The following is a 57,671-nucleotide window of genomic DNA, read 5'->3' as shown; positions in this document are numbered from 1 at the left end:
TTTTGATTCGGGTTCTGGTTTGGATTTTGATTTGGATTCTGCTTATTCTGGTTCGGATTTGTCTTTTTTACCTGAACTGGTGCTTCAGTTTTTTCCGATGTAGCATTTGTTGGAGTCTCATTTTCAGTTTCAGATGAATTTTCATTTGAAATTTCTGCTTCTGGCGCAACCTCTTTAGCTGCTTCTTTTTCCTTTTGTAAAGCGACCTTTTTTTCGTAGGCCGATTTATTGAATTTTATAATTTTTGATCCTTTTTTCTCAGGAACAATCTTTTCTGATGTTTGAACAGGTTCAACTGTTTCTATAGATTCTGCTTCTGGAGCGATTGGTGCTACTGGAGTATCAAGAATTTCAGTTGGTTTACTTTCTTTTTCTTCTTCAAAAACTAAATTCTTTTGAACTGTATTCTTTTGTATAGCTGCTTTTTTAACTGGAACAATTCGAGCTCTTTTAGGCTTATCATCTTCAACAACTTCATTTTCTTTTTGAACAACTGGCGGCTGCACAGTCGTTTCTTGATGTGCCAAAATCTGACTTATTAATGTGTCCTTTTTTACACCGTTAAATTTTATTGTTTTAGCTAACTTAGCTATTTCTTGAAGCTCAGAAAGCTTCATTTCTTTTAATGCAGAAATATCAAACATGAATGTTCTATGAATTTAATTAATTTTCGGAAATACTGTAAAAGAATAGGTAGTACTGTTTTTTTTTGAATCAACCGCAGTATGAAGTGCTTACGGTATTGTGATGCAATAATACGAATAAAATTTTATCATACAATAGTATTTGTAAAAAAGAAAATATATTTTTGTAAAACAATAATCAAGAAAATGATACAACGAATTCAAACTATATATTTACTTTTAACATTTGCGGTTACTATATTAATGACTTTCGTTCCGCTTTGGACAACAGCAGATGCTAAGCCTTATTATTTCATGCAAAATCAACTTTACGTTGTTTTACTAGGTTTAAGTGCTATGTTATCTATCGTAAGTATTATTTCATATAAAAAGAGACAAAACCAGTTTGTCATGGGCAGACTGAATATAATATTAAATTTAATTTTATTAGGATTGTTTGTATATCATTCACTAAATGTATCTGGAGAAACACCTGCTGTTTCTGAGAAAGGTATTGGGATGTTTCTACCTATAGTTGCTATCGTATTATTAGTGTTAGCTAATAAAGCCATCAAAAAGGATGAAGATCTTGTAAAATCTGTGGATAGATTGAGGTAAACCTATAAACTTAATTTATTTTGTGCGAAGAAGACCCGAATTATATAATTCGGGTTTTTTTGTGGGAAATATCAAGATTTTTGCACTACTATGATTAAATTAAGCCCTATAAACACTTATAGTCCCTTATTTTTTCATAAATTTGAAACGAATAGTTATCATTTTTATGAAAGACAAAATACGAGTACATCTAGCCGATGATCATCAGGTACTTATTGACGGGCTTACCAATTTATTACATACCGTTTCTGACTTTGAGGTTGTAGGCTCTTCTTTGAACGGAATGAATATTTTTGATGATGTATCTACAAATAACACTAGTATCTTAGTTCTAGATATAAGTATGCCTCAAAAAGATGGTATCGAAGTCCTTAAAGAATTCTCAGAAAAAGGTTTTCCCTGCAAAGTAATAATCCTTTCTAGTTATGATGATTTAAAAATCATTAAAGAGGTAATGAATCTTGGAGCCAGTGGTTATCTAACCAAAAAATGTGCTGGCGAAAATATCATAGAGGCTATTGAAGCTGTTAATAAAGGAGAAGAGTATTTTTGCGATTCGGTTAGAGAAAAAATATTTACCACTTTTACAAGAGGTAATCCTAAACTCAACGAACGTACGCGAGAAGAAAATTCTATATTAAGCTCTCGTGAACTTGAGATTATCACATTAATTTCCCTTGAATATAGTGGAAAAGAAATTAGTGAATTGCTTTTCATCAGTACTAATACTGTCGAAACTCATCGCAAGAATATCATGAAAAAATTAAAAACAAAAAACACTATTGGTCTCGTAAAATATGCGATTAAGAACAATTTGATTAAATCATAAATATAAAAAGTGCTTCAAAAACTGAAGCACTTTTTTTATTCTTTACTAAATTAATTTACACCTTTTTATTTAAGTTAATTTGTAATCGATTCATTATAAGAGAATTTTATTAACTATCTCCCTTTCCTCCTTTATCAATATCTACCTTTTCTTCTATTGGCTCTTCTGGTTGATTTTCATCTTCAGGAGTTGGTTCACCTCCAGTATTAGTGTTTGGGTCTTCTCCTGCTAAATTGTAATTTTCTTCTCCTTCTAAAAATTGTTTTGACATTTGTTATTTTATTTAAATTAATTAATCCCAAATCATTTTAAGACACTTTGGGCTCTGTCTTTATTATTTAGTGAATTACACCTTTTTATCTATTTTTGTCAGAATTTAAGCTTCATATACCTAAAATAATCTTTAGGATCTTCTGGTCGTTTCCTGAATCATATAGTACATATAAAACTCCATAAATGATACATTTTTATGCAAACAAGCTTTACAGCTATCTCAAATACCACCCACACATCTATTTAGTATTTAATTACTTACAAATTAAATTCATAAATCTATTCATAAAAAGCCTTAATTAACCAGAAACATTACCTACACAATAATAACTTTTTTTTTTCAATCATAAAGGGATTTAATTATTAAATTTGGAGCTAAAATGTTAGAAATTCTTATCTATAAAATAACAGTCGTATTAAATGCATAAAACTCGATTTTTCTCATTACTCATTATATTACTAATATGTTTTAGCACCGACTCTTACTCTCAAAATAAGCCACTTCCAAAAAATGAAATTGATAAATTAATAAAAGAAGCTATTGCTAGCTGGAAAACTAACGATTATGAGAAATCGTTAAAACAAGCAAGAATTGCCTTAAAACAAGCAATTGACATTAATGACAACTACCTTATCGCATATAGTTACAACACAATAGGCCTAAATTTTGATGAGTTGATTATGCTCGACAAAGCTTTAGTATTTTACCAAAAAGCATTATACTATGTTGATAAAACCAACGACAGTAAATTAAAAGCCAAAATCCACAACAATCTGGCAAACACCTATTTTTTCTATAAAAAAGAGTATCAAAAAGGGATTAATCACTATAAAAAATCACTTGAATACAGCCAAAATTCACCCGATAATGCAAGAATATATCTTAGAAAACTTAATATTACCTGGGCCTATTTTGAGATCAAAAATTATGACAAAGGTTTAGATTATTTAAATTATATAAATGAATTTAAACAATATGGAGATGAGTCAACTGAGGTTGCTCTTAATATGCTGAATGCAATATATTATGATCATAAAAACGATACGATAAAAGCAAATGCATTTTTTACAAAAGCGATTGCTTTAGGAAATGAAAGTTATGAAAAATTTGATTTAGCAAAAACGCATGAAAAATACGCAGACTTTTTATTCAGAAATCATGACTACAAAAAAGCATATGAAAACATCACTAAACTTAATGCTCTCGAAAAGGAACTTACTGAATCTATAGAATTAAAAAAGACAAAACTGGTAGGTGTTAATCTTGAATTAGATGAATACAAAAGAGAAGTTGATAAAATTGAATCTCAATATAAAACCAAACAACAATCTTTATTAAAGGAACAATCCCGCAACAAAAAAATTGTTAGCATTATGTTTTCTTTGTTTATTGTTACTATCATCTTATTTTATTTTTTCTATCAAAATACCAAACTTAAACAGAAAAACAGACTTAAAGATGTACAGAGTAAAATACAACAAAACATCATTAATGCCAGTATTGACGGTCAGGAAAGTGAGCGCAAAAAAATAGCATTATTTTTACATGACAACATTAGTGCCTTATTATCTACCGCAGGAATGCATCTGAACGTTTTTTCGACACAAAACGAACCTGTATCTGAAGAAATTCTTAAAACAAAATTTATTCTCGAAGAAGCGCATGATAAAGTACGTGATTTATCTCATGAACTTTTACCCACATTATTAGTTCGCTTTGGTTTGTTTTATGCTCTTGAAGATTTATGCGAAAAAAATTCGAACTCGACTCTTCTTTTTGAATACTCCTGTACAATTCCCCCGAAGACTCGTTATCATGAAAAATTCGAAATGAGAATCTACTTTATAATTTCAGAACTTTTAAATAATATCATAAAACACAGTGAGGCTACCATTGCCAGTGTTTCGTTAGTAGAGAATAATTCGAATCTTATTATTAATGTAAATGATAACGGAAAAGGCTATAATACCAACGAATTTAACATCGCTGAAGGCTTTGGACTGAATCAGATTAGAGCAAGAATAAAAAATTTGAAAGGAGATATCGAAGTTATTTCCAAAATTGACATGGGAACCTCAATAAAGATAGATGTTCCGATAATGTCTGAATCGTAATTTAATTCTAAAAACTGATTTATATAAATCATTAAATATTAAATTATTTACTATTGTATTCTAAATTAACATGTCACGTTTTGAGCATCAATTAAACATCAATAGCAATAAAATTAATTATTAAATTTGAACCCTAATCTTTGAAATTACATATATAATAATCATTATATTAAATGCACAAAAATCGAATTGTCTTATTACTCGTCATATTGCTAATTTGTTTAAGCAACAAATTTTACCCTCAAAGCAAGCCTCTTTCTAAAAAAGAGACAGAAAAACTTTATGATGAAGCTGTAAAATTTATGCGTGAAGGACAATACGAAAAATCCCTAACACTGTCTCGTCTCACTTTAAACTATGCAATCGCTGCTAATGATCCAAATCTTATTGCAAAATCATACAATACAATTGCTGCCAATTTTGATGAATTAACAGAACCTGACAAAGCCTTATTTTATTACAAAAAAGGATTAATATATGCCGAGAAAACCAACAATGGCGAACTTAAGAATTGGCTTTATAATAATTTAGGTAATATTTACTGCTTTAATAAAAAGGAATATGAAAAAGGAATTTCTTATTATAAAAAGTCTCTTTTTTACAGTACTAAAATAAAAGACTCGGTACAAGTAGTTTTTACAAAACTAAATATTACTTGGGCTTATTTTGACATTGGCGGTTATAAAGACGGTTACCCCTACTTGAGTTACATTAATAAGTTCCACTCAAAACATGGTGACGCTTCTACTTTGGTAGTATTAAATATGCTTAACGGTATGTATTATAATCATGAAAACAATAACAAAAAAGCAGATTTATTTTTTAAAAAAGCAATAAAAATTGGTCGAGAAGGAAATGAAAAATCAGATTTATGTTTCACTTATCAAGAATATTCTAAGTTTCTATCAAAAATAGGAAAATCTAAAGAAGCCTATGACAATCTAGCTCTTTATACTACTTTAAACGAAGAACTAAATAATGAAGATAAATTACGAAAAGTAGATGTTGCTGATCTTAATCTAGAAGTAGATCAATACAAAAGAGACATTGATAAAATAGAATCGCAGTACAAATCAAAACAACAATCTTTATTATCAGAGCAATCCCGTAACAAGAAAGTGGTTAGTATTATGGTTTCTCTATTTGTTATTAGTATCATCTTGTTTTATTTTTTCTATCAGAATACCAAACTGAAACAAAATAACAGACTAAAAGATATACAAAGCAAAATACAACAAAACATAATTAATGCCAGTATCGACGGTCAGGAAAGTGAACGAAAGAAAATTGCTTTATTCTTACACGATAATATTAGTGCCTTATTATCTTCGGCAGGAATGCATTTAAATGTTTTTTCGACTCAAAATGAACCTGTTTCTGAAGAAATTCTTAAAACAAAATTCATTCTGCAAGAAGCTCATGATAAAGTACGTGATTTATCTCATGAACTTTTACCTACATTATTAGTTCGATTTGGCTTGTTTTATGCGCTGGAAGATTTATGCGAAAAGAATTCTAATTCGACGATACTTTTTGAGTATTCTTGTGCTATTCCATCGAAAACCCGATACAATGAAAAATTTGAAATGAGAATCTATTTCATCATTTCGGAACTTTTAAACAACATTATAAAACATAGTGAAGCTTCTCTTGCTAGTATTTCGTTAGTTGAAGAAAATGGCCACCTGATTGTCAATGTAAATGATAACGGCAAAGGATATAAAACAAATAAATTTCATATCGACGAAGGCTTTGGTCTAAACCAAATTAGAGCCAGAATAAAGAATTTAAAAGGTGAAATAGCAGTTATATCTAAAATTGATATTGGTACCTCGATTAGAATTGAAGTTCCAATAGTAAACCTGGTATAAATTAATTACGTTTCTCGATTTCTATAATTTCTAAATCTTTTATTTTATCTCCGTCAATCACAAATCGCAACATCGTGCGCACTTGATGAAAACCACTTTTACCAGCAGCTCCAGGATTCATATGCAGCAAATTATTCTTTTTATCGAACATCACTTTTAATATATGTGAATGTCCGCAGATAAATAATTTAGGAGGATCAGAAGCCATTTCTGCTTTTATAGCAGGACTATACTTTCCGGGATAACCACCAATATGAGTAATCCAAACTGAAACATCTTCACACATAAAACGATTATTTAACGGAAATTCTAATCGAGCTTTAGCATCATCGATATTTCCATAAACACAACGTAGTGGTTTTACTTTTTTTATAGCATCGGTAACCGATAAATCACCAATATCTCCCGCATGCCACACTTCATCAGCTTGGGAAACGTATTTTAAAATTGTATCATCAATATGGCTGTGCGTATCGGAAAGTAGGAGGATTTTTTTCATTACAAGTACAAAGGTTCAGAATTGCAAAGGTACAAAGGTTTTCTTTGTAGAGGCGCACCGCAGTGCGTCTTTCGTACGGTTTTCTTTTGTTGTTGAACATAAAAAAATCCGATCTGCTAATGCAGACCGGATTTAAAACTTTGTGTTAGACGCACTTCTGTCCGTCTCTACGTTATACGATGTCTTTTACATTTCACCTCTAACGCTTTACATTTTACAATAGTTACTGTTTCTTAGGGTTTTTAACATCTTTAGAATCTTTGGTATCTATCATTTCCATTAGTTTTAATCCTAACAAACCACTGATAGAACCATCAGAACCACTGTTTCCGGAAATTAAAACATCAGGAATTATTTTGATGTTTCCTTTTCCAATTTCTTCTGTAACTTTATATCTGGTAAAATTATCTCCACCCATCGCGCTAACCTGAAGTTGGTACGATTCTGCAGTCGATTTACCAATTGCCATAATTTTCTCTGCTTCGGCTAAACCTGTTTTAGAAATCCTTTCCGCTTCTGCACTTGCGTTCAATTTGGTAGCCTCAGCTTGTGCTCCTGCTCTTGCTTTTGTTGCTTCAGCTTCCGCATTGGCACGCATTTTTGTAGCTTCGGCTTCGGCGTTTACATTCAGTTTTAAACTGGTTGCATCTCCTTCAGCTTTCTTCACGGTTGCATCTGCGGTACGTTGTGCAATTTCTACACTTTGCGAAGCACGCACAATTTCTTTCTGCATATCTGCAATCGCAGTTTCTTTCTCCATTCCCTGACGTTGTTCCTGCGCCATTCTTTGAGTTTGATATGTTTTTTGCTCCTCTTCTGCTAATTTTCTATCTGTCAAAGTTTTCATCAATGAATCTGGCGGAACGATATCTCCAATCAAAGTATCAACAGCATTTACGTTATATTCATCAAGAACTAATTTAATATGATTTTTAGCCGATTCCTGACGTTCTTTCCTTGTAGACAAGAAAGAAATAACATCGCTATCCTGAGCCGAGTTTCTGAAATAGTTACCAATTGTAGGCTCTAAAACCTGAGAAACTAAGTTATTCATGCTTCCAAAACGAGCAATTACTTTTGGCGCTTCGGCAGCCGGAACGTGAATAATTTGTGCCACATCAAGATTAAATGGGAAACCATCTTTTGAACGAACAGTAATCGTAGAAAGATTTTTATCTAAATCATGCGACTCACTTCTGGCATTTGCCCAATTCAAAACCAAGTTGGTTGTTGGAACTGCTTCTAACTTAGTCGTATATTTATTTAAGGCATATTTTCCAGGTCCAAAAGGTTCCATCCAAACACCACGTTGTCCTTTTGAAACAATGTTTCCGTGTTTAAAAGTATCTCCGGTAACATCTTGACCATCTTCTCCAATATACGAAATAACAACTCCAACATATCCAATAGGCACATCGGTCATTGGGTTTTGTTCTATCAAGATTCCCCATGTATTAATATAGTACGATCCTGCCAACATTACCTGAGGCTGTAAACCACGATTTCCGCCAGTATCCAAAAACTTGTCAAAATCCTGAAAGTTATTATGACCTTCAACAAATTTCCCTGCAATTTGTCCTTGCGGAATTGGTTCTCCGTCAAGAGCTGTTACAATACCAATCATGTTCTCATAAATCTTGATTTGGTCTGCAATTACAATTTCGAACAAGAACGTATTTATACGATACGAACCTGTGGTAATAAAAGCAGTCTGACGTCCTTTTTGTCCGCCATTGTCCAGGAAAAAAGTAGCATCCTGAAAGTTGTCACTTTCTACTTTTCGGGCTAAGATTCGACCGGTTGGAATTTCCTTTCCGTCTTTACTTAAAACGAGTCCAATTTTTCCTTCCGGAATAACTGTAAATCCAGTCATATCTATCGAATATTGCCAGATCCACATTCCCCAGTATAAACCCGGAGCAAGCGTTTTTGCCTGATAACCTGCTTCTCCTTTTGTCGCAATAATACGACCATCAGGAAGCGATTTATCAGTTCCGAACAAAACGAATTTTTTAGTCACAAGACCAATCTTATCCTCTGGAACCATCACCATTCCGAAGAAAACACGTAAAATAAATTTGTAAAAAACGATGGAGAATAAGATTAAAATTATCCACCAATAAGAAGTAATTTCATTCATAGTTTTGATATATTAGATTACAAACATAGCAGAAATACTTCCTGTTAAAATGAAATATTTTCAAAATTAACTTTTGTTAATTTTACTGAAATAATATTTAAAAAAGCCCCTGATTAAATCGTTGGAATTGTCAATTTCTGACACGATTTTTTGCTAAGCAAACTATGATTGGTATTTTTGATTTTAACAGTTTTTTGAGGAAGGTACATAGGTTCAGAGAGGCAAGGGTTCTTTAATTAGGTTCAAAGAAACAGAGATGCAAAGGTGCAAAGGTTTTTTTTATGAAGGTACAAAGATGCAAAGGTTCTGAGGTACTAAGGTTTTCTGTAGAGGCGCACCGCAGTGCGTCTTCACAAGGTGTTTTTACAAAACAATATTCAATTAGAACGTAAAAACTTTGGCGGGAGACGCACTGCGGTGCGTCTCTACAATGCGTCCCTAAAAAAACCTTAAAACCTCAGAACCTTTGCACCTTTGCATCTCTATTCCTTTGAACCTTTTTTGTACCTTTGCATCTTAGAACCTCTGCACCTTAAAATGAGATATTTTATACAATTTGCATACAACGGCACGCATTATCATGGTTGGCAATTTCAGCCTAATGCGTCATCAGTTCAGGAAACTTTAAACAAAGCACTTTCTGTTTTATTAAATACTCCTATTAATTTAATGGGGGCTGGTCGTACTGATACTGGTGTTCATGCCAAAGAAATGTTTGCTCATTTTGATTATGATTCTCCTATTGTCGTTCCGAATTTGGTTCACAAACTCAATTCTTACTTACCAAAAGACATTGCTATTTATGATGTTATCTTGGTTCAGGACGAAGCGCATTGTCGTTTTGACGCAACCAAACGTACTTATGAATATCATATTAATACCGTGAAAGATCCTTTTCTGGAGGAACTGAGTTGGTATTTTCATCAATATCTGGATGTTGCTTTGATGAACGAAGCTGCTAAAATTTTGTTAAATCATACCGATTTCCAATGCTTTTCGAAGGTGAACACTGATGTAAATACATTTGATTGTAGTATTTTTGAAGCGTATTGGAAAACCGAAGATAATAAGCTGATTTTTACCATTTCGGCCAATCGTTTTTTACGAAATATGGTTCGCGCCATTGTTGGCACTCTGATAAACATTGGTTTACACAAAATTACGCTGGATGATTTTGAAAATATCATTGCTAGTAAAAACCGAGACAAAGCTGGTTTTTCGGTTCCGGCACACGGATTGTATTTAACTAAGGTTGTTTACGATTATTTATAGCTTTAAGCTATAGGCAGTAAGCCTAAAGCCTAAAGCCTAAAGCCTAAAGCCTAAAGCAAAAAAAATAAAATGAAAGCAAAAGCATTTGATACTGGCCTCTTCAAACGAATTCTTACTTATACTAAACCTTACAAATGGCGCTATAATGGTGTAATCATTTTTGCGGTTTCGCTCTCTATTTTTGCCGCTCTTCGCCCCTATTTGCTTAAGCAAACGGTGGACGGATATATTAAAACGCACGACCAATTGGGTTTACTTTTTTATGTAACCTTAATGGGAATTGTGCTTTTATTGGAGGTTTTCTCGCAGTTTTATTTTGTGTATTGGGCAAACTGGTTGGGTCAGGATATTGTAAAGGATATCCGCACGAAGTTGTTTAAACACATTTTGAGTTTTAGAATGAAATATTTTGACCTTGTTCCTGTAGGACAATTGGTTACTCGTTCGGTTTCAGATATTGAGTCGATTGCAAGAATCTTCAGCCAGGGTTTATTTATGATTATTAGTGACTTGATGAAAATGCTTGTTGTGCTAATTTTTATGTTTTATATGAACTGGAAACTTACTTGGATTGTGGTTATTGCCATGCCTATTTTGGTTTATATCACTCGTATTTTTCAGCGCAAAATGCAGGTTGCTTTTGAGGAAGTTCGAACTCAGATTGCCAACATGAACTCGTTTGTACAGGAGCGTGTTACGGGTATGAAGATTGTTCAGCTTTTTAATCGTGAGAATGCTGAGTACGAAAGTTTCAAGGAAATAAACGGTAAACATAAAAAAGCATGGATAAAAACGATTTTATATAACTCAATTTTCTTCCCTATTGCCGATATTATTTCGTCGCTTACATTGGGGTGCATTGTCGTTTTTGGTGGATTTAAAATCCTAAACGGTGATAACTTTACGACTTTTGGGGATTTATTCTCCTACACGATGTTTATCGGAATGTTGTTTAATCCGTTGCGTCAGATTGCGGATAAATTTAACGAGATGCAATTAGGAATGATTGCTGCCAATCGTGTTTTTGATATTATCGATACGCAAGACCATATCCAGGATACTGGAACTATCGAAGCTCCTATTTTTAAAGGAACTATCGAATTTAAGGACGTTCGTTTTGGATATATTCCAGAAGAAGAAGTTATTAAAGGCATTGATTTATCGGTTGAAGCCGGACAAACTATTGCTATTGTAGGTTCGACTGGTGCTGGAAAATCGACTATTATTAACTTACTGAATCGCTTTTATGAAATTAATAGCGGAACAATTTGCATTGACGGTCATAATATAGAGAACTATACGCTGGCTTCATTACGCAAGCAAATTGCGGTGGTTTTGCAAGATGTGTTTTTGTTTGCCGATACGATTTACAATAATATTACACTTAATAATCCTGAAATAACCAAGGCTCAGGTTGTAGAAGCTGCCAAAGTAATTGGAGTACATGATTTTATTATGAGCTTGCCAGATAATTATGACTTTGATGTAAAGGAACGTGGTGTAATGCTTTCTTCGGGTCAGCGCCAACTGATTGCTTTTTTGCGTTCGTATGTAAGTAATCCGAGTATTTTAATATTAGATGAAGCAACTTCGTCTATAGATACCTACTCTGAAGAATTAATTCAGCGTGCTACCGAAACGATTACCAAAGGCAGAACTTCGATTGTTATTGCGCATCGATTGGCAACGATTGTAAACGCCGATAAAATTGTGGTTATGGATAAAGGTCTTATTGTAGAGCAAGGAACGCATCAGGAATTGATAAATCGTGCCGAAGGTTTTTATAAAAACTTATACGACTCTCAATTTGTGGTTGCAAATTAATACGGGACACATTTTTAATTACTGCTATTTTCACAAAAAAAAGGTGATTATTAGCTAAAATTTAGCAAATTAAATCACTTTTATTTTAATCTCTGTGAAATAGCCAATACAAATTGACCTTGAAATAAAAATTAAACCTTTTTTTAAAATAAATCCTTAAATTCGCAATCTCTATTCATAGTTGAAAAACACAAAATGAAATGCGTTTTTAACCGCTTTCAATTTTAAAAATAAAATAAATACTTAAAAAATGAAATACGACGTTATTGTTTTAGGAAGTGGTCCAGGCGGATATGTAACTGCCATTAGAGCATCACAATTAGGCTTTAAAGTAGCCGTAGTTGAAAAAGAAAACCTAGGTGGTGTATGCTTAAACTGGGGTTGTATTCCTACCAAAGCATTACTTAAATCGGCTCAGGTTTTTGATTATCTAAAACACGCTTCCGATTACGGATTGACTGTTTCTGAATTCGATAAAGATTTCCCTGCTGTTATACAACGTAGCCGTGGTGTTGCTGAAGGAATGAGCAAAGGTGTTCAGTTCCTGATGAAGAAAAATAAAATTGACGTTATAGATGGTTTTGGTAAACTTAAACCAGGAAAAAAACTTGACGTTACTGATAAAGATAATAAAGTTACAGAATATAGCGCTGACCATATTATTATTGCTACAGGTGCTCGTTCTCGTGAGTTACCAAACTTACCTCAGGATGGAGTAAAAGTAATAGGATACCGTCAAGCAATGACTTTACCTACTCAACCTAAATCGATGATTATCGTAGGTTCTGGAGCTATTGGAGTTGAGTTTGCACATTTTTATAACTCAATGGGAACTGAGGTTACTATTGTAGAATTTATGCCAAACGTTGTTCCTGTAGAAGACGAAGATATCTCTAAACAATTTGAGCGTTCTTTGAAAAAAGCTGGAATTAAAATCATGACTAACTCTTCTGTAGAGCGTATTGATACAACTGGCGCAGGTGTAAAAGCATTTGTTAAAACTGCAAAAGGTGAAGAAGTTCTTGAGGCTGACATCGTACTTTCGGCTGTTGGAATTAAAACTAACATCGAAAACATTGGTCTTGAAGAAGTAGGTATCGCTGTAGACAGAGATAAAATCTTGGTAAATGCTTACAACCAAACTAACATCCCTGGATATTATGCTATTGGTGATGTTACTCCTGGACAAGCTTTGGCTCACGTAGCTTCTGCTGAAGGAATTAACTGTGTAGAAAAAATTGCTGGTTTACACGTAGATCCAATCGATTACGGAAACGTTCCTGGTTGTACTTACGCAACTCCAGAAATTGCATCTGTAGGTTTAACTGAAAAACAAGCTAAAGAAAAAGGATACGAATTAAAAATTGGTAAATTCCCATTCTCTGCTTCAGGAAAAGCTAAAGCTGCTGGAACTCCAGACGGTTTTGTAAAAGTAATTTTTGATGCTAAATATGGCGAATGGTTAGGATGTCACATGATTGGTGCTGGTGTTACAGATATGATTGCTGAGGCAGTTGTTGCTCGTAAACTAGAAACTACCGGACATGAAATCTTAAAATCTATTCACCCTCACCCTACAATGAGTGAGGCTGTTATGGAAGCTGTTGCTGATGCTTACGGCGAAGTAATTCACTTGTAATATTCCCTTAGTTAAGAATATAATTTTCAATCTAAAATCCGATTTGCGAAAGCAAGTCGGATTTTTTTTATGATTTACTTTTTTTAATTAATTCTAAAACCCTGCCTTAACTCGTAATAAAAAATTACTAGCACGTTCTTATTATATAATACTTAAATTTACTTAATCTAATAAAACTCAACTAAATGAAAAAGCAAATCGTAACACTGATAATGGCAGGGCTATTAATGGCGAGCTGTAAGGATAAAGATGCCATGAAACAAGATACAGTAACGCAAGATACAATTGTAACTCATGATGAACATACATCACAAAATTCATTAGATTGGGTTGGTACCTATAAAGGAATTATACCATGTGCAGATTGTGAAGGAATTGAGCAGGAAATAACAATAAATGACGACAAAACTTTTTCTATAAAAGAAACATATCTGGGTAAAACAAAAGATAATAAGTTTACCGATGAAGGAACAACTACATGGAATAAAGAAGGAAACATAATCACGACTATAACTAAAGATAAAACTAGAACAACATCTTACTTAGTGGGAGAAAGAACACTAACACAGCTTGATATGGACAATAAAGAAATTACAGGTCCTCTTGCTAAAAATTATATTTTAAATCAGATAGAAGCCAAATAAACGATCCTTTTTATAAAGAATTATTAATCGTTTCTAAAATATTAAAAATCCGATTTGCGAAAGCAAGTCGGATTTTTAATGCGTTAATTATTTGCTTAAGCCCCAGTTTGTCATTTCGTAGAGGTGCACAGCAATACGACTACACATTCATTTTTATATCTTTTCTAGCACTATTAAAACAATAATCTAATTCAAAAAAATATTAAAAAAATAAGATTTGTCAACTTATAATATGACAGTATTCTCAGCAAATTGAAAGACATTTGATTCATAATCTGAGCTATGCTATAAATGCATATAATTATATGACAATGAAAAATTCAAGGAAACTAAAAATTTATAGAAAACATCAAGCAAGAGCTTACAAAGGCACAACGATCCCACAAATAAGACTCGAAGGCAAATGGCTTGAAAAACTTGGTTTCAAAGAAGGACAAATGATAAATATCGACCTTAAAAAAAATAAGCTGATAATCACTATTGAAAAAAAACAACCATAACGATACATAACAAAGTTGTGCATCTCTACAGATTACATATAATTCAATTCATCTATAATTTTCAATTTTAAAAATAGGATTTGTTATCACAAATCCTGTTTCCTACATAGAACAAAAAAAACCATAACACTCAATAAATCAAAACATTAACCAAACTTATTATATTACAAAAATGACTTATAGTGTCTCTTTTTGCAATGAAGATATTATAATTTTGCTCCCTAACTCATTAAATAAATTACAATGAAAAAATTTATATTAATTATTCTAACAGGTGTATTTTTGTCTTGTGGCAGTACAAACCCTAAATCACAAGCCACACTAAAATTAAAAGAGGGAACAACCGTAGAAGGGGTAACGACTGATCCCTCTCATTATGTTGGTTCTGCAACTAAAAAAATAGCAATAAAGACTTCTCAAGATAAAATAAAATATGAAAATGACGAAATTGAAAAAGTAACAATATTTGGAGAAGATAAACTCTATATTCCTTATTTTGACAAGAAATTTTTGTCTTTAAAAAAAAATGGGAAAATAAAACACCTTTGGCTTACCCCAGTAAACATACCAAAGGGCAAGGCCTCACTTTATAGTAGAGAAAAAGAACAAACCAACCAAAAGGGTAGATATATTGGTACAACAACTTTTTACTATGTCTGGAAAAACGGAGAAGAAGCGGCTAATTATTTTATTAGTTCCAATATTGGCATTACAATTGGAGCAGGTAATGAGCTCCGGGTAATGATCGAAAATGTATTTTCAGACTGTCCTGAATTAGTAGAAAAATCAAAAAAAGAAAAATATAACCCAAAAAACAAAAGTGCTATTGATATCGTTAATGAGTATAATTCTATATGCAAATAATAAAGTAATTATTTTTCTCACTATATCTATTAAACTTAAATATAATTTTCAATCAAAAATCCGACTTGCTTCCGCAAGTCGGATTTTTTTTTATGATTTTACTTCTCGATAATGTCAAGTAAAAGTTTCTATTTTGTTAATTCACATACTTCACATAAAACCAATAAAATATTAACCATTTCATACAAATTTGAAGAATGTTTTATCATAATAAAGTCTTATTTTCGCACCACCAAATCTAACCCTCAGTACTAATATGAAAAAGATCTTCTTTATTATTACAATTACCTTATTTACATTAAATAGTTTTTTTGCCCAAACAAAAAATGCAGTAAGCTCAACCTCTGAACCTCAAAATGTTTTTTCGAAATCATATGATTATGTAAATGACTTCGAAAAAATATTATCTCCAAGTCAAATAGCAGCTTTAAAAAATACTTTAAAATCTTGCGAAACAAGCTCAGGTCATAAAATTATTCTTGTTACAACTCCTTCAATAAAACCTTATTCTGATATTCCTGAGTACTCATTGGATCTGAATACTTATTTAGCCAATAAACTAAAACTAAATACAGCCGTTTTAATTGTTTTTAGCAAAGAGTTGAGACAAATTCAGATACAAGGTAGTGACCAAGTACGTAACACACTTAATTATGACGAAACTAAAGATATTATATCTAGCTATGCCTTACCAGAATTTAAAAAAGGTGATTTTTATAAAGGTTTAGAAGTATCTGTTTCTGAAATAATCAAAAAAATAAAATAGCGTTTTTAAGAAAAATTAAAAACTTTTAAAGAATCCAATTTGTGCAAACAAGTTGGATTTTTTTTATGGCGTGCCCCGCAGAAAAAGCGGGTCAGGCTTTCGGCTTTATCTTTTGTTTTGCTCCGCTTACAAAAGGATACCGCCTCTATCCTTCACGCGAAACTGCAATACAATGAAGTTTTATTTTCAAGTATAAATTAATAATAAAAAAACTATATATTAGTCTCTTGATAAAAGTCCTACGTTGCCAATATATGCAATAAATCAATCAAGACTTTTGATAGAAAAACACGCACCTTATAATTAGATATAACCAAATATGAATTCTAATCTTACCAAGAAGCTTAAATTAATTTTTACTCCATTTTTAATTACGATGTTAAGCTTTTGTATTATTTATACTTTTTTAAACTGGCTACTTTTTATCAAATTTCAACTCTTTTCAGTCAAAGAAATGATAATCGATTTTGTAATTCCATTGATATTTCCTGCAATACCGATCATATTTTATTTACACAAGAGATTAAACATTTTAAACCTAAAAGCGAAAAACGGAAAGACTTATACCGATTTTTATATTTTTATTCTTTGGCTTTCCATTTCGGTTCCAACAATAATTGCTCAAGACTATCTTAAAACAGCAACAGGAAAATTAACCCAAGTCGAGAATGTTTCTGCAATTTCCAAAAAAGAACAAACAAAGTATTATAACATAAAAAGATTATTCATAGACAAATCAAAAGCTAGTTCTTATACTTTATTTGAAGTAAGTGGTAAGCACGATACTGATTTTAACATGACTATATATGTTGTTGCTCCTGTTTTTGATAAAAAAAATAATGCTTCAACCGCTACGAATTGTAAATATTGGTTAGGAATAAAATACCATAATCAGGTTAGTAATAGTATAAGCGATTCTAGAAAAGAAAGTGAATACCAAACTTTTGCAAACTTTAGCGAAACCGAATTTAACCGAACTGATTTAAGTGATTTTATATACTTAGAAAGAGTTGGAAATTCAGAAACTGGAGATGGTTATAAAAAAGCCTTAAAAAATTGCACTAAATTAAATACTGAAGGTGCAACTATTTTTATTTCTCACAAAGAACCTTTTGAAAACAAAAATGGAAATTCCTTCCTATGGTTTATCTGCACATTATTAGGAGGAATAGTTATATCACTAATTGCGATTTTAATTCCAAAATTTAACCAAAGAGAATTAAAGAACCTACAAAGCGGAAAACCCCAAGAAAACAAAGATTTAAAAGAATTCTTGGAATTTATAAAACCAAGAGAAGGCTATTTTGTTACTCCAATTTTAATATACCTAAATATTGCAATCTTTTTAGTGATGTTTCTATCAGGCTTAGGCTTTATATCGTTTAATGGGCAAGATTTACTAAATTGGGGAGCAAACTACCAACCTTATACAACCAATGGCGAGTGGTGGAGACTTATTACAAATGTCTTCCTTCATGGTGGTTTCATGCATTTGCTATCAAATATGTTTGGGCTTTTATTTGTCGGAATATTTCTGGAGCCTCTATTGGGTCGAACGAAATACTTAACAATTTACCTAGTTACAGGAATTATTGCCAGTTTAGCTAGTATTTGGTGGTATGATGCAACAGTAAGCGTAGGTGCTTCGGGTGCTATTTTTGGGCTTTATGGATTATTCCTAAGTTTGTTATTGACAAAAGTTTTTCCTCCACAAATCAATAATGTATTCTTAATTACAACGCTCATTTTTATAGGATATAATTTGCTTATGGCACTTACTGGAGGAATTGATAATGCAGCACATATCGGAGGACTTATTAGTGGTTTTGTAATTGGATTGATTATGAGTAACTCTTTAAAAAAAGACAGCAAATAAATCAGACCTTTAATTATATTTTAAAAATCACACGAATACGGTATAAACACTTACAGATAAATAACATTTAATAAAAAAGAAAATGAATAAAATAATATTTTTATTACTTAGTATCTCTTTTTTAAGCTGCAATTCAAAAGCTCAAAATAATGCTAGTGAAAAACAACAAGAAAAAGTTAATCCTAAATTGACTGGAAAACAAATTGTGTCAGAATTAGAGAAATTAAATTTTTTCAATTTAACAGAAAAAGAAGATTTAAAAGAAACAAAAACTGAATTTGAAAGATCTTATAATGAACAACATTTCTTTGGAGGTGAAATGAAAGGCGAAAGTGTCATTTTTACCGACAATAGATTTTATTTTGTTGATTCTGAAACTCTATTTGAAGTAGGTGGTTTAATTCAATATTTAGAAACTGTAAAAAAAACATTCGACAAATTAAATCTTAAACTGAAATTTTCGGATGAATTTAGTAGTCAAACTGAAAAACATTGGACTCATAAAATAAAACTAAACGGAAAAGAATATTTAGCTTACGATAATGATTTTGGAGAAAATGATTGGGGAATTTCATTTGTAAATTTTATAGAAATGCTAAACGACCAATTAAAATTACAGCATAGTAATGAACAATTTTATCCTATAAGTTCTGGAAATGATGGAAAAATGGTTTTGCTAACTAAAGAACAATTTGAGTTTGTAAAAGCAAATTATCCAAATGATAAAGAACATCCAAAAGAAATAAATGATTGGAAAAAGGGATATGGATTATAAAACTTTAGGCTAATCCTATCCTATCGAAATAAATATAAATTGACAATAATCTTAAAAAAACTATTATGGGTTTATTTGACTTTTTTAAAAAAGAAACAAAAGGAATTGAAAATTCTAAATTTTATTCCGAACAATTTCAACATGAAATTTGTGCGTTGGCATTATGGAAGCTTGAAGAAAACAACTTAAATCCAAATGTTGCAAAATATGAACTTAAAAAAATCGGTCTAAATGATGACCAAATTGATTATATAATAGACAAAACCAATCAATTTATACAGAAAGAAAAAGTCACAAATCCAGAACATATAGCAGGAATCGACGAAAAGAAATTTCAAGATGAAAGTTACCAATCTGAGATTTTAGATTTTGCTCAAAAAGCATATTTTCAAAACAAACATAGTTATGAAGCTGTAGAACAAAATCTTCTGCAGGAAGGATTAAATCATAATCAGGTAAAAGAAATTATATCGAAATTAAAAAAACTAAATGCTGATATGGTTAATGCTTTTCAGGAAGATTTAGACTCAGGATTAATTTCAGAAATCAAAATAATTCCAAACGCAGAACATACAAAAGAGAATAGCGAACCTGACCAAGTTGATAAATATATTGGTTTTGGAGCCTATCAAATGGACAGAGGTGATTTAGACAATGCACTAGAACTTTTTGATAAAGCAATAGCCCTAGACGAAAAAGCAACTTTAGCTTATGCCAATAAAGGGACTCTTTATTATAAAAAAGATGATAATGAAAAAGCTTTATTTTTTTACAATAAAGCACTTCAAATAGAACCTAATAATTTAGTAATTTTAGAAAACAAAATGGATTTACTATGTGAGATCATGAATGAATCTAACGAAAGTGAGTTTATTGATACTGTAAAAACTATATTAAAAAATGACCCCGAAAATCCAAATGCTTTAATTTATATAATTCAATTCTACGCAAAAGAAAATAATATTAGTAATGCTTTAGAATCAGCCAAAAAATTATTTTCTAATTATCATCGCGAAAGCATTGCCACACAATTATTACTAGATGTATTTGCAAGATTATCAAAAGATGAAGCCCTAAAAGAATTCGATACTTTTAAACAAGAAATTAATGAAGAGGCAACATATCAGTTAGATTATTGTAAAGGACTATATCTAAAAGGAATTAGAGAATATGATAAAGCTATTATATTGTTTGAAAATCTAAATAAAATTCAGGAATTCTCTTGGAACTATTATCAAATAGCAATCATGAAAAATGCACAAAACAAGATTGATGAAAGTTTAGAATTATTGAAAATCACATTTGATATGGAGCCTGAATTAAAAAACGATGCAAAACAATTTCCAGAACTACAAAATTTGTGGTCAAACCCTAAGTTTATCGAATTAACGAAATAGGACAAATCTCTAAAATTCAAAAATCACATTATGAAAAAACTTATACTCCTTTTTTTCTTCGCAATCGGATTAAATTCTTCTTATGCAGAATGTGGTGCGAACGGAATGCAATTTTCCCCAAAGAAAACAAACATAAGTTTAAATTCGATGTTTATCATACAGGGATATTACATGAGTGAAAAAACAATCAATAGTTTCAAAAATCGAACTGTTTATTTACAAAGTAAGAAAGGCGAATTGGTAAAACTTAATCTTGTTGAAATTCTAAAAGGTCAAATGAGTCTGACACAGGCCATTTTTAAACCTGCAAAACAACTAAAACCTAATACTATTTACTTCTTAAAATACTCTAAGCAAACAGAGAGAGAAACAGAAGAAATGACACAGTGGAATACTGAAACGAACCAAAATGAAAAAGTTTACTGGAAAACAACAAACAAAAATTCATCTGAATTATTAAATCCTGATCTGAAGATTAAATATCAAAAAACAGAAGTTAGAGAATATGGTTGTGGTCCTGCTGCAAATGCAATATTCAATGTTACCAATAAATCTGATTCTGAAATCTGGTACAAAACAGAAATGGTTGACCTTAATACAAACCAAAAAATTGTGTTTTATATCAAAGAATGGGATGGAAAACTTAATGTAGGACATGGAATGTGTTCCGGAGCATTTACTTTTACCAAACTTGGAAAATATAAGGTCCGATTCACTCCAATGAATACGGATGGAAAGTCATTAAATACAACAAAGTGGATAAATTTTGAAAGTCCATTTAAGAATGATAAAAGCAGTTCTTAAAGAAAAACAATCAACCCGAAAAACCAGATTTGTAACAAATTATAAAAAATAGTGTCTATATAATAAAACCAATTATTAACAACCAAAAATAAATTTATGAAACCAAGAACTATTTGCTTAATCGGATTATCTTTTTTTGTTAGTAGTTATATCATGTTTTCACAAGGTTCTAAATTTGCTTATTTTCAAAAACCTATAGATTTTGCACACTGGTTTAATTTAATTGGAGCTGTATTGTTACTTTCTTTTAATGATGTATTCCCTAAGAATAAACTTAATTCAGTAGCTTCTTTTCTAACCATTTTAGGAGTTATAGGTCACGTTGGGCTTTGTACTATTGACTTTATAATGTGGAGTTTTGGAGATGACGAAATCTCAAAAACGGAATTAAGTAATCAGATAAGTAATACGCCATCTATTTTATATCCTTTTGTTATTATTGGCCCATCTTTACTTTTTATAGGATTGGCAGCGCATGCCTTAAATTTTATTAAAACTCATACCTTTAGTGCCTTAATGGTTATAATTGGAGCACCCGCAGTAGGTATTTCTTTCTTTGTATTAAAAAACGGATCGTATATGGTACTAAGTTGTATCCTTTTTGCTTTGGGATTGTTTTCATTACTTTATAGAAATGATGACAGAACAATATTAACTGAATAGAAAACCACATTTCCTAAATTCATATACTACAACAGCACATTACTAATCTTCTTAAAAATGAAAAAACTTCTAATCCTTACCCTCTTATTATTAGAAACTGGAGTAGCCTTTTCTCAAATAAAAGCGGAGAGCAATCTTAAAAAACTCAGTGAGCAACATCAATTTGTAAAGATGGATAGCTTAAATAATAAAATTAAGACTAAAGATTATTATTTTTATAAAGCATTGTTTGCCAACGTATGTAACAAACCTGATTTATCAAACTTATATTTAGATAGCTTAAATAAAAGTCAAATCACCAAAGAATTCAGGTATTATAAATTAAAAAACGACAACTATATAAAGCTGTTTGATTATGCAAGTGCTTTTAAAACATCTGGTATTTTAACCACTACATTTTTTAAAAATTTTACCAAAGAAGAACTGGATGATGAACTGAATACAAGACGTATTTGGGAAGTTTTGAAATTACAGAAACCTCAAATAATCGATTCTTTTTCTAATCATTCTGTGGCAACAAAAAAAGATAAAGCTGGTTTAATTACCACTAATGTTTTAGCAAATACTATAGATACTGATTTTGTTTTTGATACTGGAGCCGGAATTAGCTGCATAACCGAAAGTTTAGCAAAGAAACTAGGCTTTATCATCTTACCAGATAACAACATCGAAGTTATGAGTTTTACTGGCGTTAAAAACAAAGTACTTATGGGCATTGCTCCTGTTTTAAATATCGGAGATATAAAAATTCATAACGCCATCTTTTTGGTTTATCCTGATTCAGCATTTACATTTGCTAATGGTAAATATGTAATAAATGGTATCATAGGATTTCCTATTATCAAAGAATTAGGAACTGTTACAATTGAAGAAAATAGTATTGGTTTTTCTAAAAACAAAATGATCAAGAGCAACGACAAAAACTTATTCATCGATGAGCTTCGTGCCATTGTAATGCTAAATTTTAAAGGTAAAACTCTCCCATTTAATTTTGATAGTGGTGCAAAAACAAGTTCATTTAATAAATCTTTCTATGAATTATTCAAAACTTATTTGGATAAAAATAGTACTCTAATTTCTGCAAAAACAGCCAGTGCAGGCGGACAAGAAATTACTTCAGAACTTTTGGAACTAAAAGATCAACAAATTCTATTAGGGAAAAATCAAATAAACGTACCTAAATTGCAAGTCGATAAATCTGATTATGGTGTTTATGGAAAAGTAAATTATGGCAATATCGGACAAGATATAATTGGTCAGTTTAAGAAAGTTACCATTAGTTTTGATCATAATTATCTCAAACTAGAAAATTAACTGCAACGATAAATTCTCTTTTTGAAACCCTAAATCCAACAAAAGCATATAAATAAAGACTGTAACAAACTCAAAAAATAAATGTCTCTATAATAAAAAGCAGAAGCTACATCTGGTTGATAAAACTGAATATTTTAACCCGTTGGGTGTAATTAATTTTAACACATAGAAACATAGGTCTTATACACACAAAAAAGGCGTTTCACTTGTTTTAAATGCATCCCGAAGCTTCGGGACTAGATATATGAAAGAAATGTATTTCTTTTTGTGTTCTTTTTTACACATAAAATCTATGTTTCTATGTGTTAAATGAAATTTTTACGACCCGAGCGAAGCGAATAGACGCAGTAATTACACCCAACGGGTTATTTTATTATAAAAACATTTGTCATGAGAATCTTAAAACTAGTTACTTTAGTAATTCTAAATTTATTCTCCTTTTCGAAAATAAATTCTCAAACCAATCAAAACGATAGTATAAAACTTGATTATACCAAAATTTATGCACTTGCATTAGATGGAGATCCTAAATCGGCATTGCCATTACTTGAAGTTGACCCAACTAAAAAAATAGCGTCAAAAGACTTAAAATTTAAGATCGATTTTGAAAACCGATTCAAGTTTAAGGAAGATAAAAGTGATTTTTTGGAAACCCAAAAATCTAAGATAGATCAGTTATTAAAAATTTACAGGGATTACTGGCGATTCTCTTTTTTAAATAAACAGCAGAAAAATGATACGCTGATTATGAAAAATGTTTCCAGCTTTCTTAAAGCAAATTTCCCATCTGCAAAAAACCTGATCCTTAATGAAGATAGTATTGATGTATATCAAAAAAAATACATTACTAGTTTAGGTTACCATACTACAGGGTTTGGAAAAACTGGAGGTTTATATGATTTATTAGTTTGGAAAACTGAAAAAGATACCGTTTATAAACTCAATTATGACGGAAAAGAAACTGCTATAAAAATCTATTTTATGGATGATTTTATAACATTAGGCTGGAGCGAATATGCTACTTTAGGTAGATATTATCCTGCTGGTTGGGCAACTCATGAAGCTTTATTTTGTGTAAAAAAAGCGTATGATTTAAAATCAGAAACATTTAGGGTAAGTTATATTGGTCACGAAAGCAGACATTTTGCCGATTATCAATTATTTCCAAAACTAAAAGGTATTGGATCTGCAGATTTAGAATACAGAGCAAAACTAACGGAACTATCTCTTTATTCCGAAGAAGGGCTTTTTAAAAGAATACAGTTTTTTATTAATAATGGAAATTACGATAGCCAAAACGGACATTCCATTGCTGCTTATTGTGTTATAAGAGATTTATCTAAATCATTATTTAATACTGACTTTGAAAAAGATTTAGATAAATGGAAAACCATTCCTGCGAAAAAAATAAACGAAACTGCAGCTCAGATTCTTAAAGAAAACACCAAATCATTAGAGAAAATTCCAAATGTCGAAAAGTTTATCAAATAAGAATTTTATAGATTCTAAATAAATCCTAATGGTAAAATTATACTTAATATCGATGGATAAAATTTAAACTCTTTTAAAAATTCCCTTTTTAAATTCGTATTTTCGTTTTAACAGAAAATGTTCAATTATTAATTTCTATTCACCGTAAATCAAAAACTCTAGATCTATGACCAACTTACCGAGTTTTAAAATTCAACCACTTGGAGAAATTTCAAACGAATTTTTAAAAATCAATATTTCTACATTTAGTGATGCAACTCATTTTGTAGCAAATTTAAATTATGGGAGGAATCAGAATAAAAATGATCTAAAAACTGTATTTATTGACAATTGCGGAACTTGCAGTACAAAGCATGCATTACTAAAAAAACTTGCTGATGAAAATGGATTTAGCCAAGTAAAATTAATTCTTGGAATTTTTAAAATGAATTCTAAAAATACCGTTGCGATTTCTGAAACATTACAGAAAAACAATCTTGATTTTATTCCAGAAGCTCATAATTATTTAAAATTCGAGAATCAAATCTTTGACTTCACAAACCCTAACTCAAAGCCATCAGATTTTGAAAGTGACTTAATTATAGAAATTGAAATGCTCCCAAACCAAATTTCAAATTATAAAGTTGAATTTCACAAAAAGCATCTACAGGACTGGCTTAACAAAAATGAAGAAATAAAATTAGAATTAGAAGACATTTGGAAAATTCGCGAACAATGCATTCTTGATTTAATCAACCATAAGAACTAAAATAATTAACTTAGATTCTATAAAAGTAAGTATTAATAAAATCCCTATTTAATTCGTATTTTCGTTAGGTAAAAAAACATTTCTATTTAAATACTAAATCCTACGAAAACATGAATGACACTTGGACTGAAAGATGGAATGACAGATATAGCGCAGATGAGTTTGCTTATGGCGAACAACCAAATAACTATTTAAGAGAACAATTAGAAAAACTTAATCCCGGGACAATTCTTTTTCCTGCCGAAGGCGAAGGGCGCAATGCCATTTTTGCAGCCAAACTAGGCTGGACAGTTTCGGCATTTGATATAAGCATAGAAGGAAAAAACAAAGCCTTACGACTTGCCGAATCGAATAATGTAACAATCGACTACCAAGTTGGCGAGTTGCAAACATTAAATTATACTCCAGAACAATTTGATGCAATTGCATTAATTTATGCGCATTTTCCTGGTGACATTAAATCTTCATACCACAAAACACTTAGTACGTTTTTACGAAAAGGTGGCTTGATAATTTTCGAAGCTTTTAGCAAGAAACATATCGAATACAACTCTAAGAACGAAAAAATTGGTGGACCAAAAGAATTGGATATGTTGTTTTCTATTGAGGAAATACAATCTGACTTTCCAGATTATGAGATCATCGAATTAGTAGAACAAGAAATCGAATTGAACGAAGGTCTTTTTCATAATGGGAAAGGTTCTGTAATACGATTTGTTGGTCGAAAAAAATAATAATGAAAAAACTAATAACATACCAGATTGATTCTTTTACCAAAGAAAAATTTAAAGGAAATCCTGCAGGAGTTGTAGTAAATGCCAATGGTTTGAATGATTACGAAATGCAGCAAATTGCGAGAGAATTAAACAACTCGGAAACGGCTTTTCTTTTTCCTCCAGATAGTAATGATTGCGATGGTGTAATACGATACTTTACGCCAAGTACCGAAGTTCCTATTTGCGGACACGCTACTATTGCTGCAATGTATGCCAAAGCTGTCGAAGAAAATTTAGATTCTTGTGTATTAAAATTCAAAACCAAGATTGGTACTCTTCCTTTTGAAATCATCAAAAATAATGGAGATTATCAAATTGTAATGACTCAGGGAAATTTTGAACTTAGCCCTACATTCGATAACAATATAAACAACAGAATGCTAACTGCATTAGGACTGGAAGAATCTGATTGGGATGAGAAATGCCCGATTCAGATAGCTTCTACAGGACATTCGAAAGTTATGATTGGTATTAAAAGCAGAGCAAAACTCAATGCTTTAACTCCAAACTACAATGCTCTCGCCGACTTAAGTAAAGTGATTAATTGCAATGGGTATTTTGTCTTTACATTCGACTCTGATGATAAAGATATCTTGACTTACGGCAGAATGTTTGCCCCTGGAATTGGTATCAATGAAGACCCTGTTACTGGTAATGCAAATGGACCACTAGGAGGATATTTAATAGAAAACAAAATCGTTGATTTTAATGGTAATGAATTCGAATTTAACGGAAGACAAGGTGAGAAAATAGATCGACTTGGCGTAATAAAAGTTAAAGTTAAGATTGAAGATAATAAACCATCATTGATTCAGATAAAAGGAGATGCTGTGGTAGTTTTTAGAACCGAAATAGCCATTTAAAACAAGTACGCAAACATTCAAAGTAATATCTTTATTCAAAAAAGTAAATCCCCCTAAAACGAACCCTGTATGAAATCATTCTTTTTAAGTCTAATTGTTTTATTAATTGCTTCATCTTGTAATTCTAACAGAAATGAAACTAGTAGTGATGAAGTAGTGGCATTGAGTGCACCTCCTCCTCCTCCACCTTCTACGGGTTCTGATACTAATTATAAAGATAAAAAAGAAGTATCTGAAGACAAAAATACTGAACCAGAAACTATTAAGCCTGTAGTAAAAGAAAAAAAAATCATAAAAGACGGAACTGTTTCGGTTAAAACAAATGACATTGCTGCAAGCAAAAAAAATATTGATGAATTACTAAAAAAACTTAATGGCTATTATGAAACGGAGGATCTACAAAATAATGATCAGTCGATTTCATACGATTTAAAAATACGAGTTCCAGCCGATAACTTCGAAAAACTAATATCTAATATCGAAAATGGAAAAGATGAACTTACGAGCAAAAGCATACAAGCCAGAGATGTAACCGAAGAATTTGTTGATATTACAACTCGTTTGGCTAATAAAAGAGAATATTTAAAACGTTATAAAGAATTACTTTCCAAGGCTTCTACCGTAAAAGATATTCTTGCCATCGAGGAAAATATAAGAGTAATCGAAGAAGAAATAGAAAGTACAGAAGGACGCTTAAAATACCTTAGCGACCAAGTATCTTTTAGTACGCTGAATTTAAATTTATATAAAGAAAAAGAGTATATCTATAAAGCTCGAGAACAAGATAAATTTTCGGAAAGAATTAAAAATTCTATTAGCGAAGGATGGACTTCTATTATTGATTTCCTATTGTGGTTATTTTCAATTTGGCCATTTATCATCCTAATAACTGGTATTATATACATCGTTAGAAAAATTCGTAGAAAACGTAAAAACCAAGCACAATAATTAGTGTAGATGGAAATTGTAGAAATTAGAAAAAGTAACCTAGATTCTCTAAGGAAGATATTCTTAGAAGAAAGGCAAACAACATTTTCGTGGGTAGATTCAACTACATTTCATTTACATGATTTTGATACCGAAACCGAAGGTGAATATATTCTGGTTGCTATTCTCGATGATATTACAATTGGATTTATTTCTATTTGGATGCCCGATAACTTTATTCACCATTTATATGTAGATAAAAAATATCATGGCAAAGGTATAGGAACTCAGTTGCTAAAAGCCGCTCTCAAGAAAACTAATTTTCCCGTTACTTTAAAATGTCTAGAAAAGAACATACAAGCAGTAAATTTTTATAAAAGAAAAGGCTTCATCGAGAAAGGAAAAGGAGAATCTGAGCAAGGAACTTTTATTCTATTTGAGTTAGTAAAGAATCCAGAATAATATGATTATAATTAATTTTAACACATAGTCTCAATCCCGAAGCACAATGTCATTAAGTTAAGAGAAAAATGATAAAAAGATTTAAGATTTTTGACTAAAGATTTTTGATTTCAGATGTATGAAACCTCAGAAAAATCGACAGTCTTATTATTTACAAACACTAAATCTAAATTCTCTTAACCTTAATGACATTGTCCGAAGCGTCGGAACGGGAGAAAATCCGTGTTTAATCCGTGTTTTCGCTATAGCGAATCCGCATCATCCGCGTTCCTTATAGACAATCTTTGTTGAGAATATAATTAACCATAATTAGCACAAAAAGGCTTATCTTAATGACATTGGCTGCGGGAATATGTGTTAAGTTTTTTTCAAATCTTCATCTTAAAACAAACTTCATGAAAAAGATATGTATCGTTGAGTTTCCTTCAAATTTGGGTTTAAAAGAACCTCAACCAGGAAAAGAACCTGGCGTAAAAACTTTTACCAGATTGGTTAAAGAAACACAATTTGCATAACTTAATAAATCCAGAAAGGATTCTCAGGCTCGATTCTCCTGCATACAGCAACAAAAAAGATCTAGAAACTGGAATTCTCAACGCAAATTCTTTAGCAGATTATGCAATAAAACAAGCTGAATTAATACATGACCTAATCACAACAGATAAATTTCCATTTGTAATTGGTGGAGATTGTAGCATTCTTTTGGGCGCAGCAATTGCCTTAAAACAAAACGGAAATTATGGTTTGTTTTACCTAGACGGGCATACCGATTTTATAGATATTTCTTTGTCGGAAACTGGTGGTGTTGGTGGTATGGCTGCATCTATAGTAACTGGCAACGGACATAAAAAGTTAACCAATATCTTAAATCTTTCTCCTTATATAAAAGAAGAAAATCTTTGGTGTGTGGGTAATCGCGAATACGATGACGAATATGAAAATGAAATTCGTAAATCGGATGCCACATATATTAGCCTAGATTTATTAAGAAAACGAGGTATTGCAAATTGCATTCAATCGTTTCTTTTAGAAATTGAAAATAAAAATCTAGATGGATTTTGGCTCCATATCGATGTTGATGTTTTAAATGATTTGATAATGCCTTGCGTAGATAGCCGAACACCTGATGGTTTAACATATCAGGAATTTAACGAACTTACTTCCCTCCTATTCCAAAGCAAAAAACTTACTGGATTTGAGATAACAATCCTAGATCCCGATTTAGATACTACAGGAGAATATACGGCAGCTTTTGTAGATAATCTTGCTGCGACTTTTAACAAATCAAAATAACATTCCTAATAAACTTTAGAAGATTCTCTTATACTTCTCTTTTAAATTTTATTTTATTAGTCTTTCAGAAAAACTAATGTATTCTCAGTATATAAAACTTAAATAATAAACACAACAACTTTACAAAACGTAATAAAAAACTTATATATTTGTTTCTTTATCAAAGCTTAATTATAAAGAAACCATGAAAAAAATAACCAGCATTCTTCTGCTTCTAGCCTTTAATATTTGTTTCTCTCAATTCGGAATTATAAATGACCCTGATGGTTATGTTAATGTTAGAAATTCTGCAGGAAAATCGAACAAAATAATTGACAAATTAGATAATGGAGCAATCGTTTATAATTATGAACCAGATGGTAACTGGGTTAATATTGACTACAAAAAAGGTAAAGAAAACTTAAACGGATATGTCTATAAAGACCGAATAATCGATTTAACAAACTTCACAAAAATACCAGTTAGAGAAAATAAAAATGGAGTTATAAAACTCGAAAACAACAATGTTAAGGTAGCAATCACCGAAATTGCATTTAGCCCAAAAAACCACAAACTAAAATATAATAGTGAAAGTCCAACTTTATTAGAAACTATTGATGATCAAGTTATATTTGGAACTGATGGAAATATCCCTAAAAGAAAGTACAAATCAATTGAAATAGAAGTTGATAAAATTTTAATAAACGTACCCGAAAATGCTTTAAAAAATGCATTTGAGCCTAATCTGGAACAAACTATGGTCAATTACGATACTGTAAATGACATATTGTATATACAATCTTCCAATAGTGATGGCGCTGGTAGCTACGTGATATTATGGGTAATCGAGAAAAAGAAATTCAAAACCAGAGCTGAAGCCCTTCCTTTCTAAAAATCATAGAGCATTATAAAATTAAAAGTCCATGAAATACTTATTTTATATACTAATCCCTCTCATCATTTCGTGTCAAAATAGAGCAGAAACCAAGGAAGAAGATAGTAAAAAGAATAAAAACCTGATATACTTTAATTCTCATTTCATGGCAGACTTAGGCGATGATGAATGGTATAAACTACAACCTAAAATGGACTCTCCTATTAAAACGCAGTATCTGGATGATGTTATTTATGTCACAAAATATATTGATGTAAATGCTTGCGGAACCTATGTGGGAGATATAGAGATAAAAAATGATACTATTTACTTAATTCATAGATTAGTATCTGATGAAATCTGCGCTACAACCTCGATAAACAAGGTAATCTATATCATAAAAAATCCAAATCAAAAAAAGTACAAAATGATTATTCGCTATGAATAATTTAAAAAAACATTATAATTCTTACTTTTAATTATTACTTTTAGTTGTAAAACAATTACGAATGTGAATAATATTAACTCCTGTTTTAATTTTTAAGTAAAAAATTGCCGCTATGAAATATAAAAAATATTTAATTTGGAGTTTATTGTTTATCATGTTTTACGTATTGTTCGTTTCTTCTTTTCTTATGAACGCATGGGGATATATTTCTGATAAGAATTACCATTTACCAAAAGAATCCAACTTACTTATTTTTAATGCTACCACCATGCAAAGCCCTACTAGTGATATTTGGGTATATGGCGAAGACTACAATAACTATTATTACAATGCTGGTTTAAAAGCCGAATATATTATTACGATATCCAAAGAAGATATGAAAAGCTGTCCAAACTTTAATCCATTAAATGTTAGTACTTGGTGTGGAGCCGAAATTCCTCATAAATAAAATATAGGTTAAAAAAAACAATTAAGCATTCCCCATAAAATGACAATAGACCAAATTATTGATGATCAAATGTTGGCTTTCAACAATAGAGACATCAAAAAAATGATGCCCTTATATAGTAATGAAATTAAAATTTTTAATCACGCTGATAATACCATAACTATTGATGGTATAAATGAGTGTGAAAAAATGTTTATTACATTATTCGATAATTCTCCAAATCTTTACGCTGAGATAATTAAAACTATAAATTTTGATAATAAAGTAATTGTTCACGAATACGTATGTGGACGAAATGGAAGCGATGAGAAAACGGAACAAGTAGTTATTTTTGAAGTAAATAATCAAAAAATAACACGAATGGATTTGATAAGAAAATAGATCTTATAAATTTTCAAAACAATAAACACCATTCACAAAATTAACGATGAAAACATTGCAGAATGAAATAATAATTGAGGTGCTAAATGCTATGGATGAATTTGAAACTATAGCAGAGCAATTAATTAATAAAGTTATCTCCGAAACAAAGCAACCTGAAATTGAAGCAATAAAAAAAGGTGATTATTTCGAAATTGAAAATGCCGATTTTATAAACGAAGAAGAAATATTATCCGATAATTGGCTTTATGATGTTCATGGAGAACATTGTATGTTTGAAAATAAAATAACGGGACAAACTCTGGAAGTTTCTCTTGGTTATAAAGAACATATTGCAAATTTAGACCCCTATTTTTTCTATAATTTCCTTAAAACAACCAAGCATTTTACACATCTTACCAAACATTTTGAAAGTCCCTTTAAAGATATGTTAGATTTATTTGAAAACCTTGAACAAAGAAAATTACTAAAACATATTTATAGAATTGAATATAGAAAAATATAAATAGTTCCTCTTATTTGCATTCAATAATCACAAACTCAAAGTATAGGATGATTATTAATTTATTTTCATAATTTCGTTTAATAAGGCAACTCCTTTTTAAAACCCAAATATTATGAAATTAGATTTTACTGAATTTCCAAAACTCGAAACTCAAAGATTAGTTTTGAGGAATCTCGAAAATCAAGATTTCGAACTCATTCATAAATTGCATTCTGATCCAATTGTAAACGCATTTGTGGGCAGAGATAATTCCTCCAATCTAGAAAAAGCAAAAGCATATATAATCCGAATGAATAATCTGGTTGCCAAAAACGAATGCATTTATTGGGTAATCACAACAAAAGAAAGCAATGATTTAATAGGTTCTGTTTGTCTTTGGAATTTTGACCTTGAGAACAAAATTGTCGAGATTGGTTACGAAATGTTATCGCAATACCAAGGAAAAGGTTTTATGACAGAAGCACTAAAAGAAGTTGTAAAACATGCTTTTGAAGAAATAAACTCAGCAATAATAACCGCTTTTCCTTCTTCTGACAATGTTAATTCAGTCTCCATTTTAAAGAAGCTTAATTTTCAATACGAAGACAAACCTTACAATAATACCCATCTAAATATAGAGAATTTAGTAACTTATACATTGAGAAAAGTATAAACAAAAACCTTAGCTGCAAAAAAAAAATACCACACATGAAACAAAATAAATACGACGACGAATCCTTTTTTGATAATTATAGTAAAATGCCTCGTTCTGCCGAAGGATTAAATGCTGCTGGCGAATGGTATATTTTACGCAAAATGTTTCCTGAATTTAAAGATAAAAATATTCTTGATCTAGGATGTGGATATGGCTGGCATTGTATTTATGCCAAAGAACAAGGCGCAAAAAAGGTTGTTGGTATCGATTTGTCTCAAAAAATGATTAAAAAAGCTAAGGAGAATTCGAAAGACTTAGTTATAGATTACAGACAAATGGCAATTGAAGATATCGATTTTAAATCCGAAGAATTTGATGTTGTGATTAGTTCACTAGCATTTCATTATGTAAAAAATCTAAAAGACATTTTTGATAAAATCAATACGTATATAAAAAAAGGCGGAAACTTTATTTTTTCAATGGAACATCCTGCATTTACCTCTCGACCAGAACAAGATTGGTTTACCGACTCAAGCGGAAATCGCCTTCACTGGCCAATAGATAATTATCAGGATGAAGGCATAAGACACACACAATTTTTAGGTCACGAAGTAATTAAATACCATCGAACTTTTGAAACTATTGTAAACACATTAATCAATGCTAACTTTACAATTAAACAAATATCCGAACCTAAACCTTCTGAAGAAATAGTAGAGAAATATCCTGAAATGATTGACGAAGCCAGAAGACCAATTTTTATATTGATATCAGCAGTTAAGAATTAAACTTGATACTTAAACCAAGTAATTGTCTGAATAGTAGAATATAGATATTATGATTTTTTGTAACAAAAAAATTCATATTACGTCATATAAAAAAATCATCAATCATGACAATCAAAACAATCAACCGTTATTTATTACTGCTATTCTTTCTAGCATCGCTCTCATTATCAGCTCAGGTTGATAAAAACTCCGATTTATACAAAACCATCATTTCCAGAGATAGTTTGCTCTTTAAAGTTGGGTTTAATACTTGCGACATCAGACAATTTGAAACTTTATTAACCGAAGATTTTGAGTTTTTTCATGACGAAGACAGTATATCTAATAAAAAGAAATTCATTTATAACCTTCGTAACGGATTATGTGCTTCTACTAAGACATATCAGTTAAGAAGAGATTTAATTACAGGAAGTACCGAGATTTACCCACTATATAAAGACAAAGTACTCTATGGAGCAATACAAATCGGAATCCATAAATTTTACAGAATAACTCCTGACAAAAAAGAAACTCCAGGAAGTAGCGCTCGATTTACCCATTTATGGCTACTACAAAAAGATACTTGGAGACTAGCTCGCGCTCTTAGTTACGATCATGATAATAATACTACAACTACTGCTAATAAAACTGCTATTTTTGACAATGATACCGAAATTGAAAAATGGCTTAAAGAAAACAATGTTCCAACTCTTGGATTAGGAATCATCAATGATGGCAAACTACAACAGATTAAAGTTTTTGGCGAACTAAAAAAAGGAGTCACAGCACCATACAATACCATTTTTAATATTGCATCACTTACCAAACCAATCACTGCGATGGTAACCCTAAAATTGGTTAGTTTAGGCAAATGGGATCTAGATGAACCTCTTTATAAATATTGGATTGATCCAGATATTGCAAATGATCCCAAAACAAAAAAAATTACAACAAGACAGGTTTTAAGTCATCAAACTGGTTTTCCTAATTGGCGATGGAACAGTCCTGATAAAAAACTACACTTTGAGTCTGAGCCAGGAACAAAATACCAATACTCTGGTGAAGGGTTTGAATATCTTAGAAAAGCATTAGAAAAAAAGTTTAATAAAACCCTGGATCAATTAGCAAAGGAATTACTATTTACTCCGTTGCAAATGAACGATACCAATTATATCTGGGACAAAAAAACTGACGAATCCCGCTATGCAATTGGATATGATCCGAAAGGAAATGCATACGAAACAGAAAAGAGAAAAACTGCAAATGCTGCCGATGATGTATTAACAACTATCGAAGATTATGGGAAATTTTTGATTAGTGTTATGAATGGCGACGGATTATCTAAAAAAGTTTTTGACGATATGAGAACAAATCAAATAGAAATGAAACCCAAAGAATATTATGGCTTAGGCTTGGTTATTTACGATTTAGGAAATGGAGAAATAGCATTGTCTCATGGTGGTGCAGACCAAGGAGTACAAACAATCTTTTTTATTCTCCCAAAAACAAAACAAGGAATACTAATTTTTACCAATGTCGATGATGGTTATAAAGTATATGAAAAACTACTTTTCCATTATTTAGGAGATAACGGAAGAAAAATATTCGAAATTGAAACCAAAAATTAACCCGAAACTAAAACCATGAACACTATCAATCAAGACAACCAAATTAGATGTCCAAAATGTCATTCGACCCAAATATATGTAGATAAAAAAGGCTTTAGCGGAAAAAAAGCGTGTTGCGGAGCAATTCTGGCTGGACCTTTAGGACTCTTATGTGGCACTCATAAATCGAATAAAGTTAGAATGACTTGTTTAAATTGTAAACGTACCTGGTAAATGAAACTAGATGATTTTACTTTAGGTTGTCACGGAATCCCCGACAGATGTTATAAAATTAATGACAAACATATGCCTTTTTGTGCAAGATGTTTGGGCGCAAGCATCGGACATATTTTTTGTGCTATTTGTTACTTTTTTTATTTCCTCCCTCCTTTTTACTTTTCGATAATTGGTTTAACATTAATGCTTGCAGATTGGTATTTCCAAAATTCATTACACAAATACCATAGCAACTTTATGAGACTTTTGACAGGTACAATAGGAGGTTTTTCGATGGGAATAATCATTTGGAAAACTGCTGATTTTATACTAAAAATGATTTAGAAAAAACAGCTCCTTTGCTTATCTTTATTGATAATTTCAATCTTATCATTGACCTAAGCATCACTATTTTTTTAGCTATAAAAACAAAAACTATGTTGAACCATTTAAATCACAATGAATCCTTTTGGGAAGCTTCGAAAGATTTTTTTTACTCTGAGAAATTAAAATCAAAAACGGTATTACTGAGCGAAGGAGAAATTTCTAAAAAAATGTTTTATGTAGAAAAAGGATGTCTACGAGTTTGGTTCAATAGCAACGGAAAAGAAATCACCTTTCAGTTTTTCTTTGAAGGACAAATGGTTTCCTCATTTGAAAGTTTTTGGACAGGACAACCCAGTTTATATAGCATCGAAACCATAGAAGATAGCATAATTCATACTATAAAAAGAAGTGATTTTCAAAAAGTCCTCGATAGCAACCCGAGTACAAAAAAAGATTTTGAAAATTATATTTACAAACGTCTCGGCAACTATGTGAAACTTTTTCTTTCCCGAATTGCAGACAAACCCGAACAACGGTATAAGGAATTATTAAAAACCAATCCTGAAATTTTACAGCGTATTCCTCAACATTATATTGCCTCTTATTTAGGAATATCGGCAGTATCGCTAAGCAGAATTAGGAATAGGCGCTAATACATTAATTAACAATTGTTATCGTTGGACTATTTTTAAATGAAGAATTTTGTCATTCACATTTAAAAATAAAACAATAAAACCAGAAGACATTTTAAAAGAAAACGAAAATTTTGTAACGATACAAGGACAAGAAATCCGCAAAGGTTCCATAGGTGCATTTATGGAAAATTGCAAAATTATTAATCAAAACAATCAAAATTCAGAAGAATACAAAATAGCAATTCAAGATATAAAAGTGCAAGCACATTTGTTGAAAAAAATTGGCTTATTTGATATATTTGAATTAAAATCCTCGAGATTAAAAGAAATAATTGAACTAAATTAAAGAATACCTCTTCTTTATAATTGAGGTATTCTGTTATCTAAAAAAATAATGGCTGTACCTCAAAATAAAACCGAACTTTTAAAAGAGATTGAAATAACATATGTAAAACTTCGAGAGGATTTAAAAACAATTCCTGTTGAACTTACTGCAAAGGAAACACTCGAAGGACATTCTAAAAACACCATGATGAGCGTGAATAATTTAGTTTCATACCTAATAGGTTGGGGAGAATTAGTCCTAAAATGGCATCATAAAAAGAATAATAACGAAGCTGTAGATTTTCCAGAAACAGGCTATAAATGGAACGAGTTAGGCAAACTTGCGCAGAAGTTCTATGCCGATTATCAAGATTTAGATTTTATCGCATTACAAGAAAAACTAGATGCAACAGTAAATGAGTTACAAATCCTGATAGAAAGCCACAACAATGAAACTCTTTATGAGCAAGCATGGTATGAAAAATGGACAATGGGAAGAATGATACAATTTAATACCTCATCACCATATAAAAATGCACGAGGCAGAATTAGAAAATGGAAAAAAGAAAATAACTTAAAATAAAGTTCTACTCCAACTTATTTTTAAAATATTCATTCCCGAACCTATTATTATAAGTTTGGGATTTTTTGTTTTTTTTGATGTACATCAATGTTTTCCCTTTCTTATTTAAACAATTTTGTTCCTTCAAAAATTTAATAATTAATTAAAAATGAACAAAAAGTATTTTAAATACACCAACACTTTATTTGTTATTACTCCTATAGCTCTCATTATGGCGTTTGTGGGATTTATGCGCAATTATAGCTTTGGAGAAGATTTGTCCTTCAAATTCCTAAAAGCTTGGGACGTCATAATTCCTGTTGCCTATAGTACCGCTTTTATAATTATTCCAAATGCTAGAAAGCTAGCCCAAAAAACAACATCAAAATGATTACCGAAATAGAAAATGAAAACCCATTAGTATCATTTGGTACAACTAGTCAAGAACGCGTTGAAAATGCAATTAATGAACTTAGGCTCGGAAAAGGAATTTTACTACTAGATGACAAAGACCGTGAGAACGAAGGCGACTTAGTTTATTCAGCCCAACATATGTCAGTCGAAGATATGGCATTGATGATACGCGAATGTAGCGGAATTGTATGCCTTTGCCTCACTAACGAAAAAGCCGATGAATTAGAATTACCATATATGGTAAAAGAAAACACCAGTCTTTTTCAGACTCCGTTTACAGTTACTATAGAAGCAAAAAATGGAGTTACAACAGGACTTTCGGCATCAGATAGGATTCAAACCATAAGAACCGCATCTGCAGAAAATGCAAAATCTTCTGACTTAGTAAAACCTGGACATATTTTTCCGCTAAGAGCAAATGATAGCGGTGTACTACAGCGCAACGGACATACCGAAGGAAGTGTCGATTTGATGAAATTATCTGGTTTAAAACCTGAAGCTGTATTATGCGAATTAATGAACCCTAACGGAACGATGGCAAGATTACCCGAGATTTTATCATTTGCTCAAAAGCATCAATTGGTAGTTTTAACAATAGCAGATATTGTACATTATCGTAAATTTGTTAAAGATTTTATTTAAAACATGAAAGAGCAATTAATCGAATATATAAAAGAGGTATCAACGGTTACAGACGAAGAACTGGAGAAAATAATCAGTTACTTTAATCCTATAGAAGTCGAGAAAAATGAGCTCTTGGTTTTCCCGGGGCAAACCACCCAACGAATGTATTTTATTTGCAATGGTTGCCTGCGCATATTTTTTATAACCGAAGAAGGACAAGAAGCAACACGATACTTAGGATTCGAAAGTAATTTTGTAACCGCCTTATCTAGCTTTGTGCTAAATGAACCTTCTTTAGAATTTGTTCAGGCATTAGAACCAACAGAATTACTTTATATTTCGCGTCAGGATTTTTATCATTTGCTGGAAATTATACCTAATTGGGGAAGTTTTTACAGGCATTATATGGAAATGGCTTATGTAACAAATACCAAAAGACTCATGTCGTTCTTAACCCAAAATGCGACCGAAAGATACAAGCAATTACTAGACACCAACCCTAAAATTACACAACGTTTGTCTAACAAGATTGTATCTTCCTTTCTTAACGTTTCGCAAGAAACACTAAGCAGGTTAAAATCTAAACCTTAAACATTATTCAATTTTCAAAATACAAAAAGGCAATACTAGTTTCTGTAATTGTCTTTTTGTTTAAATGTGCACCTATATTTTTCATAACTTCGTTTACAATTGCAAAAGCAATCAAACGTACATGAATCAAGATAGTATCCATATATCAAATAATAAAGCCATTAGCCTGCAAATGGTCGAAATTCCTCAAGGTCAGATTACATTGAGAGACGATAGGATTAAACATATCTGGACCGCAAATATTCAGCCTTTCTTAATGGCAAAATACCTTGTAACACAAGATTTATATTTAGAAATCACGCAGGATTCTCCAAGTACTTTTAAAGGAAATAAAAAACCAGTTGAAACTGTATCTTGGAAAGAAGCTATCGTTTTTTGTAATTTACTTTCAGAGAATTCAGGACTTACCCCTTGCTACTCTTGGAATAATAACAGCGAAGAAATACTTTTTGATAGCAAAGCAAATGGCTACCGACTTCCTACCGAAGCCGAATGGGAATATGCATGTAAAGCCGGAACTACAGGCATAAGATACGGTGAGATTGATACAATTGCATGGTATAAAGAAAACGCTGAGAAAACGACACAAGATGTTGGAACAAAAGAACCCAACGCATATGGTCTTTATGATATGCTGGGAAATGTATGGGAATGGTGTTCGGATATATACGATGAAACCGTTTATGGTTCCTACCGTACTATTCGCGGTGGTGGCTGGTATGATGATGAAAGAGGTTGTATGGCTACAAATCGCAGACGAAGCCATCCTAAATCGTTTAAAATTGATGATTTAGGATTTCGATTAGCTCAAAATTTATAATAAGTGAAAATGATAAAACTAGAAAAATTCGATAATACCGATTTTGAAAGATTAATAAAATGGGCAGATAATGAAGAAATGTTAGTTCAATTTTCAGGTCCAATTTTTAAATTTCCATTAACAACTGAGCAGTTAGATGATTATCTAAAAGAAGAAAATAGAATTCCTTTTAAAGTAATTGATACCGAATCCAAAGAAGTACTTGGGCATGCCGAAATATATCAATCCGAAGATAGTTTGGCTAAACTTTGCCGAATACTTATTGGTGATGCAAAATATAGAGGAAAAGGAATTGGAGAAAAAATAGTTAATCTTCTTGTACAATATTCTTTTGAAGAATTAAATGTAGAGAAAGTAGAACTTAATGTCTACGACTGGAATAAACAAGCAATTAAATGTTATGAGAAATCGGGGTTTGTCATAAATCCAGACAAAATAAGCGAAATCATAGTCCAGGAAGAAGTTTGGATCTCGCTCAATATGATAGTTACTAAAGACAATTGGAAAATAAATTAAAAAGAGAATAATCTTTTTACATCATTTCTGTAACAGAATACATTTTAATCGTCTATTAACTAAATCATAGAATATAAACTAACCATTTATTAAAAAAACCAACCAAATGAAACATTACATAGTAACAATACTAACTTTTTTAACCACATTAACCGCTTTTGGACAAGATATTACAGGACAATGGAATGGTCTTTTAAATGTTCAGGGAACACAATTAAGATTAGTTTTTAATATTAATAAATCCGACACTGGTTTTAAATCCACAATGGACAGTCCTGACCAAGGCGCAAAAGATATTCCGGTAACTACAACAAGTTTTGAGAATTCAACTTTAAAACTTACCGTTGCAAATGCTAAAATCGAATATGAAGGTATTCTTGGCAAAGACAATAAAATAGTCGGTACTTTTAAACAAGCTGGTCATGCGTTTCCTATGAATTTATCGAGAGAAAAAATTGAAAAAGAAAAACTGATACGACCGCAAGAACCAACTAAACCATATCCATATTACTCTGAAGATGTAACTTTTAAGAATGAAAAAGCAGGGATAACACTAGCTGGAACACTGACTCTACCTAAAAAAGAAGGTATTTTTCCTGTTGTTATTTTAATAAGCGGAAGTGGTGCACAAAACCGTGATGAAGAATTAGCAGGACACAAACCTTTCTTAGTATTATCGGACTTTTTGACCAAAAACGGAATTGCGGTTTTACGATATGATGATAGAGGAACGGCACAATCTACAGGTAACTTTAAAAATTCAACTTCTTTAGATTTTACTACAGATGCTCTGGCTGCAGTAAACTATTTGCAAACCAGAAAAGAAATTAACAAACAAAAAATTGGTTTAATTGGTCATAGCGAGGGAGGATTAATTGCTCCAATTGTAGCTACAAATTCTAAGAACGTCAATTTTATTGTATTACTTGCTGGCTCTGGACTTCCTGGAAACCAATTACTTTTATTACAACAAAAATTAATTGCAGAAGCAGCCGGAATGAGTGAAGCTGATATTCAGAAAGCACAAGAAATAAACAAAACAGCTTTTAATATTATTGCTAAATCTAAAGGCCCAGAACAATTAAAAACGGATCTAACTGCTTACATAACCCAAGTTTCTAAAAACGATCCTAATAAACCCGCAGCAATGACTGAGGCAGAATACGTTAAAATACAAACGGATAAAATACTAACTCCATGGATGGTAACTTTTGTAACCTACAATCCAGCACCAACATTAGAGAAAGTAAAATGTGCCGTTTTAGCACTTAATGGAGCAAAAGATTTGCAAGTTGCACCAAAAGAAAATCTAACCGCTATAAAAGAAGCCGTTTTAAAAGGAGGAAATAAAAATATAACAACCAAAGAATTACCAAATCTGAATCATTTATTTCAGGAATGCAAAACTGGTTTACCTCAAGAATATGCAACAATAGAACAAACGTTCTCTCCTACAGCTATGAACGAAATTCTGGATTGGATAAAAATACAAACGAAATAATTTTTAGATGAAAAATAAATCAGCAGCACAAAATAGCAAACGAAAAATATTCATCAACGGCAGTGTTTGCAACAGTCGTGAAGATTTCTGGAATGCCTACGCAAAAGAAATCGACCCAGAATCGGCTAAACATTTTGGGAAAAACTTAGATGCATTTAATGATGCTATTTCGGCTGCTGGTCCAGGATATCCAGGAGAATGTACTATAGAAATAACAGGGACAGAAAATTTAAATAAAATATTTGGTCTAAAAGATTTTCAATTTATAATCGAATTACTTACAAAGGCGGACTTTGTAGATTTAATTACTCAGGAAAACTAATTACCGATTACATAATACATTTTACAATTAAACAAATGAATAGAATTACCGTTTTTTGTGGGTCAAGCTTTGGAAACAAAAAAGAATATGAAACTCAAGCTTTTAAACTTGGACAAACAATGTCCGAAAATAATATCGATTTAGTTTATGGCGGAGCCAAAGTTGGACTTATGGGTGCAGTTGCAGATGGAGTTTTAAATAAAAACGGAAAAGTAATTGGTGTTTTACCAGACTTCCTAATGAAGAAAGAAATTGCACACGATAATTTAACCGAATTAATTATTGTAAAAAGCATGCATGAAAGAAAAACCAAAATGAACGAATTAAGCGATGGCGTAATTGCTTTACCAGGCGGATTTGGAACTCTTGAAGAGTTTTTTGAGATGCTTACATGGGCGCAACTCGGACTTCATAAAAAACCAATCGGGATTTTAAATATTGGTGGTTTTTACGATTTATTATTAGAATTTATACTAAAAATGGTAAATGAAGGTTTTTTAAAAGAGATAAACCAACAAATGATACTCGTAAGTACAGATTCAGAGGATTTGCTCCTTAAAATGAAAAATTACGTGGCACCAGAAGTTGGTAAATGGATTAAAAAAGGAAATGAATAAATCATTTAAAAATCAAAAAACATGCCTGTAGATAATTTAAATTTAGAAATTCCGAAATTGATTTTTAATGCACACGGAGAATTAATAATCCTACCTTCCCCTACTTCATCCAAGGATGATTTTGATTTTTTTCAGGGAAAATCTAATATTATAAATAAAAAATTAAAATACCGATTCTCGAATTGTACCGAATGGATTGAATTTCCATCAACACAGGAAATGTACAAGATTCTACAGGGAATTGGTAATATCGATAATTTTCTGGCGGAATTTGATGGTGTTCCTTTTGAAGGAATGACGGTACGATTATTTAATCCTGAAACAAAACTGTGGAGTATTTATTGGTCCGACTCTAATACCGGAGTTTTAGATAAACCCGTAATTGGGTCATTCGAAAAAAAAGTAGGTCATTTCTTTTCAAGAGATATTTATGAAGGAAAAAAAGTAATTCAGCTATTTCGTTGGGATGCCAGAGATAAAAACAATCCTATTTGGAGTCAGGCAATGTCTGCCGATAACGGAGAAACCTGGGAATGGAATTGGTATATGTATATGACCAAAGTAAAATAGAAATCCCGACACAGAATAAACCAACCAATCAAACTCTTTAACACCTAACATGTTAGTGGATTGCTAAAATAATTTAAAATAAATAGCAATTAATTTGCCTATCTACTAATAGGTAGTATATTTGTTAAAAAAAGAAATGACAACACGAGAAGCAATCATAGACAAAGCAGATCAATTGATAAGAGAAAAAGGTTACAATGCCTTTAGTTTTAAAGATATCTCTAATGACATTGGTATAAAGACTGCTTCAATCCATTATCATTTCCCCGCAAAATCAGACCTTGGAGTAGCAACAATCAAAGAACATATCGAGAGATATGAAACTTTAAAAGAAAAAGTTGCCAATGAATCTCCCTTAACAAAACTTGAAGCTTTCCTGGCAATACATACTCAAATAAAACAGGAGAACAAAGTCTGCATTGTTGGTTCATTAGCAACAGACTTAAATACTCTAGATGAGTCTATAAAAACAGAACTACAAGTATTTGCAGCACTAGTTATTAATTGGCTAACCGAAGTCCTAACTGAAGGAAAAGAACTTAAAATATTTGATTTCGAATCTTCGCCAAGAACAAAGGCATTGATGATAATAACAAATATGGTTGCAATTGTACAACTGTCAAGACTTACAAACGAGAATGATTTTATGATTGTAAAAGAAACAATTCTAAAAGAACTAAAATCTAAAAAATAATGAAAAGAGTAGTAATAACAGGATTGGGAGCAGTAACTCCTATTGGCAATAATGTAATGGAATATTGGCATTCGCTAATCAACGGAGTTAGTGGTGCATCAGAAATAACAAAATTCGACACTACTAATTTCAAAACTAAATTTGCCTGTGAGGTTAAGAATTTTAATCCCGAAAACATTTTTGAGGAAAATGAAATAAGAAAATATGACCTTTTTACTCAATACGCATTATATGCAACAGACGAAGCTATCAAAAATGCAAATATTGATTTTGATTCTTTAAATAAAAATAGAATTGGAGTTATTTGGGGTTCTGGTGATGGTGGCGTTTCAACATTCGAAGAACAAATCGGAGAATATAAATTAGGTAATGGCACACCTAGATTTAGCCCCTTTTTCATTCCAAAGAGGATTATTAACATTGCTTCGGGAGCAATCTCTATAAAATACGGACTTCGCGGAATTAATTATACCACAGTATCTGCCTGTTCTGCTAGTAATACAGCAATCATTGATGCATTTAATTACATTCGTTGGGGCAAAGCCGATATGATAATTAGTGGTGGCTCTGAAGCTTCTGTCACAGAATCATCTATTGGAGGTTTTAATGCCTCTAAAGCATTATCAACATTAAACGAGGATTGTAGTAAAGCGTCACGCCCATTTGATGCAACAAGAAACGGATTTGTTTTGGGTGAAGGTGCTGGTGCCATTATACTAGAAAGCTATGAACATGCAATAAAAAGGAATGCTGTTATTCTTGCCGAAATTGTTGGTGGTGGATTAGCTGGAGATGCTTATCACTTAACAAGTACACACCCAGACGGCGAAGGTGCTATTCTAGGAATGGAACTTGCTCTTGAGGAAGCTCAGATAACACCAGACAAAATCGATTATATAAATGCACATGCTACCTCAACTCCTACAGGTGACTTGAGTGAACTTAAGGCAATGGAAAAAGTATTCGGAATAAACCCAAATGCCAATATTAGTGCAACAAAATCAATGACTGGACATTTACTTGGCGCAGCCGGAGCTATTGAAGCAATTGCCTGTATAAAAGCTATTCAGGAAAACATTGTTCCACCAACAATAAATACACAAACGGTAGAACCTGAATTTTTAGATAAGTTTAATTTGACACTCGGTAAAGCACAACCAAGAATAGTTAATTATGCAATGAGCAATACGTTCGGCTTTGGTGGACATATAGCAAGTTCAATATTTAAAAAATTTACAGACTGATTTTAGTAATTAAATCAAAATGCAGCAACCTCGTTTAAGTAATTTAAACGAGGTTTTTCTATATATAGCACTACAATACCAAATCGAGATAAAAATTTGCATAACTTCGTTGGTAATAAAAATACTAAAAATGGAATTAATTAATACTATTGAGATTTTACCTTCAGAATACTCGAATAATGATTATAAAACCCCTGATTCTAGTTTTTTAGAAAGTAAAATTGAATGGTATAATTATTGGAAAAAATGTATCAGTGATAGTAAGTTAACGGAATTAGAACCCATAGAAAAAGGTAGTTTCTTCGTTGATTTAAATACTTTAAATGATAATGAGTTAAAAGTAATTTTACTAAAAACACTTATAGAAATTGATTTCGAAAATATTGATGATGAAATCTCACATCTTTATGGTGGAATTGTATTAAAATTAAATGACCAAATAATTATCCAGCCTAATTGTTGTTGCGACATTGGAAATTTATCCGAATGGTTAAAAATTTTAATTTCAAAAGAAGATGAATGGCACCAACTATGGATTGGACATCCTTGGGTGTTTTTTAAAACAGTTGATGATTTAATTTATTTTTCAGATTACACTGAAAAAAATGATGGTCAAAATCTAGACGAAAAATTCTCTATCCCTAAAAATTTATTGGCGAAAAATTTAAAAAAAATAAAACAAGAACAAGAAGAATTCAGAATAAGAATAGAAAGAAATCTCATAGAATTAAAAATTCAGCAACCAAAAGAAATTGCTGATTTATTAGCAAGGTTAAGATAATAGAAATAAAAAAAGCTCCCCCTTAAATTAAATATGAAAAACAAATCAAATCCAGTTGTCTATTTTGAGATTCCTGTAACCGATATAGAAAGAGCCATCCAATTTTATACAGCAGTATTCAATTTCACCTTTGAGCGAGATATTATACATGATAACGAAATGGCATTTTTTCCTCTTACCGAAGGTAATAACGGAATCACGGGAGCTTTGGCAAAAGGAGAAATATACAAACCAACAATAAACGGAACACTTATTTATTTTAATACAGAGGATATCGAGAAAACTTTAAATCTCGCATTGCAAAATGGTGCCGAAGTTTTATTTCCAATAACATCAAATGGTGAATATGGTTCTGTAGCAGAATTTAAAGACTGCGAAGGAAATAGGATTGCATTACATATGGCTAATAAATAATATAACAACTTATACAAAACAATACTTTAACAATAAAAATGGAAGGATTAAAAGAGAATGAAGTGCCTACGCAAAAAATTTATAAAGACCGAGCTATCTGGGTTGGAACATTTTTAGGAGGACCACTTGCAGCTGGATATTTGATAGCTGAGAATTTTAAGGCATTTAATGACACAAAAAAAGCAAAAACAACATGGATAATAGCTATTATAGCCACAATAGCAATATTTGGTGGCGCTTTTTTAATTCCTGAAGATGTAAAAGTCCCAAATCAGATAATCCCTTTAATATATACTGGAATAGCTTTTTATTTCGTACAACATTTTCAGGGACAAAAAATAAATGAACATATAAATTCTGGTGGTTCATTTTTTGGTTGGTGGCGAACAATTGGAATCAGCTTTATTGCCCTTTTAATCACATTTAGTGTTATTATATGTGTAGTGTTATTTACAGAAAATGAACAATTTGATGGAATAACAAAAGAATATGGCGTTATGAAAAACGAAATTGTTTATCAAGATAATATACCCGTAACAGAAGTAGACAAACTAGCAGAAGGCTTTGAAAAAAATGCATTTTTTGAAAATACAACTAAAAAATATGTGTATATAAAAAAGAGTAATTCTACTTATGAAGTTTCTATTCCATGTAATCAAACTATTGAAGACATCCCTGAATCACAAATTCCTTTTGTCCTATTAAGAAATGAAATACAAAAAGAATTCCCTAATAACAAAATCGTTTTAAATTTAGTAGTTGATAATCTTGATAATGTTGTAAAACGAATCGAATAATAATTATCGTACTCACTGAATTTAAAGACTGCGAAGGAAACAGGATTGCATTGCATATGACTAATAAATAATTATGTAATTATAGAATTGATTTAACACATAGAAACACAGATTTTATGTGCAAAAAAGGATACAAAAAGAAATACATTTCTCTCACATAGTAACTAGTTGAGATAATACATTTGAAGGTAGAGATACGCCGCAGTGCATCTAACGAGATATAGTTACTATGCGGTTGTATGTAAAGTGAAACGTCTATTTTTGAGAGTGCTAAATCTATGTTTCTATGTGTTAAAATAATTGCGCTCAACGGGTTAATAAAATAAAAACAATCCATTAAAATGTCTGGAGAAAAAGATTTAAAGAAATTACTCAAAAGCATGAAACCCAAACACAATGTTGGTGATTATGTTTTTTGTACCATTAAAAGTCTTGAAAATATAGCTCTCGAAGATATTGTAATGTCATTTACAGAAAGCGAAGGCATTACTTTAATCTTAAAAAAAGAAATTGCCGATGAACTTAAACTAAGTTATTCGGTTGTAATGTCGTGGATAACGCTAACTGTACATTCATCATTAGAAGCTGTAGGTTTAACTGCCGCTTTCGCGAAAGCGTTATCAGACAATAACATTAGTTGCAATGTTGTAGCTGCATTTTATCACGACCATATCTTTGTAAATAAAAAAGATACAGACAATGCCATTACTATTTTAAATAAATTTTCTGAATAGAATTAATTAGTATTCGATGACAACAGATATCATAGAAATAAACAACTTCGTCGTTTTAATAGAGCAATCAAATGCTGATAAAACGATTATCGAAAAATGTGAAATCGATGGAGACGCTGTTGGTTTTGCTTTCTATGGTTCAGGAAATGTCGAATTAGAAATTACGTATGAAAATAATAGTATAATTATAAACAATACTACAGGAATTGCAATTTCATTTTTTGGAAACAGCAAAGTCGGATTTGCTCATAAAATTTCGCCTAATAAACCATTGCAATCTATTAGCGTATTTATGAAGATAAAAAATCTTAATATGCTGCCAGAACGTGAAAGCGAAATCTTCTCTGAGTATTTACAACAACTCCTTAATCCCGAAGCCAATTTTGTAGAAGGTCCAAGTTTTTATATGTCACCCGATATGCAAAATGCAGTTCAAAAAATATTTAATACCCAATACAAAGGAGACACAAGATTGATGTTTCTTAAAAGCCAGATAACCGAATTACTGGCACATTTCTTTGCACATCTTGCTACCGAAAAAGAAAAAACTACCAACAAAATTGACCGTGATAAACTCTTTCATGCAAAAGAAATTATGACCCAAAATATTGCTACTCCACCCTCATTAAGTGAGTTATCTAAGCAAATTGGTCTTAACAACAACAAACTTAAAAAGAATTTTAAAGAACTTTTTGGTATTCCTGTATTTAAATACCTTCAGGAGCAACGACTAAATAAAGCGCATGAATTATTAAGCAATACCGACAAGAATATTCAGGAAACTGCATGGTTTGTGGGATACGAAAGTTTAAGTTCCTTCTCGAATGCTTTCCATAAAAAATTTGGAGTACGCCCAAGCGAACTAAAAAAATAATTCTTTTCGAACAAACTTTAATCCTTTTAAAATAAACAACTGATAATCAATAGTTCTAATTTTATTTTGTTAACTAAACATCATAATCATGGAACCATTTATTATCGACACAAAAACTATTGTTTTATTATTTACCACATTATTAACCGGACTTCTGGCTGGGATCTTTTTTACTTGGTCTAATGCTATAACTCCAGGTATTGGCAGGCTTGATGATATTAATTATCTAAGAGCTTTCCAGAACATGAACCGTACTATTGTAAACCCATTATTCTTAGTGATAATTATGGGCCCAGTATTTTTATCTTTTGCTACAGCTTATCTTTATAAATCCAATCATCCTTATATTTTCTGGTTATTACTAATTGCAGCAATACTATATTTTGTAGGCGTATTTCTGGTAACAATTATGGGCAATATTCCACTAAATAATTTTTTAGACAAAACAGATTTAACCAATATCTCTCTAGAAAATGCCAAAAATTTGAGAGATCAATTTGAACTTAAATGGAATAATCTGCATTTGGTTCGAACCATAACATCAGTACTATCATTCTTCTTATTAATTATAGTGTGTTTGTTTAGAAATAGTAACTTTTAATATTAAAATAAAATGAAAAAAATCAGAGCAATTTTAGTTGGAGCGTTAATCTGGCTAATGATATTTAGTACTTTCAGTGTATTAAGTTATCTTCCAAACATTAAAGATTCTGCATTACAACAATTCTTGGTTGTTGCACCATTGGCAATTCCATTTACAATTCTTGGTGCTTATATTTTCTATAAAAACGGATATAGAACCAACGGATTCATTCTCGGTTTAATTATAGTTACAACTGCTTTAACACTAGATGTACTCATAACTGTACCTTTTACCATAATCCCGAATCAGGGAAATTATCATAGTTTTTTTACTAGTAAATTCCTCTGGATTCTTGTTGCAGAGGTGGTTACTATTGTATACTTTTATTGGAAATTAAAGATTAAAACCAAATTACAAAACATATAATTAGTTTTTAAATCAGTATAAACAATATAAAGTTTAAACAAAATATGCAAACATTAGGGCTTATTGGCGGAATTAGTTGGGTATCTACAGTCGATTATTACAAACTTATTAATGAAGGAATAAATGAAAAATTGGGCGGATTAAACTTTTCTCAATGTATTATTTATTCATTTAATTATGAAGACATCAAAAAAAATAATGATAATAATGATTGGGAGAAAACTTTTCAGATGCTATATGAAGCTTGCAAACATTTAAAATCTTCGGGAGCAACGGCAATTGTATTATGTGCCAACACTATGCATCATATTGCTGATAGACTCGAAAAAGAAATCGGAATCCCACTAATTCATATTGCCACAGTAACAGCCGAAGAAATCGAAAAAACCGGACTAAAAAAAGTGGGATTACTGGGAACTAAATTTACAATGGAACTTGATTTTTTCAAATCTAAACTTACCGATAGAGGTATCGAAACAATTATTCCTGGTGATGAAGACAGGGACTTTGTACACATGACAGTTTTTGAAGAATTAGGAAAAGGAATTGTTACTGAAAAAACAAAAAAACGATACCTGGAAATTATTGATAAATTGATACAAAACGGAGCCGAAGGAATCATACTTGGTTGCACCGAAATTCCGCTTGTTATAAAACCCGAAGATGTAACCATCCCAACATTTGATACTGTATTATTACACTCGAAAGCTGCAGTAGCATTTTCATTAAATACATAAAGTTTATCATAGAAAGTAGTATATATAAATGGTTAAGTAATAAATAATCAAGATGAATATAATCTGTAAGAACTGTAATCAGCATTTTAAAGGGCATTATTGTAGTAATTGCGGACAGCCAGCCGAAACTCACAAACTCGATTTTCACTTTCTGATGCATGAAATCCAACACGGATTAATTCATTTTGATAAAGGTATTTTATACTCCGCCAAACAACTTTTTACGCGTCCCGGAAATACCATAAGAGAGTTTATAGAAGGAAAACGAATTAAACATTTTAAACCACTTTCCTTAGTAATTATTCTCGCAACTCTTTATGGAGTTCTTTATCATTACTTTCATATCAACCTAATTGCCGATGCTCCCACAGATAGTGAGACACTATCGATAATTAATCCCAAAGCAGCAAATGAATGGGTCGCGACTCATTTTTCATGGATAACATTAGCAACAATACCATTTTACTCATTGGGAACATATATCGCATTTAGAAAACAAGGATACAACTATATCGAATATTTTATACTCAACACCTTTAAAGCCTCGCAACGACTCTTTGTGCATATTGCTTTATTTCCCTTGCTTTATTATTATAATGGAACTCCCAATATAAAAACCATTACCCAAATTCTATATGTTATAGATATCATATTAATATATTGGACAAATGTTCAATTTTTTAATAAACTCACTAAAACCAAAGCTTTTTTATTATCTGTATTGAGTCACGTAATATTCCTTGTTAGCTCTGTGTTAATTTTATCCATAATTATCACAATTTTAAACAAATTACACAATTAATAATCACATTATTTGTTTAACATTTAAATATTTAACAACCTAAACAAACTTTAAAATAATTCTTAATGAAAGTACTTCTGAAATTTATGTTTCTCTTCCTAATCGTTCTCAACACATCAGCACAACAAGCAAATGGTACAAAACCCGAAGATTCCAAATCACTTTATGATATACAGGATGATGTTTTAATTAAAACCAGAGATGGAGCATTAATTTCCGCAATTGTAGTTCGCAAAAAAGGAATAACGACACCACAACCCGTTATTTTACAATTTACAATCTATGTACGCGATCGAGATATTAAAGGTTTAAAAGAAGCCGCAGATAATGGTTATGTTGGAGTTATGGCATACTCCAGAGGAAAAAGATTAAGTCCCGACGAAATATTTCCATACGAGCATGATGGTAAAGATGCCTATGATGTTATCGACTGGACAAGCAAGCAATCCTGGTGTAACGGAAAAATCGGAATGTTTGGCGGTAGCTATAACGGTTTTACACAATGGGCATCGGCAAAAAAATTGCATCCAGCACTTAAAACAATCGTTCCTTATGTTGCCAACAGACCAGGAATGGGATTACCAATGGAAAATAGCGTATTTATAAATCCTAATTACGAATGGGCATTTTATGTAACCAATAATAAAACCTTAGATACAGTTGTAGGAGACGACAGGAAACGTTTCCGAACCATGCAAGACAAATGGTGGAATTCGGGTACTGCTTATCGCAAAATTGACAGCATTGATGGCACACCAAATAAATATTTACAAAAATGGTTATTACATCCTGGTTATGATAAATATTGGCAAGATATGGTTCCATACAAAGATGAATTTGCCCAAATAAACATCCCTATTTTATCTATCGATGGTTATTATAACGATTCCCAAATATCCAGTTTGTACTATTTAAGAGAACACGTTAAATACAATAAAAACGCTGAGCATTATCTTGTTATCGGACCTTATGGACATTTTGGTGCTCAAAAAGGTGGAGACCCTACCATAAACGACTATAAAGTTGACCCTATAGCGATTTTTAATACCAAAAAACTAACCTACGAATGGTTTAACTACATTCTTAAAGGTGGTTCTAAACCTGCCGTTTTAAAAGATAAAATAAACTATGAAGTAATGGGTGCTAATGAATGGAGACATGCACCATCATTAGAAAAAATGAGTAATGGTTTTCTTAAATTATATTTAACCAATACCAAATCGAAAGATAAATATCTATTATCAGATAAAAAACCAGCCAAATCTGGGTTCTTACCTCAGGAAGTAGATTTTGCCAACAGAGAAATTAGTAATAATGACTATTACCCAGATCCAATAATTCGTAAAGAACTCGATACTATAAATGGCTATTTTTTTATAAGCGAACCCCTTGACAAACCTATTTTGGTTAATGGTGCTTTTGAAGGCGAAATAAAAGCGCTTATCAACAAAAAAGATATGGATTTAGGTGTAGTATTATATGAATTGATGCCTAATGGCGAATACTTTCACTTATCCTATTTTTTAGGCAGAGCCAGTTATGCAAAAGACATTACAACTCGTAATCTTCTTGTTCCTAACAAAATAGAATCTATCCCATTTACAAATACCAGATTAGTAAGTAAGCAATTAAGCAAAGGAAGCCGTTTGGTTGTGGTAATAAATGTAAATAAAAATGCTTTCGCCCAATTAAATTATGGAACTGGCAAAGACGTAAGCGATGAAATCATTAAAGATGCCAAAGAACCTCTAAAAATAAAATGGTATAACGATAGTTTTGTCAAAATTCCAATCTGGAAAGATTAGGGAATATAACCTCTATTTGCTGCCATAGATAATCTATAAATGGAACGCGGATAAAACGGATTTACAAAAGTAAAGACGCAGATAAAAACAGATTTTTAAAACAATAGAAAAAATCCGTTTTTATCCGCGTTTTCGCCTTAGCGAATCCGTTTTATCCGCGTCCCTTTTTTTAAGCCACAGATTTAAAATCTTTGCGAACCTTGCGAAAATCTTTGCGCCCTTTGCGGTTAATTTTCAAACCACAGTTTATTGTTTTTAACTAAATAAAAACTTTAATTTTCTTAACTTCGTTTGCTACATAAAAACGCTGAAAATTATGGCATGGAATCCCGAAAAATACAACGAGTTTAAAACACTTCGATACAAACCTTTCTTCGATTTGATTGTCCATATTCAGGATAAACCAAATATGACCGTTATCGATTTAGGTTGCGGAACCGGAGAGTTAACCAATATGCTATTCGAAAAGCTAACCAATCCTTCAGTAAAAGGTATCGATTCCTCAAAAGAGATGCTGGAGAAAGCCAAAGAATTTACTTCGATACAATTTGATCAAAAAACCATCGAAGAACAAATTAATACGGGAGAAAAATGGGATTTAGTTTTTGCAAATGCATCAATACAATGGGTTGATAATCACCAAGAATTATTTCCTAAAATTATATCACTATTAAATCCCGATGGACAATTAGCAATCCAAATGCCTTGTCAGAACGAGAATTTACTCAATCAGATTGTAATCGAATTAGTGCAGGAAGAACCATATAAAAGCGCATTAAATAATTGGAAACGACTTTCTCCTGTTCTTACAATGGACGATTACGCCCAAATTTTATTCGAAAATGGCGGTACAGATATGGTTATTTACCAAAAGGTATATCCTATGATAGCCAAGTCGCATGACGAATTATATGAGTTTATTTTGGGTTCAACATTAGTTCCCTATTTCGAGAGATTAGAAGGTGCAATTAAAGAACAATTCATCAAAGAATTTAAAAAGAGAATAGAAAAAAGGTTTAGTAAAACGCCATCATTATACGCGTTTAAAAGAATCCTTTTATACGCAAAATTCTAAAAACATAACTAGAAAAAATATCGATATGAGTAGTAATCCAAAATCTGTTGAAGCCCAAATGCTGATAAGAAAACCAGCTGCAATTGTTTTTAATGCTTTTATAGACCCGAATGTAACCAAGAACTTTTGGTTTACAAAAGGAAGTGATAAACTGGCTGTAGGCAAAAATATAATCTGGGAATGGGAAATGTATAAAGTATCAACTACCGTTTTTGTAAAAGAAATTATCGAAAACGAAAAGATTACTATCGAATGGAACGAACCTAAAATAACCGTTGATTTTGAATTCAGAAAAATAACCGACGATACAACTTATGTGGTTATCAAAAATTATGGTTTTGATAAAGAAGGCGACGAACTTTTAAACACAATTAAAGATTCTACAGGCGGATTTACCACTGTTCTAGACGGTCTAAAAGCCTATTTAGAACATAATATCAACCTGAATCTTATAGCCGATAAATTTCCGAAAGAAGCTTTTAATACATAAAAAACGGAACGAAAAAATTAACCGCAAAGATCACAATGATTTACGCAAAGGTCGCAAAGCATAAAAAATCCATGTAATCCTTTTATCCCGATAGCTATCGGGAGTGGCAGAAAAATTAACCGCAAAGGGCGCAATCCCGACGCTTCGGGATCGTGTTTTCGCCTTAGCAAATCCGTTTCATCCACGTTCCTTTTTATAGATAATCTGCAAAAAACACATTATTAATTCATACCAACAAAATGAGCTTAGAAAACAATTATATAGAAGTTAATAAACAATCTTGGAATAGTCGGGTTGAGTCACATCTTAAATCTGACTTTTATGATTTAGAAGGTTTCCTAAAAGGAAACACTTCATTAAATAGTATCGAGTTAGAATTACTTGGTGATGTAAAAGGAAAATCAATCCTGCATTTGCAATGTCATTTTGGTCAGGACACAATTTCTTTGGCAAGACTTGGCGCAAATGTTACGGGAGTCGATTTGTCTGACAAAGCAATAGATAGCGGCAACAAACTTGCGCAAGAAGCTAATGCTGAAGCTACATTTATATGTTGTGATATTTATGATTTACCAACCCATTTAAACCAGAAATTCGATATTGTATTTGCAAGTTACGGAGCAATCCCGTGGTTACCAGACCTTGATAAATGGGCAAAATTAATTTCTGATTTTCTTAACCCGAATGGGAAATTAGTCTTTGCTGAATTTCATCCAGTAGTTTGGATGTTCGATGATAATTTTGAAAAAATAGGATATAATTATTTTAATTCAGGAGCAATAATAGAAACCCAAGAGGGAACCTACGCAGATAGAGAAGCACCAATAGAACTAGAGTACGTATGTTGGAATCATAGTATGAGCGAAGTTGTAAATAGTCTAATAAAAAACGGACTAGAATTAAATGCCCTAAATGAATATGATTACTCGCCATATAATTGCTTTAATAACACCATCGAATTTGAACCAAAAAAATACAGAATAAAACATTTGGACAATAAAATCCCAATGGTATATTCGATAGTTGCCACAAAAAAGTAGTCGCCCAAAAAATATAACTCATCACATTATGCAAATAGCAATTGGATTAATTCTAGTAACCATCTTTCTATTCCTGGCAGGAATTCATATTTATTGGGGATTTGGTGGGAAATGGGGAAATGACGCCGCTATACCAACAACCGCAAACAATGAAAAAGTTATCAATCCGAAACTAAAAGAATGCATGGTAGTTGCATTTGCATTACTGAGTCTTTCTGTTTTAGTTTTAATAAAATCAGAAATAATAGTCTTTAGTTTGCCTAATTGGTTACAAGAATATGGACTTTGGATTATTTCGATATTGTTTATTGTGAGAGCAATTGGCGAATTCAAATACGTTGGATTTTTTAAAAAAGTCAAAACCACAAAATTTGCACAAATGGATACCAAATACTTCTCACCATTATGCTTATTTATTTCGATTTTAGCAACAACATTAGCATTAACAGCATAATTTTTTGTGCTACTTTTACATAGAATAACAATATAAATTGAAATCAAAAACCATGGAATTAATTACTATCGAAGAGTTTTTTATTATCGGATTATCGATAAGAACTACCAATGAAAATGAACAATCTGCAACGGATATTCCAGCGCTTTGGAACAAATTTATGTCTGAAAATACAATCGAAAATATTCCAAATAAAATAGATAGCTCAATCTATGCTGTTTACACCGAATATGAAAAGGATTATACAAAACCTTACACCACAATTTTAGGCTGTAAAGTTTCAAGTTTAGAGAATATCCCAACCGGAATGATTGGAAAAACCATTGCAAAAGAAACCTACAAACAATTTACAGCCAAAGGAAAATTAGCCGACGGTGTTGTAATCCAGAAATGGATAGAGATTTGGAATACTGATCTTAACAGAAAATATACTGCCGATTTTGAGATATACGGAGAAAAAGCATCTAATCCAGAAAATGCCGAAGTGCCTATTTTTATAGCTATTTAGTGAATTTACTCATAGCAGTTAATTTCAAAAAAATGCTTTAATTTTCTAGATTCTCTCGCAAAGTCGCAAAGACGCCAAGTTAAAATTTAGCTTTCTTTGCGACTTGGCGTCTTTGCGAGAATTTATAACTACAACACTTATATAAACAATAATGCAACCAAAACTAATTGAACACATAAAAAAGTACGCCGAATTAAACGATGAACAAACCCAATTAGTTCTGGCTAATATGAAGCCAATTACCCTAAAAAAGAAAAGTTATTTACTAGAAGAAGGACAAATATGTTCTTCGCTTTATTTTGTAGAAAAAGGGTGTTTACGTTTCTTTTTTATCAATGATAAAGGAACAGAACAGATCACACAATTTGCAATCGAAAACTGGTGGATTGCCGATTATATGAGTTTTGATACACAATCGCCATCACAGTTTTATATTCAGGCAATCGAAAATACCGAAGTTTATGTTTTTGATTATCACAATCAGGAAAAAGTTTTTAGCCAATTACCTCAACTAGAACGGTACTTCCGACTTGTTTTGCATAGAGCTTATTCGGCTGCCCAATTGCGAATGAAGTATTTATACGACTTTACAAAAGAAGAAAGTTATCAGCATTTTATTACCAGATTTCCTGAATTTGTGCAACGAATTCCGCAATATATGTTAG

At 31.5% G+C, this 57,671-nt stretch carries 68 protein-coding genes (2 of these 68 running past the window's edge); 64 read left to right on the top strand and 4 right to left on the bottom strand.

What is annotated here, in order from left to right:
• A protein-coding gene (gene rho / locus AC3IPI_RS13780; protein WP_489153382.1) for a transcription termination factor Rho crosses the window boundary here: on the bottom strand, positions 1 to 644 show its 5' portion. It extends 1,198 nt beyond the left edge of the window; the window shows 644 of its 1,842 coding nt (coding positions 1-644); its start codon is at positions 642 to 644; its stop codon lies beyond the left edge, outside the window.
• Positions 645 to 830: 186 nt separating this feature from the next.
• Here rho and AC3IPI_RS13775 point away from each other — a divergent pair, with 186 nt between their 5' ends.
• Both AC3IPI_RS13775 and AC3IPI_RS13770 read left to right on the top strand, forming a co-directional pair.
• On the top strand, positions 831 to 1,241 hold the full coding sequence (locus AC3IPI_RS13775; RefSeq protein WP_039112865.1) for a DUF4293 domain-containing protein: 411 nt from the start codon (positions 831 to 833) through the stop codon (positions 1,239 to 1,241).
• A gap of 166 nt (positions 1,242 to 1,407) precedes the next feature.
• Positions 1,408 to 2,070 carry a response regulator gene (locus AC3IPI_RS13770; protein ID WP_035619889.1) on the top strand — a complete coding sequence of 221 codons (663 nt, stop codon included), beginning with the start codon at positions 1,408 to 1,410 and terminating at the stop codon, positions 2,068 to 2,070.
• Between the two features lie 109 nt (positions 2,071 to 2,179).
• On the opposite strand, the gene AC3IPI_RS13765 is transcribed toward AC3IPI_RS13770, so the two are convergent.
• Positions 2,180 to 2,341, bottom strand: a complete 162-nt coding sequence (locus AC3IPI_RS13765; protein ID WP_489153379.1) for a hypothetical protein — start codon at positions 2,339 to 2,341, stop codon at positions 2,180 to 2,182.
• A 422-nt stretch (positions 2,342 to 2,763) separates the two neighbouring features.
• Between AC3IPI_RS13765 and AC3IPI_RS13760 the strand changes: the two genes are divergently transcribed.
• Both AC3IPI_RS13760 and AC3IPI_RS13755 read left to right on the top strand, forming a co-directional pair.
• Positions 2,764 to 4,458, top strand: coding sequence for a tetratricopeptide repeat-containing sensor histidine kinase (locus tag AC3IPI_RS13760; RefSeq protein ID WP_489153377.1), 1,695 nt, complete (start codon positions 2,764 to 2,766; stop codon positions 4,456 to 4,458).
• Positions 4,459 to 4,631: 173 nt separating this feature from the next.
• Entirely contained in the window at positions 4,632 to 6,329 is a 1,698-nt protein-coding gene (locus tag AC3IPI_RS13755) for a tetratricopeptide repeat-containing sensor histidine kinase (protein ID WP_489153375.1), read from the top strand.
• Position 6,330: 1 nt separating this feature from the next.
• Here the strand turns inward: AC3IPI_RS13755 and AC3IPI_RS13750 are convergent, their stop codons facing one another.
• Both AC3IPI_RS13750 and AC3IPI_RS13745 read right to left on the bottom strand, forming a co-directional pair.
• A complete protein-coding gene (locus AC3IPI_RS13750; protein ID WP_039112868.1) occupies positions 6,331 to 6,828 on the bottom strand; it encodes a metallophosphoesterase family protein in 498 nt (165 codons plus the stop codon).
• Between the two features lie 223 nt (positions 6,829 to 7,051).
• A complete protein-coding gene (locus AC3IPI_RS13745) occupies positions 7,052 to 8,968 on the bottom strand; it encodes an SPFH domain-containing protein (protein ID WP_489153372.1) in 1,917 nt (638 codons plus the stop codon).
• A gap of 537 nt (positions 8,969 to 9,505) precedes the next feature.
• On the opposite strand from AC3IPI_RS13745, the gene truA reads away from it, so the two are divergent.
• The 60 genes from truA to AC3IPI_RS13445 form a co-directional block, all read left to right on the top strand.
• Positions 9,506 to 10,240, top strand: a complete 735-nt coding sequence (gene truA / locus AC3IPI_RS13740; RefSeq protein WP_039112870.1) for a tRNA pseudouridine(38-40) synthase TruA — start codon at positions 9,506 to 9,508, stop codon at positions 10,238 to 10,240.
• Positions 10,241 to 10,309: 69 nt separating this feature from the next.
• Complete coding sequence (locus AC3IPI_RS13735; RefSeq protein ID WP_489153369.1) at positions 10,310 to 12,064, top strand: ABC transporter ATP-binding protein; 1,755 nt, start codon at positions 10,310 to 10,312, stop codon at positions 12,062 to 12,064.
• Positions 12,065 to 12,314: 250 nt separating this feature from the next.
• Positions 12,315 to 13,703: a dihydrolipoyl dehydrogenase gene (lpdA, locus tag AC3IPI_RS13730; protein ID WP_489153367.1), complete on the top strand. Its 1,389-nt coding sequence runs from the start codon at positions 12,315 to 12,317 to the stop codon at positions 13,701 to 13,703.
• A 185-nt stretch (positions 13,704 to 13,888) separates the two neighbouring features.
• Positions 13,889 to 14,347: a copper resistance protein NlpE gene (locus AC3IPI_RS13725; RefSeq protein WP_489153365.1), complete on the top strand. Its 459-nt coding sequence runs from the start codon at positions 13,889 to 13,891 to the stop codon at positions 14,345 to 14,347.
• A 311-nt stretch (positions 14,348 to 14,658) separates the two neighbouring features.
• On the top strand, positions 14,659 to 14,847 hold the full coding sequence (locus AC3IPI_RS13720) for a SymE family type I addiction module toxin (RefSeq protein WP_489153363.1): 189 nt from the start codon (positions 14,659 to 14,661) through the stop codon (positions 14,845 to 14,847).
• 243 nt (positions 14,848 to 15,090) lie between these two features.
• The gene (locus tag AC3IPI_RS13715) at positions 15,091 to 15,711 is read left to right on the top strand and encodes a hypothetical protein (protein WP_489153361.1); all 621 of its coding nucleotides are present in this window, start codon (positions 15,091 to 15,093) and stop codon (positions 15,709 to 15,711) included.
• Positions 15,712 to 15,967: 256 nt separating this feature from the next.
• A complete protein-coding gene (locus AC3IPI_RS13710; RefSeq protein WP_489153359.1) occupies positions 15,968 to 16,477 on the top strand; it encodes a TPM domain-containing protein in 510 nt (169 codons plus the stop codon).
• 454 nt (positions 16,478 to 16,931) lie between these two features.
• Entirely contained in the window at positions 16,932 to 18,353 is a 1,422-nt protein-coding gene (locus AC3IPI_RS13705; protein ID WP_489153357.1) for a rhomboid family intramembrane serine protease, read from the top strand.
• Between the two features lie 82 nt (positions 18,354 to 18,435).
• Positions 18,436 to 19,128 (top strand): hypothetical protein, encoded by a 693-nt coding sequence (locus tag AC3IPI_RS13700; protein ID WP_489153355.1) that lies wholly within the window; start codon positions 18,436 to 18,438, stop codon positions 19,126 to 19,128.
• A gap of 65 nt (positions 19,129 to 19,193) precedes the next feature.
• Positions 19,194 to 20,525: a tetratricopeptide repeat protein gene (locus tag AC3IPI_RS13695; protein WP_489153353.1), complete on the top strand. Its 1,332-nt coding sequence runs from the start codon at positions 19,194 to 19,196 to the stop codon at positions 20,523 to 20,525.
• A gap of 30 nt (positions 20,526 to 20,555) precedes the next feature.
• On the top strand, positions 20,556 to 21,329 hold the full coding sequence (locus tag AC3IPI_RS13690; RefSeq protein ID WP_489153351.1) for a hypothetical protein: 774 nt from the start codon (positions 20,556 to 20,558) through the stop codon (positions 21,327 to 21,329).
• Between the two features lie 96 nt (positions 21,330 to 21,425).
• Complete coding sequence (locus tag AC3IPI_RS13685; RefSeq protein WP_039118187.1) at positions 21,426 to 21,992, top strand: hypothetical protein; 567 nt, start codon at positions 21,426 to 21,428, stop codon at positions 21,990 to 21,992.
• Between the two features lie 57 nt (positions 21,993 to 22,049).
• On the top strand, positions 22,050 to 23,306 hold the full coding sequence (locus AC3IPI_RS13680) for a retropepsin-like aspartic protease (protein WP_489153349.1): 1,257 nt from the start codon (positions 22,050 to 22,052) through the stop codon (positions 23,304 to 23,306).
• A gap of 390 nt (positions 23,307 to 23,696) precedes the next feature.
• On the top strand, positions 23,697 to 24,797 hold the full coding sequence (locus AC3IPI_RS13675) for a hypothetical protein (RefSeq protein ID WP_489153347.1): 1,101 nt from the start codon (positions 23,697 to 23,699) through the stop codon (positions 24,795 to 24,797).
• 166 nt (positions 24,798 to 24,963) lie between these two features.
• Complete coding sequence (locus AC3IPI_RS13670) at positions 24,964 to 25,545, top strand: hypothetical protein (protein WP_489153345.1); 582 nt, start codon at positions 24,964 to 24,966, stop codon at positions 25,543 to 25,545.
• 110 nt (positions 25,546 to 25,655) lie between these two features.
• Complete coding sequence (locus AC3IPI_RS13665) at positions 25,656 to 26,279, top strand: class I SAM-dependent methyltransferase (RefSeq protein WP_489153343.1); 624 nt, start codon at positions 25,656 to 25,658, stop codon at positions 26,277 to 26,279.
• Between the two features lie 2 nt (positions 26,280 to 26,281).
• A complete protein-coding gene (locus tag AC3IPI_RS13660) occupies positions 26,282 to 27,184 on the top strand; it encodes a PhzF family isomerase (protein ID WP_489153341.1) in 903 nt (300 codons plus the stop codon).
• Positions 27,185 to 27,253: 69 nt separating this feature from the next.
• Positions 27,254 to 28,132 (top strand): DUF4349 domain-containing protein, encoded by an 879-nt coding sequence (locus AC3IPI_RS13655; RefSeq protein ID WP_489153339.1) that lies wholly within the window; start codon positions 27,254 to 27,256, stop codon positions 28,130 to 28,132.
• Between the two features lie 9 nt (positions 28,133 to 28,141).
• Entirely contained in the window at positions 28,142 to 28,573 is a 432-nt protein-coding gene (locus tag AC3IPI_RS13650) for a GNAT family N-acetyltransferase (RefSeq protein WP_489153337.1), read from the top strand.
• Between the two features lie 507 nt (positions 28,574 to 29,080).
• Complete coding sequence (locus AC3IPI_RS13645; RefSeq protein ID WP_489153335.1) at positions 29,081 to 29,866, top strand: arginase family protein; 786 nt, start codon at positions 29,081 to 29,083, stop codon at positions 29,864 to 29,866.
• Between the two features lie 184 nt (positions 29,867 to 30,050).
• Positions 30,051 to 30,737, top strand: coding sequence for an SH3 domain-containing protein (locus AC3IPI_RS13640; protein WP_489153333.1), 687 nt, complete (start codon positions 30,051 to 30,053; stop codon positions 30,735 to 30,737).
• Between the two features lie 31 nt (positions 30,738 to 30,768).
• On the top strand, positions 30,769 to 31,167 hold the full coding sequence (locus AC3IPI_RS13635) for a hypothetical protein (RefSeq protein ID WP_086893993.1): 399 nt from the start codon (positions 30,769 to 30,771) through the stop codon (positions 31,165 to 31,167).
• Between the two features lie 112 nt (positions 31,168 to 31,279).
• The gene (locus AC3IPI_RS13630) at positions 31,280 to 31,615 is read left to right on the top strand and encodes a hypothetical protein (RefSeq protein ID WP_489153331.1); all 336 of its coding nucleotides are present in this window, start codon (positions 31,280 to 31,282) and stop codon (positions 31,613 to 31,615) included.
• 39 nt (positions 31,616 to 31,654) lie between these two features.
• The gene (locus AC3IPI_RS13625; protein ID WP_489153329.1) at positions 31,655 to 31,996 is read left to right on the top strand and encodes a nuclear transport factor 2 family protein; all 342 of its coding nucleotides are present in this window, start codon (positions 31,655 to 31,657) and stop codon (positions 31,994 to 31,996) included.
• A 46-nt stretch (positions 31,997 to 32,042) separates the two neighbouring features.
• On the top strand, positions 32,043 to 32,501 hold the full coding sequence (locus AC3IPI_RS13620) for a DUF6896 domain-containing protein (RefSeq protein WP_489153327.1): 459 nt from the start codon (positions 32,043 to 32,045) through the stop codon (positions 32,499 to 32,501).
• Positions 32,502 to 32,613: 112 nt separating this feature from the next.
• Positions 32,614 to 33,153, top strand: coding sequence for a GNAT family N-acetyltransferase (locus AC3IPI_RS13615; RefSeq protein WP_489153326.1), 540 nt, complete (start codon positions 32,614 to 32,616; stop codon positions 33,151 to 33,153).
• Between the two features lie 35 nt (positions 33,154 to 33,188).
• A complete protein-coding gene (locus AC3IPI_RS13610) occupies positions 33,189 to 33,923 on the top strand; it encodes a class I SAM-dependent methyltransferase (RefSeq protein ID WP_489153325.1) in 735 nt (244 codons plus the stop codon).
• 104 nt (positions 33,924 to 34,027) lie between these two features.
• Positions 34,028 to 35,530, top strand: a complete 1,503-nt coding sequence (locus tag AC3IPI_RS13605) for a serine hydrolase domain-containing protein (RefSeq protein WP_489153324.1) — start codon at positions 34,028 to 34,030, stop codon at positions 35,528 to 35,530.
• 15 nt (positions 35,531 to 35,545) lie between these two features.
• A complete protein-coding gene (locus AC3IPI_RS13600; RefSeq protein ID WP_123912066.1) occupies positions 35,546 to 35,743 on the top strand; it encodes a hypothetical protein in 198 nt (65 codons plus the stop codon).
• A complete protein-coding gene (locus AC3IPI_RS13595) occupies positions 35,744 to 36,070 on the top strand; it encodes a DUF2085 domain-containing protein (RefSeq protein ID WP_489153323.1) in 327 nt (108 codons plus the stop codon).
• 92 nt (positions 36,071 to 36,162) lie between these two features.
• Positions 36,163 to 36,705 carry a Crp/Fnr family transcriptional regulator gene (locus tag AC3IPI_RS13590; protein ID WP_489153321.1) on the top strand — a complete coding sequence of 181 codons (543 nt, stop codon included), beginning with the start codon at positions 36,163 to 36,165 and terminating at the stop codon, positions 36,703 to 36,705.
• A gap of 49 nt (positions 36,706 to 36,754) precedes the next feature.
• Positions 36,755 to 37,033 (top strand): hypothetical protein, encoded by a 279-nt coding sequence (locus AC3IPI_RS13585; protein WP_489153319.1) that lies wholly within the window; start codon positions 36,755 to 36,757, stop codon positions 37,031 to 37,033.
• Between the two features lie 48 nt (positions 37,034 to 37,081).
• Entirely contained in the window at positions 37,082 to 37,594 is a 513-nt protein-coding gene (locus tag AC3IPI_RS13580; protein ID WP_489153317.1) for a ClbS/DfsB family four-helix bundle protein, read from the top strand.
• A gap of 148 nt (positions 37,595 to 37,742) precedes the next feature.
• The gene (locus AC3IPI_RS13575; protein WP_489153315.1) at positions 37,743 to 37,964 is read left to right on the top strand and encodes a DUF2798 domain-containing protein; all 222 of its coding nucleotides are present in this window, start codon (positions 37,743 to 37,745) and stop codon (positions 37,962 to 37,964) included.
• Positions 37,961 to 38,629 carry a 3,4-dihydroxy-2-butanone-4-phosphate synthase gene (ribB, locus tag AC3IPI_RS13570; RefSeq protein ID WP_489153313.1) on the top strand — a complete coding sequence of 223 codons (669 nt, stop codon included), beginning with the start codon at positions 37,961 to 37,963 and terminating at the stop codon, positions 38,627 to 38,629. The genes AC3IPI_RS13575 and ribB overlap by 4 nt, the downstream gene beginning before the upstream one ends.
• Positions 38,630 to 38,632: 3 nt before the next feature.
• A complete protein-coding gene (locus AC3IPI_RS13565) occupies positions 38,633 to 39,202 on the top strand; it encodes a Crp/Fnr family transcriptional regulator (RefSeq protein WP_039116125.1) in 570 nt (189 codons plus the stop codon).
• A 121-nt stretch (positions 39,203 to 39,323) separates the two neighbouring features.
• Positions 39,324 to 40,022, top strand: coding sequence for a formylglycine-generating enzyme family protein (locus tag AC3IPI_RS13560; protein WP_489153311.1), 699 nt, complete (start codon positions 39,324 to 39,326; stop codon positions 40,020 to 40,022).
• Positions 40,023 to 40,031: 9 nt separating this feature from the next.
• Positions 40,032 to 40,538 (top strand): GNAT family N-acetyltransferase, encoded by a 507-nt coding sequence (locus AC3IPI_RS13555; protein WP_489153309.1) that lies wholly within the window; start codon positions 40,032 to 40,034, stop codon positions 40,536 to 40,538.
• Between the two features lie 106 nt (positions 40,539 to 40,644).
• Positions 40,645 to 42,039, top strand: coding sequence for an alpha/beta hydrolase family protein (locus tag AC3IPI_RS13550; RefSeq protein WP_489153307.1), 1,395 nt, complete (start codon positions 40,645 to 40,647; stop codon positions 42,037 to 42,039).
• A 7-nt stretch (positions 42,040 to 42,046) separates the two neighbouring features.
• Positions 42,047 to 42,361 (top strand): barstar family protein, encoded by a 315-nt coding sequence (locus AC3IPI_RS13545; RefSeq protein WP_489153305.1) that lies wholly within the window; start codon positions 42,047 to 42,049, stop codon positions 42,359 to 42,361.
• Between the two features lie 35 nt (positions 42,362 to 42,396).
• Positions 42,397 to 42,978, top strand: a complete 582-nt coding sequence (locus AC3IPI_RS13540) for an LOG family protein (RefSeq protein ID WP_323490832.1) — start codon at positions 42,397 to 42,399, stop codon at positions 42,976 to 42,978.
• A gap of 21 nt (positions 42,979 to 42,999) precedes the next feature.
• A complete protein-coding gene (locus AC3IPI_RS13535) occupies positions 43,000 to 43,548 on the top strand; it encodes a hypothetical protein (protein WP_086894007.1) in 549 nt (182 codons plus the stop codon).
• Between the two features lie 136 nt (positions 43,549 to 43,684).
• Positions 43,685 to 44,242, top strand: coding sequence for a TetR/AcrR family transcriptional regulator (locus AC3IPI_RS13530; RefSeq protein ID WP_489153302.1), 558 nt, complete (start codon positions 43,685 to 43,687; stop codon positions 44,240 to 44,242).
• On the top strand, positions 44,242 to 45,486 hold the full coding sequence (gene fabF / locus AC3IPI_RS13525) for a beta-ketoacyl-ACP synthase II (protein ID WP_489153300.1): 1,245 nt from the start codon (positions 44,242 to 44,244) through the stop codon (positions 45,484 to 45,486). Before AC3IPI_RS13530 ends, fabF begins: the two co-directional genes overlap by 1 nt.
• A 130-nt stretch (positions 45,487 to 45,616) precedes the next feature.
• Positions 45,617 to 46,267, top strand: coding sequence for a hypothetical protein (locus AC3IPI_RS13520; protein WP_489153298.1), 651 nt, complete (start codon positions 45,617 to 45,619; stop codon positions 46,265 to 46,267).
• Between the two features lie 33 nt (positions 46,268 to 46,300).
• The gene (locus AC3IPI_RS13515; RefSeq protein ID WP_489153296.1) at positions 46,301 to 46,681 is read left to right on the top strand and encodes a VOC family protein; all 381 of its coding nucleotides are present in this window, start codon (positions 46,301 to 46,303) and stop codon (positions 46,679 to 46,681) included.
• 38 nt (positions 46,682 to 46,719) lie between these two features.
• The gene (locus tag AC3IPI_RS13510) at positions 46,720 to 47,478 is read left to right on the top strand and encodes a hypothetical protein (protein WP_409416057.1); all 759 of its coding nucleotides are present in this window, start codon (positions 46,720 to 46,722) and stop codon (positions 47,476 to 47,478) included.
• A 341-nt stretch (positions 47,479 to 47,819) separates the two neighbouring features.
• The gene (locus AC3IPI_RS13505; protein WP_489153294.1) at positions 47,820 to 48,212 is read left to right on the top strand and encodes an ACT domain-containing protein; all 393 of its coding nucleotides are present in this window, start codon (positions 47,820 to 47,822) and stop codon (positions 48,210 to 48,212) included.
• A gap of 16 nt (positions 48,213 to 48,228) precedes the next feature.
• Positions 48,229 to 49,086: a helix-turn-helix domain-containing protein gene (locus AC3IPI_RS13500; protein ID WP_039116142.1), complete on the top strand. Its 858-nt coding sequence runs from the start codon at positions 48,229 to 48,231 to the stop codon at positions 49,084 to 49,086.
• A gap of 88 nt (positions 49,087 to 49,174) precedes the next feature.
• Positions 49,175 to 49,687, top strand: a complete 513-nt coding sequence (locus AC3IPI_RS13495) for an anthrone oxygenase family protein (RefSeq protein WP_489153291.1) — start codon at positions 49,175 to 49,177, stop codon at positions 49,685 to 49,687.
• Between the two features lie 12 nt (positions 49,688 to 49,699).
• Entirely contained in the window at positions 49,700 to 50,095 is a 396-nt protein-coding gene (locus tag AC3IPI_RS13490) for a DUF5367 family protein (RefSeq protein WP_489153289.1), read from the top strand.
• 44 nt (positions 50,096 to 50,139) lie between these two features.
• The gene (locus tag AC3IPI_RS13485; RefSeq protein WP_489153287.1) at positions 50,140 to 50,832 is read left to right on the top strand and encodes an aspartate/glutamate racemase family protein; all 693 of its coding nucleotides are present in this window, start codon (positions 50,140 to 50,142) and stop codon (positions 50,830 to 50,832) included.
• Positions 50,833 to 50,884: 52 nt separating this feature from the next.
• The gene (locus tag AC3IPI_RS13480) at positions 50,885 to 51,634 is read left to right on the top strand and encodes a DUF3667 domain-containing protein (RefSeq protein ID WP_052259560.1); all 750 of its coding nucleotides are present in this window, start codon (positions 50,885 to 50,887) and stop codon (positions 51,632 to 51,634) included.
• A 65-nt stretch (positions 51,635 to 51,699) separates the two neighbouring features.
• Complete coding sequence (locus AC3IPI_RS13475) at positions 51,700 to 53,439, top strand: CocE/NonD family hydrolase (RefSeq protein ID WP_489153285.1); 1,740 nt, start codon at positions 51,700 to 51,702, stop codon at positions 53,437 to 53,439.
• 316 nt (positions 53,440 to 53,755) lie between these two features.
• Positions 53,756 to 54,514 carry a methyltransferase domain-containing protein gene (locus tag AC3IPI_RS13470; RefSeq protein WP_489153283.1) on the top strand — a complete coding sequence of 253 codons (759 nt, stop codon included), beginning with the start codon at positions 53,756 to 53,758 and terminating at the stop codon, positions 54,512 to 54,514.
• Positions 54,515 to 54,539: 25 nt separating this feature from the next.
• Complete coding sequence (locus AC3IPI_RS13465; protein WP_489153281.1) at positions 54,540 to 55,004, top strand: SRPBCC family protein; 465 nt, start codon at positions 54,540 to 54,542, stop codon at positions 55,002 to 55,004.
• Positions 55,005 to 55,243: 239 nt separating this feature from the next.
• Positions 55,244 to 56,044, top strand: coding sequence for a class I SAM-dependent methyltransferase (locus AC3IPI_RS13460; RefSeq protein WP_489153279.1), 801 nt, complete (start codon positions 55,244 to 55,246; stop codon positions 56,042 to 56,044).
• Positions 56,045 to 56,072: 28 nt separating this feature from the next.
• Entirely contained in the window at positions 56,073 to 56,498 is a 426-nt protein-coding gene (locus AC3IPI_RS13455) for a DUF3995 domain-containing protein (RefSeq protein WP_489153277.1), read from the top strand.
• A 52-nt stretch (positions 56,499 to 56,550) separates the two neighbouring features.
• Entirely contained in the window at positions 56,551 to 57,006 is a 456-nt protein-coding gene (locus AC3IPI_RS13450) for a GyrI-like domain-containing protein (RefSeq protein WP_489153275.1), read from the top strand.
• Between the two features lie 151 nt (positions 57,007 to 57,157).
• Positions 57,158 to 57,671: the 5' portion of a Crp/Fnr family transcriptional regulator gene (locus AC3IPI_RS13445; RefSeq protein WP_489153273.1), read on the top strand. Its footprint extends 59 nt past the window's final position; only the first 514 of its 573 coding nucleotides appear in the window; it begins with the start codon at positions 57,158 to 57,160; the stop codon falls past the right edge of the window.

The sequence above is a fragment of the Flavobacterium sp. GL_143 genome (genome assembly GCF_057834355.1).
Note: the sequence above shows the minus strand (reverse complement) of the source record. Positions and strands in the feature narration are given on the sequence as shown.

What these genes read in the sequence shown, in the direction of transcription:
- AC3IPI_RS13540 (WP_323490832.1), top strand. Translation starts at nt 42,397, where the DNA reads ATGAATAGAATTACCGTTTTTTGTGGGTCAAGCTTTGGAAACAAAAAA.
- AC3IPI_RS13515 (WP_489153296.1), top strand. Translation starts at nt 46,301, where the DNA reads ATGAAAAACAAATCAAATCCAGTTGTCTATTTTGAGATTCCTGTAACC.
- AC3IPI_RS13650 (WP_489153337.1), top strand. Translation starts at nt 28,142, where the DNA reads ATGGAAATTGTAGAAATTAGAAAAAGTAACCTAGATTCTCTAAGGAAG.
- AC3IPI_RS13680 (WP_489153349.1), top strand. Translation starts at nt 22,050, where the DNA reads ATGAAAAAACTTCTAATCCTTACCCTCTTATTATTAGAAACTGGAGTA.
- AC3IPI_RS13460 (WP_489153279.1), top strand. Translation starts at nt 55,244, where the DNA reads ATGAGCTTAGAAAACAATTATATAGAAGTTAATAAACAATCTTGGAAT.
- AC3IPI_RS13640 (WP_489153333.1), top strand. Translation starts at nt 30,051, where the DNA reads ATGAAAAAAATAACCAGCATTCTTCTGCTTCTAGCCTTTAATATTTGT.
- AC3IPI_RS13480 (WP_052259560.1), top strand. Translation starts at nt 50,885, where the DNA reads ATGAATATAATCTGTAAGAACTGTAATCAGCATTTTAAAGGGCATTAT.
- AC3IPI_RS13690 (WP_489153351.1), top strand. Translation starts at nt 20,556, where the DNA reads ATGAAAAAACTTATACTCCTTTTTTTCTTCGCAATCGGATTAAATTCT.
- AC3IPI_RS13555 (WP_489153309.1), top strand. Translation starts at nt 40,032, where the DNA reads ATGATAAAACTAGAAAAATTCGATAATACCGATTTTGAAAGATTAATA.
- AC3IPI_RS13720 (WP_489153363.1), top strand. Translation starts at nt 14,659, where the DNA reads ATGAAAAATTCAAGGAAACTAAAAATTTATAGAAAACATCAAGCAAGA.
- AC3IPI_RS13620 (WP_489153327.1), top strand. Translation starts at nt 32,043, where the DNA reads ATGAAAACATTGCAGAATGAAATAATAATTGAGGTGCTAAATGCTATG.
- AC3IPI_RS13520 (WP_489153298.1), top strand. Translation starts at nt 45,617, where the DNA reads ATGGAATTAATTAATACTATTGAGATTTTACCTTCAGAATACTCGAAT.
- AC3IPI_RS13605 (WP_489153324.1), top strand. Translation starts at nt 34,028, where the DNA reads ATGACAATCAAAACAATCAACCGTTATTTATTACTGCTATTCTTTCTA.
- AC3IPI_RS13665 (WP_489153343.1), top strand. Translation starts at nt 25,656, where the DNA reads ATGAATGACACTTGGACTGAAAGATGGAATGACAGATATAGCGCAGAT.
- AC3IPI_RS13560 (WP_489153311.1), top strand. Translation starts at nt 39,324, where the DNA reads ATGAATCAAGATAGTATCCATATATCAAATAATAAAGCCATTAGCCTG.
- AC3IPI_RS13660 (WP_489153341.1), top strand. Translation starts at nt 26,282, where the DNA reads ATGAAAAAACTAATAACATACCAGATTGATTCTTTTACCAAAGAAAAA.
- AC3IPI_RS13610 (WP_489153325.1), top strand. Translation starts at nt 33,189, where the DNA reads ATGAAACAAAATAAATACGACGACGAATCCTTTTTTGATAATTATAGT.
- AC3IPI_RS13725 (WP_489153365.1), top strand. Translation starts at nt 13,889, where the DNA reads ATGAAAAAGCAAATCGTAACACTGATAATGGCAGGGCTATTAATGGCG.
- AC3IPI_RS13760 (WP_489153377.1), top strand. Translation starts at nt 2,764, where the DNA reads ATGCATAAAACTCGATTTTTCTCATTACTCATTATATTACTAATATGT.
- AC3IPI_RS13465 (WP_489153281.1), top strand. Translation starts at nt 54,540, where the DNA reads ATGAGTAGTAATCCAAAATCTGTTGAAGCCCAAATGCTGATAAGAAAA.
- AC3IPI_RS13450 (WP_489153275.1), top strand. Translation starts at nt 56,551, where the DNA reads ATGGAATTAATTACTATCGAAGAGTTTTTTATTATCGGATTATCGATA.
- AC3IPI_RS13770 (WP_035619889.1), top strand. Translation starts at nt 1,408, where the DNA reads ATGAAAGACAAAATACGAGTACATCTAGCCGATGATCATCAGGTACTT.
- AC3IPI_RS13595 (WP_489153323.1), top strand. Translation starts at nt 35,744, where the DNA reads ATGAAACTAGATGATTTTACTTTAGGTTGTCACGGAATCCCCGACAGA.
- AC3IPI_RS13505 (WP_489153294.1), top strand. Translation starts at nt 47,820, where the DNA reads ATGTCTGGAGAAAAAGATTTAAAGAAATTACTCAAAAGCATGAAACCC.
- AC3IPI_RS13565 (WP_039116125.1), top strand. Translation starts at nt 38,633, where the DNA reads ATGAAAGAGCAATTAATCGAATATATAAAAGAGGTATCAACGGTTACA.
- AC3IPI_RS13495 (WP_489153291.1), top strand. Translation starts at nt 49,175, where the DNA reads ATGGAACCATTTATTATCGACACAAAAACTATTGTTTTATTATTTACC.
- AC3IPI_RS13600 (WP_123912066.1), top strand. Translation starts at nt 35,546, where the DNA reads ATGAACACTATCAATCAAGACAACCAAATTAGATGTCCAAAATGTCAT.
- AC3IPI_RS13745 (WP_489153372.1), bottom strand. Translation starts at nt 8,968, where the DNA reads ATGAATGAAATTACTTCTTATTGGTGGATAATTTTAATCTTATTCTCC.
- AC3IPI_RS13635 (WP_086893993.1), top strand. Translation starts at nt 30,769, where the DNA reads ATGAAATACTTATTTTATATACTAATCCCTCTCATCATTTCGTGTCAA.
- AC3IPI_RS13685 (WP_039118187.1), top strand. Translation starts at nt 21,426, where the DNA reads ATGAAACCAAGAACTATTTGCTTAATCGGATTATCTTTTTTTGTTAGT.
- AC3IPI_RS13630 (WP_489153331.1), top strand. Translation starts at nt 31,280, where the DNA reads ATGAAATATAAAAAATATTTAATTTGGAGTTTATTGTTTATCATGTTT.
- AC3IPI_RS13475 (WP_489153285.1), top strand. Translation starts at nt 51,700, where the DNA reads ATGAAAGTACTTCTGAAATTTATGTTTCTCTTCCTAATCGTTCTCAAC.
- AC3IPI_RS13710 (WP_489153359.1), top strand. Translation starts at nt 15,968, where the DNA reads ATGAAAAAGATCTTCTTTATTATTACAATTACCTTATTTACATTAAAT.
- AC3IPI_RS13510 (WP_409416057.1), top strand. Translation starts at nt 46,720, where the DNA reads ATGGAAGGATTAAAAGAGAATGAAGTGCCTACGCAAAAAATTTATAAA.
- AC3IPI_RS13615 (WP_489153326.1), top strand. Translation starts at nt 32,614, where the DNA reads ATGAAATTAGATTTTACTGAATTTCCAAAACTCGAAACTCAAAGATTA.
- AC3IPI_RS13485 (WP_489153287.1), top strand. Translation starts at nt 50,140, where the DNA reads ATGCAAACATTAGGGCTTATTGGCGGAATTAGTTGGGTATCTACAGTC.
- AC3IPI_RS13470 (WP_489153283.1), top strand. Translation starts at nt 53,756, where the DNA reads ATGGCATGGAATCCCGAAAAATACAACGAGTTTAAAACACTTCGATAC.
- AC3IPI_RS13550 (WP_489153307.1), top strand. Translation starts at nt 40,645, where the DNA reads ATGAAACATTACATAGTAACAATACTAACTTTTTTAACCACATTAACC.
- AC3IPI_RS13670 (WP_489153345.1), top strand. Translation starts at nt 24,964, where the DNA reads ATGACCAACTTACCGAGTTTTAAAATTCAACCACTTGGAGAAATTTCA.
- AC3IPI_RS13590 (WP_489153321.1), top strand. Translation starts at nt 36,163, where the DNA reads ATGTTGAACCATTTAAATCACAATGAATCCTTTTGGGAAGCTTCGAAA.
- AC3IPI_RS13765 (WP_489153379.1), bottom strand. Translation starts at nt 2,341, where the DNA reads ATGTCAAAACAATTTTTAGAAGGAGAAGAAAATTACAATTTAGCAGGA.
- AC3IPI_RS13575 (WP_489153315.1), top strand. Translation starts at nt 37,743, where the DNA reads ATGAACAAAAAGTATTTTAAATACACCAACACTTTATTTGTTATTACT.
- AC3IPI_RS13490 (WP_489153289.1), top strand. Translation starts at nt 49,700, where the DNA reads ATGAAAAAAATCAGAGCAATTTTAGTTGGAGCGTTAATCTGGCTAATG.
- lpdA (WP_489153367.1), top strand. Translation starts at nt 12,315, where the DNA reads ATGAAATACGACGTTATTGTTTTAGGAAGTGGTCCAGGCGGATATGTA.
- AC3IPI_RS13695 (WP_489153353.1), top strand. Translation starts at nt 19,194, where the DNA reads ATGGGTTTATTTGACTTTTTTAAAAAAGAAACAAAAGGAATTGAAAAT.
- AC3IPI_RS13535 (WP_086894007.1), top strand. Translation starts at nt 43,000, where the DNA reads ATGCCTGTAGATAATTTAAATTTAGAAATTCCGAAATTGATTTTTAAT.
- AC3IPI_RS13675 (WP_489153347.1), top strand. Translation starts at nt 23,697, where the DNA reads ATGAGAATCTTAAAACTAGTTACTTTAGTAATTCTAAATTTATTCTCC.
- AC3IPI_RS13775 (WP_039112865.1), top strand. Translation starts at nt 831, where the DNA reads ATGATACAACGAATTCAAACTATATATTTACTTTTAACATTTGCGGTT.
- AC3IPI_RS13625 (WP_489153329.1), top strand. Translation starts at nt 31,655, where the DNA reads ATGACAATAGACCAAATTATTGATGATCAAATGTTGGCTTTCAACAAT.
- fabF (WP_489153300.1), top strand. Translation starts at nt 44,242, where the DNA reads ATGAAAAGAGTAGTAATAACAGGATTGGGAGCAGTAACTCCTATTGGC.
- AC3IPI_RS13705 (WP_489153357.1), top strand. Translation starts at nt 16,932, where the DNA reads ATGATAATCGATTTTGTAATTCCATTGATATTTCCTGCAATACCGATC.
- AC3IPI_RS13715 (WP_489153361.1), top strand. Translation starts at nt 15,091, where the DNA reads ATGAAAAAATTTATATTAATTATTCTAACAGGTGTATTTTTGTCTTGT.
- AC3IPI_RS13735 (WP_489153369.1), top strand. Translation starts at nt 10,310, where the DNA reads ATGAAAGCAAAAGCATTTGATACTGGCCTCTTCAAACGAATTCTTACT.
- AC3IPI_RS13655 (WP_489153339.1), top strand. Translation starts at nt 27,254, where the DNA reads ATGAAATCATTCTTTTTAAGTCTAATTGTTTTATTAATTGCTTCATCT.
- AC3IPI_RS13755 (WP_489153375.1), top strand. Translation starts at nt 4,632, where the DNA reads ATGCACAAAAATCGAATTGTCTTATTACTCGTCATATTGCTAATTTGT.
- AC3IPI_RS13500 (WP_039116142.1), top strand. Translation starts at nt 48,229, where the DNA reads ATGACAACAGATATCATAGAAATAAACAACTTCGTCGTTTTAATAGAG.
- AC3IPI_RS13580 (WP_489153317.1), top strand. Translation starts at nt 37,082, where the DNA reads ATGGCTGTACCTCAAAATAAAACCGAACTTTTAAAAGAGATTGAAATA.
- ribB (WP_489153313.1), top strand. Translation starts at nt 37,961, where the DNA reads ATGATTACCGAAATAGAAAATGAAAACCCATTAGTATCATTTGGTACA.
- AC3IPI_RS13530 (WP_489153302.1), top strand. Translation starts at nt 43,685, where the DNA reads ATGACAACACGAGAAGCAATCATAGACAAAGCAGATCAATTGATAAGA.
- AC3IPI_RS13455 (WP_489153277.1), top strand. Translation starts at nt 56,073, where the DNA reads ATGCAAATAGCAATTGGATTAATTCTAGTAACCATCTTTCTATTCCTG.
- truA (WP_039112870.1), top strand. Translation starts at nt 9,506, where the DNA reads ATGAGATATTTTATACAATTTGCATACAACGGCACGCATTATCATGGT.
- AC3IPI_RS13545 (WP_489153305.1), top strand. Translation starts at nt 42,047, where the DNA reads ATGAAAAATAAATCAGCAGCACAAAATAGCAAACGAAAAATATTCATC.
- AC3IPI_RS13700 (WP_489153355.1), top strand. Translation starts at nt 18,436, where the DNA reads ATGAATAAAATAATATTTTTATTACTTAGTATCTCTTTTTTAAGCTGC.
- AC3IPI_RS13750 (WP_039112868.1), bottom strand. Translation starts at nt 6,828, where the DNA reads ATGAAAAAAATCCTCCTACTTTCCGATACGCACAGCCATATTGATGAT.